This window comes from Mangrovimonas sp. YM274, assembly GCF_030908385.1.
Lineage (GTDB): Bacteria > Bacteroidota > Bacteroidia > Flavobacteriales > Flavobacteriaceae > Mangrovimonas_A.
Genome location: NZ_CP133091.1, coordinates 634386 through 692056 on the forward strand (window position 1 = coordinate 634386; position 57671 = coordinate 692056).

At 39.3% G+C, this 57671-nt stretch carries 55 protein-coding genes and 1 tRNA gene (2 of these 56 cut by a window edge); 29 read left to right on the top strand and 27 right to left on the bottom strand.

What is annotated here, in order from left to right; translation table 11 throughout:
* The 7 genes from RBH95_RS02810 to RBH95_RS02840 form a co-directional block, all read right to left on the bottom strand.
* Positions 1-128: the 5' portion of an energy transducer TonB gene (locus tag RBH95_RS02810; protein WP_307901221.1), read on the bottom strand. 613 nt of this gene lie to the left of the window's left edge; only the first 128 of its 741 coding nucleotides appear in the window; its start codon is at positions 126-128; the stop codon falls past the left edge of the window.
* A 55-nt stretch (positions 129-183) separates the two neighbouring features.
* Positions 184-723: a hypothetical protein gene (locus tag RBH95_RS02815; RefSeq protein ID WP_307901222.1), complete on the bottom strand. Its 540-nt coding sequence runs from the start codon at positions 721-723 to the stop codon at positions 184-186.
* 36 nt (positions 724-759) lie between these two features.
* Positions 760-1455 (bottom strand): tRNA pseudouridine(55) synthase TruB, encoded by a 696-nt coding sequence (gene truB, locus RBH95_RS02820; RefSeq protein ID WP_374047808.1) that lies wholly within the window; start codon positions 1453-1455, stop codon positions 760-762.
* A gap of 12 nt (positions 1456-1467) precedes the next feature.
* Complete coding sequence (locus RBH95_RS02825; protein WP_307901223.1) at positions 1468-2259, bottom strand: undecaprenyl-diphosphate phosphatase; 792 nt, start codon at positions 2257-2259, stop codon at positions 1468-1470.
* Positions 2260-2310: 51 nt separating this feature from the next.
* Positions 2311-2580 (bottom strand): DUF3098 domain-containing protein, encoded by a 270-nt coding sequence (locus RBH95_RS02830; RefSeq protein WP_307901224.1) that lies wholly within the window; start codon positions 2578-2580, stop codon positions 2311-2313.
* Between the two features lie 208 nt (positions 2581-2788).
* Positions 2789-3412, bottom strand: coding sequence for a class I SAM-dependent methyltransferase (locus tag RBH95_RS02835; protein WP_307901225.1), 624 nt, complete (start codon positions 3410-3412; stop codon positions 2789-2791).
* A gap of 27 nt (positions 3413-3439) precedes the next feature.
* Complete coding sequence (locus tag RBH95_RS02840) at positions 3440-4318, bottom strand: ABC transporter permease (protein ID WP_053976925.1); 879 nt, start codon at positions 4316-4318, stop codon at positions 3440-3442.
* Between the two features lie 153 nt (positions 4319-4471).
* Here RBH95_RS02840 and leuS point away from each other — a divergent pair, with 153 nt between their 5' ends.
* Together leuS and ald are read left to right on the top strand one after the other, a co-directional pair.
* Positions 4472-7291 (top strand): leucine--tRNA ligase, encoded by a 2820-nt coding sequence (gene leuS / locus RBH95_RS02845; RefSeq protein ID WP_307901226.1) that lies wholly within the window; start codon positions 4472-4474, stop codon positions 7289-7291.
* A 553-nt stretch (positions 7292-7844) separates the two neighbouring features.
* Complete coding sequence (gene ald / locus RBH95_RS02850; RefSeq protein ID WP_307901227.1) at positions 7845-8954, top strand: alanine dehydrogenase; 1110 nt, start codon at positions 7845-7847, stop codon at positions 8952-8954.
* Between the two features lie 89 nt (positions 8955-9043).
* Here ald and RBH95_RS02855 read toward each other — a convergent pair whose 3' ends face one another.
* Complete coding sequence (locus tag RBH95_RS02855) at positions 9044-10297, bottom strand: hypothetical protein (RefSeq protein WP_307901228.1); 1254 nt, start codon at positions 10295-10297, stop codon at positions 9044-9046.
* Positions 10298-10508: 211 nt separating this feature from the next.
* Here RBH95_RS02855 and RBH95_RS02860 point away from each other — a divergent pair, with 211 nt between their 5' ends.
* Positions 10509-11201 carry a zinc metallopeptidase gene (locus RBH95_RS02860; protein WP_307902220.1) on the top strand — a complete coding sequence of 231 codons (693 nt, stop codon included), beginning with the start codon at positions 10509-10511 and terminating at the stop codon, positions 11199-11201.
* A 95-nt stretch (positions 11202-11296) separates the two neighbouring features.
* Positions 11297-12001 carry a Bax inhibitor-1 family protein gene (locus tag RBH95_RS02865; RefSeq protein ID WP_307901229.1) on the top strand — a complete coding sequence of 235 codons (705 nt, stop codon included), beginning with the start codon at positions 11297-11299 and terminating at the stop codon, positions 11999-12001.
* 112 nt (positions 12002-12113) lie between these two features.
* Here the strand turns inward: RBH95_RS02865 and RBH95_RS02870 are convergent, their stop codons facing one another.
* Together RBH95_RS02870 and RBH95_RS02875 are read right to left on the bottom strand one after the other, a co-directional pair.
* A complete protein-coding gene (locus RBH95_RS02870) occupies positions 12114-12584 on the bottom strand; it encodes an Lrp/AsnC ligand binding domain-containing protein (protein WP_307901230.1) in 471 nt (156 codons plus the stop codon).
* A gap of 94 nt (positions 12585-12678) precedes the next feature.
* On the bottom strand, positions 12679-14043 hold the full coding sequence (locus RBH95_RS02875) for a saccharopine dehydrogenase family protein (RefSeq protein ID WP_307901231.1): 1365 nt from the start codon (positions 14041-14043) through the stop codon (positions 12679-12681).
* Positions 14044-14118: 75 nt separating this feature from the next.
* On the opposite strand from RBH95_RS02875, the gene RBH95_RS02880 reads away from it, so the two are divergent.
* Together RBH95_RS02880 and pckA are read left to right on the top strand one after the other, a co-directional pair.
* Positions 14119-14511: a DUF423 domain-containing protein gene (locus RBH95_RS02880; protein WP_307901232.1), complete on the top strand. Its 393-nt coding sequence runs from the start codon at positions 14119-14121 to the stop codon at positions 14509-14511.
* A gap of 64 nt (positions 14512-14575) precedes the next feature.
* Positions 14576-16192: a phosphoenolpyruvate carboxykinase (ATP) gene (gene pckA / locus RBH95_RS02885; protein ID WP_307901233.1), complete on the top strand. Its 1617-nt coding sequence runs from the start codon at positions 14576-14578 to the stop codon at positions 16190-16192.
* A gap of 72 nt (positions 16193-16264) precedes the next feature.
* Here pckA and RBH95_RS02890 read toward each other — a convergent pair whose 3' ends face one another.
* Together RBH95_RS02890 and RBH95_RS02895 are read right to left on the bottom strand one after the other, a co-directional pair.
* Complete coding sequence (locus tag RBH95_RS02890) at positions 16265-17014, bottom strand: uroporphyrinogen-III synthase (protein ID WP_307901234.1); 750 nt, start codon at positions 17012-17014, stop codon at positions 16265-16267.
* A 22-nt stretch (positions 17015-17036) separates the two neighbouring features.
* Positions 17037-17684, bottom strand: coding sequence for a DUF4271 domain-containing protein (locus RBH95_RS02895; RefSeq protein WP_307901235.1), 648 nt, complete (start codon positions 17682-17684; stop codon positions 17037-17039).
* Between the two features lie 103 nt (positions 17685-17787).
* Here RBH95_RS02895 and RBH95_RS02900 point away from each other — a divergent pair, with 103 nt between their 5' ends.
* Genes RBH95_RS02900 through RBH95_RS02910 form a run of 3 tightly spaced genes read left to right on the top strand, consistent with a single transcriptional unit; the run spans position 17788 to position 20349 of the window.
* Positions 17788-18510 (top strand): polyprenol monophosphomannose synthase, encoded by a 723-nt coding sequence (locus RBH95_RS02900; protein WP_307901236.1) that lies wholly within the window; start codon positions 17788-17790, stop codon positions 18508-18510.
* A 1-nt stretch (position 18511) separates the two neighbouring features.
* A complete protein-coding gene (locus tag RBH95_RS02905; protein ID WP_307901237.1) occupies positions 18512-19858 on the top strand; it encodes a dihydroorotase in 1347 nt (448 codons plus the stop codon).
* Complete coding sequence (locus tag RBH95_RS02910) at positions 19855-20349, top strand: DUF4296 domain-containing protein (protein ID WP_307901238.1); 495 nt, start codon at positions 19855-19857, stop codon at positions 20347-20349. The genes RBH95_RS02905 and RBH95_RS02910 overlap by 4 nt, the downstream gene beginning before the upstream one ends.
* Here the strand turns inward: RBH95_RS02910 and RBH95_RS02915 are convergent.
* Positions 20338-21369 (bottom strand): NAD-dependent epimerase/dehydratase family protein, encoded by a 1032-nt coding sequence (locus tag RBH95_RS02915; protein ID WP_307901239.1) that lies wholly within the window; start codon positions 21367-21369, stop codon positions 20338-20340. The genes RBH95_RS02910 and RBH95_RS02915 overlap by 12 nt on opposite strands.
* 90 nt (positions 21370-21459) lie before the next feature.
* Here RBH95_RS02915 and tyrS point away from each other — a divergent pair, with 90 nt between their 5' ends.
* Positions 21460-22773: a tyrosine--tRNA ligase gene (gene tyrS / locus RBH95_RS02920; RefSeq protein WP_307901240.1), complete on the top strand. Its 1314-nt coding sequence runs from the start codon at positions 21460-21462 to the stop codon at positions 22771-22773.
* A 104-nt stretch (positions 22774-22877) separates the two neighbouring features.
* Here the strand turns inward: tyrS and RBH95_RS02925 are convergent, their stop codons facing one another.
* Positions 22878-23858, bottom strand: a complete 981-nt coding sequence (locus RBH95_RS02925) for an acyl transferase (RefSeq protein ID WP_374047822.1) — start codon at positions 23856-23858, stop codon at positions 22878-22880.
* A 68-nt stretch (positions 23859-23926) separates the two neighbouring features.
* Positions 23927-25654: a T9SS type A sorting domain-containing protein gene (locus tag RBH95_RS02930; protein ID WP_307901242.1), complete on the bottom strand. Its 1728-nt coding sequence runs from the start codon at positions 25652-25654 to the stop codon at positions 23927-23929.
* 287 nt (positions 25655-25941) lie between these two features.
* Between RBH95_RS02930 and RBH95_RS02935 the strand changes: the two genes are divergently transcribed.
* A complete protein-coding gene (locus tag RBH95_RS02935; protein ID WP_307901243.1) occupies positions 25942-26625 on the top strand; it encodes a response regulator transcription factor in 684 nt (227 codons plus the stop codon).
* A complete protein-coding gene (locus RBH95_RS02940; protein ID WP_307901244.1) occupies positions 26625-27674 on the top strand; it encodes a cell wall metabolism sensor histidine kinase WalK in 1050 nt (349 codons plus the stop codon). The genes RBH95_RS02935 and RBH95_RS02940 overlap by 1 nt, the downstream gene beginning before the upstream one ends.
* Here the strand turns inward: RBH95_RS02940 and RBH95_RS02945 are convergent.
* Complete coding sequence (locus RBH95_RS02945; RefSeq protein WP_307901245.1) at positions 27648-28703, bottom strand: glycosyltransferase; 1056 nt, start codon at positions 28701-28703, stop codon at positions 27648-27650. The genes RBH95_RS02940 and RBH95_RS02945 overlap by 27 nt on opposite strands.
* A gap of 159 nt (positions 28704-28862) precedes the next feature.
* On the opposite strand from RBH95_RS02945, the gene trmB reads away from it, so the two are divergent.
* The 7 genes from trmB to RBH95_RS02980 all read left to right on the top strand — a co-directional run bounded on the left by trmB (position 28863) and on the right by RBH95_RS02980 (position 33611).
* Positions 28863-29543, top strand: coding sequence for a tRNA (guanosine(46)-N7)-methyltransferase TrmB (gene trmB, locus RBH95_RS02950; RefSeq protein WP_307901246.1), 681 nt, complete (start codon positions 28863-28865; stop codon positions 29541-29543).
* On the top strand, positions 29540-30172 hold the full coding sequence (locus RBH95_RS02955; RefSeq protein WP_307901247.1) for a LysE family transporter: 633 nt from the start codon (positions 29540-29542) through the stop codon (positions 30170-30172). Before trmB ends, RBH95_RS02955 begins: the two co-directional genes overlap by 4 nt.
* Complete coding sequence (locus RBH95_RS02960; protein ID WP_307901248.1) at positions 30169-30498, top strand: MGMT family protein; 330 nt, start codon at positions 30169-30171, stop codon at positions 30496-30498. Before RBH95_RS02955 ends, RBH95_RS02960 begins: the two co-directional genes overlap by 4 nt.
* A gap of 212 nt (positions 30499-30710) precedes the next feature.
* Positions 30711-31844 carry an Mrp/NBP35 family ATP-binding protein gene (locus RBH95_RS02965; RefSeq protein WP_307901249.1) on the top strand — a complete coding sequence of 378 codons (1134 nt, stop codon included), beginning with the start codon at positions 30711-30713 and terminating at the stop codon, positions 31842-31844.
* Between the two features lie 24 nt (positions 31845-31868).
* Complete coding sequence (locus RBH95_RS02970; protein ID WP_307901250.1) at positions 31869-32111, top strand: NifU family protein; 243 nt, start codon at positions 31869-31871, stop codon at positions 32109-32111.
* Between the two features lie 100 nt (positions 32112-32211).
* Complete coding sequence (locus RBH95_RS02975; protein ID WP_307901251.1) at positions 32212-33273, top strand: NAD(P)/FAD-dependent oxidoreductase; 1062 nt, start codon at positions 32212-32214, stop codon at positions 33271-33273.
* 5 nt (positions 33274-33278) lie between these two features.
* Positions 33279-33611, top strand: a complete 333-nt coding sequence (locus RBH95_RS02980; RefSeq protein ID WP_307901252.1) for a 2Fe-2S iron-sulfur cluster-binding protein — start codon at positions 33279-33281, stop codon at positions 33609-33611.
* Positions 33612-33627: 16 nt separating this feature from the next.
* Here RBH95_RS02980 and RBH95_RS02985 read toward each other — a convergent pair whose 3' ends face one another.
* The 5 genes from RBH95_RS02985 to RBH95_RS03005 form a co-directional block, all read right to left on the bottom strand.
* Positions 33628-34530, bottom strand: a complete 903-nt coding sequence (locus tag RBH95_RS02985) for a metallophosphoesterase (RefSeq protein WP_307901253.1) — start codon at positions 34528-34530, stop codon at positions 33628-33630.
* A gap of 62 nt (positions 34531-34592) precedes the next feature.
* Positions 34593-35771, bottom strand: a complete 1179-nt coding sequence (locus tag RBH95_RS02990; RefSeq protein WP_307901254.1) for an acyl-CoA dehydrogenase family protein — start codon at positions 35769-35771, stop codon at positions 34593-34595.
* 150 nt (positions 35772-35921) lie between these two features.
* Positions 35922-36635 (bottom strand): tRNA1(Val) (adenine(37)-N6)-methyltransferase, encoded by a 714-nt coding sequence (locus RBH95_RS02995; RefSeq protein ID WP_307901255.1) that lies wholly within the window; start codon positions 36633-36635, stop codon positions 35922-35924.
* Between the two features lie 13 nt (positions 36636-36648).
* Complete coding sequence (rimM, locus tag RBH95_RS03000) at positions 36649-37176, bottom strand: ribosome maturation factor RimM (protein ID WP_307901256.1); 528 nt, start codon at positions 37174-37176, stop codon at positions 36649-36651.
* Positions 37177-37291: 115 nt separating this feature from the next.
* Complete coding sequence (locus RBH95_RS03005; protein ID WP_307901257.1) at positions 37292-37822, bottom strand: 30S ribosomal protein S16; 531 nt, start codon at positions 37820-37822, stop codon at positions 37292-37294.
* A 168-nt stretch (positions 37823-37990) separates the two neighbouring features.
* Between RBH95_RS03005 and RBH95_RS03010 the strand changes: the two genes are divergently transcribed.
* From RBH95_RS03010 to RBH95_RS03040, 7 genes are all read left to right on the top strand, one after another.
* The gene (locus tag RBH95_RS03010) at positions 37991-38686 is read left to right on the top strand and encodes a DUF6252 family protein (protein ID WP_307901258.1); all 696 of its coding nucleotides are present in this window, start codon (positions 37991-37993) and stop codon (positions 38684-38686) included.
* Positions 38687-38875: 189 nt separating this feature from the next.
* Positions 38876-39325, top strand: coding sequence for a PA2169 family four-helix-bundle protein (locus tag RBH95_RS03015; protein ID WP_307901259.1), 450 nt, complete (start codon positions 38876-38878; stop codon positions 39323-39325).
* Between the two features lie 214 nt (positions 39326-39539).
* Positions 39540-43928 (top strand): DNA polymerase III subunit alpha, encoded by a 4389-nt coding sequence (gene dnaE / locus RBH95_RS03020; protein WP_307901260.1) that lies wholly within the window; start codon positions 39540-39542, stop codon positions 43926-43928.
* A 154-nt stretch (positions 43929-44082) separates the two neighbouring features.
* Complete coding sequence (gene trxA, locus RBH95_RS03025) at positions 44083-44400, top strand: thioredoxin (protein ID WP_053992786.1); 318 nt, start codon at positions 44083-44085, stop codon at positions 44398-44400.
* Positions 44401-44479: 79 nt separating this feature from the next.
* Positions 44480-45022, top strand: a complete 543-nt coding sequence (locus RBH95_RS03030; RefSeq protein WP_307901261.1) for a ClpP family protease — start codon at positions 44480-44482, stop codon at positions 45020-45022.
* Positions 45023-45040: 18 nt separating this feature from the next.
* The gene (locus RBH95_RS03035) at positions 45041-45970 is read left to right on the top strand and encodes a DUF58 domain-containing protein (protein ID WP_307901262.1); all 930 of its coding nucleotides are present in this window, start codon (positions 45041-45043) and stop codon (positions 45968-45970) included.
* Between the two features lie 81 nt (positions 45971-46051).
* A tRNA-Asp gene (locus tag RBH95_RS03040) sits at positions 46052-46125 on the top strand.
* A 245-nt stretch (positions 46126-46370) separates the two neighbouring features.
* On the opposite strand, the gene RBH95_RS03045 is transcribed toward RBH95_RS03040, so the two are convergent.
* Both RBH95_RS03045 and RBH95_RS03050 read right to left on the bottom strand, forming a co-directional pair.
* Positions 46371-46697, bottom strand: a complete 327-nt coding sequence (locus RBH95_RS03045; RefSeq protein WP_307901263.1) for a hypothetical protein — start codon at positions 46695-46697, stop codon at positions 46371-46373.
* Between the two features lie 154 nt (positions 46698-46851).
* Positions 46852-47454, bottom strand: a complete 603-nt coding sequence (locus tag RBH95_RS03050; protein ID WP_307901264.1) for a hypothetical protein — start codon at positions 47452-47454, stop codon at positions 46852-46854.
* 224 nt (positions 47455-47678) lie between these two features.
* On the opposite strand from RBH95_RS03050, the gene RBH95_RS03055 reads away from it, so the two are divergent.
* Positions 47679-49532, top strand: a complete 1854-nt coding sequence (locus RBH95_RS03055; protein ID WP_307901265.1) for a helix-turn-helix domain-containing protein — start codon at positions 47679-47681, stop codon at positions 49530-49532.
* Between the two features lie 203 nt (positions 49533-49735).
* On the opposite strand, the gene RBH95_RS03060 is transcribed toward RBH95_RS03055, so the two are convergent.
* From RBH95_RS03060 to RBH95_RS03075, 4 genes are all read right to left on the bottom strand, one after another.
* Positions 49736-50668 (bottom strand): hypothetical protein, encoded by a 933-nt coding sequence (locus RBH95_RS03060; protein WP_307901266.1) that lies wholly within the window; start codon positions 50666-50668, stop codon positions 49736-49738.
* Positions 50669-50880: 212 nt separating this feature from the next.
* Complete coding sequence (locus RBH95_RS03065; protein ID WP_307901267.1) at positions 50881-51312, bottom strand: hypothetical protein; 432 nt, start codon at positions 51310-51312, stop codon at positions 50881-50883.
* Between the two features lie 248 nt (positions 51313-51560).
* Positions 51561-51869: a hypothetical protein gene (locus RBH95_RS03070; RefSeq protein WP_307901268.1), complete on the bottom strand. Its 309-nt coding sequence runs from the start codon at positions 51867-51869 to the stop codon at positions 51561-51563.
* Positions 51870-52204: 335 nt separating this feature from the next.
* Positions 52205-52597, bottom strand: a complete 393-nt coding sequence (locus RBH95_RS03075) for a hypothetical protein (RefSeq protein ID WP_307901269.1) — start codon at positions 52595-52597, stop codon at positions 52205-52207.
* A 246-nt stretch (positions 52598-52843) separates the two neighbouring features.
* Between RBH95_RS03075 and RBH95_RS03080 the strand changes: the two genes are divergently transcribed.
* Together RBH95_RS03080 and RBH95_RS03085 are read left to right on the top strand one after the other, a co-directional pair.
* The gene (locus RBH95_RS03080; protein ID WP_307901270.1) at positions 52844-54169 is read left to right on the top strand and encodes a T9SS type A sorting domain-containing protein; all 1326 of its coding nucleotides are present in this window, start codon (positions 52844-52846) and stop codon (positions 54167-54169) included.
* 321 nt (positions 54170-54490) lie between these two features.
* A protein-coding gene (locus tag RBH95_RS03085) for a pectinesterase family protein (RefSeq protein ID WP_307901271.1) crosses the window boundary here: on the top strand, positions 54491-57671 show its 5' portion. Its footprint extends 857 nt past the window's final position; only the first 3181 of its 4038 coding nucleotides appear in the window; it begins with the start codon at positions 54491-54493; its stop codon lies off the right edge, out of view.

Below are 57671 nucleotides of genomic sequence, written 5' to 3' on the forward strand. Positions count from 1 at the left end.
GGTTCCATTTCATAATAGCTTTCGGCTATGGTGGCCTGTTGCTTGGTTATGTGGAAGCTAAAGAGCATCATGACCACAATTCCCGTGATGAGCGTGGTGATAATTAAGGCTTTATGTTTCTCTATCAATTCCAAAGTTGCGACTTGAGTGCATAAATATATACGTTAATTTAACTAAAATAGATTAAAACAACATAAATTCGATGAAAATGGCTACGCTGGAAAGCTTGTCCTCTTGTCTGTAGCCAAAGCGTTTTCGGCTAAAATCCAGTCCAAACAGCCAGGAATTTCTATAATTGGCATCAAAGGTCTGTATGCCTATACCGGCCTTGTACATAGTGCCGTTTTCAAAATGTGCGCCCATGTCGAAGAGTTTTCCATAACCTGCACGAAGGAACAATCGGTCGTCAAAATCCAGTACATTGTAACGGAAGGTGGCATACACCGGCATAAAGTTGAAACTCTGTTTAAAGTAATGGTCGTACTCTACGTTTAGGGCCACACTGGCACGCCTGTCAAACTGATAGCCCAAAGAGTTGTTAATGAATAGCCCGTTAAGTTGGATAAGGGTGTTGCCGTCGTCTCGGGTTACTACGTAGTCTGAATTGGTCCTAAGGGTCGCGGCCAGGGAAAATTTGTAGAAAAGGCCTTTGTTTTTAAGGCCGTCTTGAGCAAAAGTGGATACACTTACAAGCAGGCATAGGGCAAAAAGGGATGGCTTCATAGAGGTTGATTGTTCATGAAAACCCTTACACAAAAACTATTCCGAAACTAGGGTCTTTATAAAATTTTCCGGGGTGAGGGCATTGGCCACATCAAAATCGCCAATCTTGGTACGGCGCAATACCGAGAGGTGACCTCCAGAGTTCAAGGCTTTCCCAAAATCGTGCGCCAAGGAACGGATGTAAGTGCCCTTGCTGCATACCACCCTAAAATCGACTTCGTTCTCCCCAATACGGGTGATTTCAAATTCGGAGATATTAATGGTTCTTGGTTTTACTTCTACCTCTTCACCAGCTCTGGCAAATTCATACAAACGTTTTCCGTCTTTTTTTATGGCCGAAAATACAGGTGGGTATTGCTCGATATCTCCCAAAAAGCTTTTTGTGGTTTCGTGGATCAGTGCTTCGGTAATATGGTCGGTTGGATAGGTGGCATCAATGTCGGTTTCCAAATCGTAGGAAGGGGTGGTACTGCCCAACACAATGGTACCGGTATATTCCTTTATCTGCGCCTGAAAAGTATTGATTTGTTTGGTCATTTTTCCGGTACAGATCACCAAAAGCCCAGAGGCCAAAGGGTCTAAAGTTCCGGCGTGGCCTACCTTTATCTTTTTAATATTATGGGCATGCCTGATTTCCCAACGTAGTTTGTTCACCACTTGAAAGGAAGTCCAGGTAAGGGGTTTGTCTATTAATAATACTTGTCCGTCTTTAAAATCTTCAGCAGTCATCATCACAAAATCAAATTACATTAAGGCTACTACAATGGCAATTAGGCCCACAATGGCACAGTACACCGAGAAATAGGAAAGTTTACTTTTCTTCACCAAGGCAATCATCCAGGTACAGGCAAAAAGTCCCGCCACAAAGGCCGCTACAAAACCAATGCTAAGAGCGGTAAAGTTGGAGCTCTCGTAGCTCAATTCTCCGCCAAGGATATCTTTGGCAATCTTTCCAAAGATAAGGGGCACCACCATTAAAAATGAAAAACGGGCCGCTTTGGTTTTGTCGTTCCCCAACAGCACCGAGGTGGAAATAGTTGCTCCAGAACGCGAAATACCAGGCAACATGGCAACGGCCTGCGATATACCAATAACAAAGGCATTGCTGAAACTTACTGGTTTGTTGGTGTTTTTGGCACGGTCTGCCAAAAACAATAGGGCAGCAGTTACCAATAGCATACAGCCAACCAAGAGGATGTTACCGCCAAAAAGTTCTTCTAACTCCGATTCAAAAAACACCCCGATGATGACAGCTGGAATCATGGACAGGGCAATCTTGGAAGCAAACTGAAGGTCTTCGTTCCATTGGAACTTAAATATGCCCTCCAATAGGCTTAAAATATCTTTTCTAAACACGACGATGGTGCTTAGGGCGGTGGCAAAATGCAATACCACGGTAAACATTAAACTTTCTTGAGGAATGGAGCTGTCTCCCAAAATGGCTTTCCCTAACTCGAGGTGGCCACTAGAAGATACGGGTAAAAATTCGGTAAGCCCTTGTACAATTCCAAGGATGATGGCGTCGATAATGTCCATGCGGTATAAATATCAATAATGGGATGTCAAACAGAACGGCGAAGGCCTTAACTAGTTGTTGGATTTTGGCGCTTTATGCGGGTTGAGCAAGATGGCATAGATCTCAATTGCAAAGCCAATAAGCACTAGGGTAGGAGCCACACGGATGCGTCTGAAATTGAAAATATCAGGGTTGAATACATTAGGGTCGTCACTACCGCCTCCAGCCATTAGTATAAATCCAAGGCCAATACAGGCCAAGCCAATAAGCATGAACTGGTAGTTTTTCTTCCCGAAAAGAAAGTCTTGTTTGCTGGTTTCTTTTTGCTTTTGTGCTCCCATATGCTGTGAAATTCTTTGAAACAAATTGCATTGCCAACAACCTGGACAATGGCCTTAGTACTACAAGGCACTTTAGGCAAGTGCAAAGTAACGGTTTTATTTAAAACTTTCGCGTTAAGGAGCTGTAAATTTGGAGGGGATGGTTGGCTTGGATAAGAAATGGTTTTGTTAGACTGAACTTATATATCTTAGATAGGATTTTAATACTTCAGGATAGTTTCCGAAACACCGTCATTCGTTCCCCTAAACTCTCAATAACCAAGTTGAATGTATCTGCAATATACCTCATGGTTTGTTCGGTATAGATAAATACGTGGGTGGCATCCTTGCGGTAATACCAGGTGTTGAAATCTGGATGGCCTTGGTACAGATGCGTCATGATATACAAACGACCTTCGGGTTGTAAAAGGCCTACCAATTGGGCAATCTCCTGTTTGGGATGGTAGAAGTGTTCAAAGACTTCACAGCTAAAAATATAATCGTAACGGTGATTTTTGTAAGACTGGTCTGGATAGAAATAGGGATCGAACAAGTTTACTTGGTACTGTTGTTCCTGAAGCATTTTGGTGATTACGGGACCACTGCCACAGCCATAGTCCAAGCCTAAATGCTCAGGAGTCTGTGCTTTTAAAATGGCATTAGTAATTGGGGATGTAAAGGTCTGGTAGCCAGGGTCGTTGACATCGTTGTTGTGGGACTCGTAATGGGCTTTTTCCTGTTCGGTTGTAAAGTATTGGAGCTTGTCCATTACAAAGGCACCACAGGTATGACAGATAAAATAATAGGCATCGGCCTTTTGGTTGAGCTGGCTGTCACAAAGGGTGCAATGCATAAGATTTGGTGTTCTGCCCTAAGTTGTTTAATAATACAACTGGTCTGTTTTCAGGTTCAAGAAACGTTGGGTGGCAATAAAGGTACTGATCCAAGTAATTAAAATTCCCATTAAGAATACCGCGGCAAACAAGGCGGCAATCAATACCGGCTGCCCTAAAAGGCCTAGTTCAGGGAAAGTCTTGTTAAGGTAATGCAGCACTACAGCCATTCCTGCCAGAGCAACGATAGAGCCAATAATGCCCAACTGAACATTTTTCAACACAAAAGGTCTTCTGATAAAGCGTTTGGTAGCCCCAACCATTTGCATGGTCTTGATGATAAAACGCTTGGAGTATACGGCCAACCTAATAGAACTGTTGATCAATAATACCGCAATGAGGGTAAACAGTCCGCTAATGACCAATACCCAAAAAGTGATTTTCTTAACGTTATCGTTCATGAGCTCTACCAAGTCGTTGTCGTAACGGATTTCTTCAATAAAAGCCTTGGTAGAGAGTTCTTCGGTAATTTCATCTAAGGTCGCGTTGGTAACATAATCGGCTTTTAGGTATACATCGATGGAGTTCTGCAAAGGGTTGTAGCCCACAAAGTCCATAAAGTCCTCACCGGTCTCTGCTTTCATGAGTTCGGCAGCTTCTTCTTTGGAAACATAGGTGATGGATTTGGTATAATCGGCCATGGAAAGGCTCTTTTCAAGTTGGTTCACCTCCACTTCCTTGGCAGAATCGTTCAAATAAATGGTCAATACGACCTGCTCTTTAAAGTGGTCTGCCACCTTTTTGGCATTCAACACTAAAAGGCCCAAACAACCTAATAAAAACAGTACCAGTGCAATACTGATGACCACAGAAAAATAGGATGAAATTAACTTGCGCTTTTGGTATCTGTCAAAAGAAGAGCTCATATGTAATCTTGTTAGCGACGTAAAAATATAAAAGAATTCTATACCCCTTAGGTTTACAACGTTTAAACTTTCAACATTGTTTTATTGTCCGTAAATTTGCTGCTTTAAAATTGAAGTACAATTAATCAAGTTCTTGCACTAGCAGACATTGTTATGACATATAATTTCAACGAGATAGAGGCCAAATGGCAACAATATTGGGCCGACAACCATACCTTTAAAGCCGAAAACAACAGCGATAAACCCAAATACTACGTATTGGACATGTTTCCTTACCCAAGTGGTGCGGGACTGCATGTTGGGCACCCACTGGGATATATTGCCTCCGATATTTATGCGCGTTACAAGCGCCATAAAGGCTTTAATGTATTGCACCCACAAGGGTACGATAGCTTTGGTTTGCCGGCAGAACAGTATGCTATCCAAACAGGACAGCATCCTGCCATCACTACCGAAACCAATATTGCGACCTACAGAAGGCAGTTGGATAAAATTGGTTTTTCATTCGATTGGTCTCGTGAAGTACGTACCAGCAATCCAGAATATTACAAATGGACACAATGGATCTTTATCCAATTGTTTGAGTCTTGGTATAATTATGACAATAACAAAGCAGAGCCTATAGAGACCCTTGTGGCAAAATTTGCTGCGGAAGGAAACGCTAATATCAATGCGGCATGCGATGATACTATAGAAGCGTTTTCAGCAGAGGAATGGAATCAATTTTCTTCTGAAAAACAACAGGGAATCCTTTTGCAATACCGTTTGACCTATTTGGCAGAAACCGAAGTGAACTGGTGTCCTGCTTTGGGAACGGTTTTGGCAAATGACGAAATTGTAAATGGTGTGTCCGAACGTGGGGGGCATCCTGTAGTACGTAAAAAAATGACACAATGGAGCATGCGTATTTCTGCCTTTGCAGAGCGTTTGCTACAAGGTTTGGAAACTATCGATTGGACGGATTCGCTAAAAGAAAGTCAACGCAACTGGATTGGGAAGTCGGTTGGAGCTAGTGTGACCTTTAATGTGAATGGTCATGATGAGGTGATCGAGGTGTTCACTACACGTCCTGATACTATTTTCGGGGTGAGCTTTATGACCTTGGCACCAGAGCACGACTTGGTATCCAAAATCGTAACCGATGATCAAAAAGAAGCGGTGAACAACTATATTGAAGCGACTGCAAAGCGTAGTGAACGTGAGCGTATGGCGGATGTAAAGACCATTTCTGGAGTGTTTACAGGGGCTTATGCAGAGCACCCGTTCAGTAAAGAGCCTATTCCAATCTGGATTGGGGATTATGTATTGGCCAGCTACGGAACAGGAGCGGTAATGGCCGTGCCTTGTGGAGATCAGCGCGATTATGATTTTGCGAAGCATTTCAATATCGAGATTCCTAATATTTTTGAAGACGTGGATATTTCCGAAGAAGCTTTTGCCGATAAGGAAGCCACCATCATTGCCAACAGCGATTTCCTAAACGGATTGAATTATAAAGACGCTACCAAAAAGGTCATCGAGCAATTGGAAGCTCTTGGTCAAGGTAATGGAAAAACCAATTACCGTTTGCGCGATGCGGTATTTAGCCGTCAGCGTTATTGGGGTGAGCCGTTCCCAGTATATTATGTGAATGGCATGCCGCAAATGATTGATCAGGTACATTTGCCAATCACCTTGCCAGAAGTTGAAAAGTACTTGCCAACAGAAACAGGGGAGCCGCCATTGGGCCGCGCCGATGTTTGGGCCTGGTGTACCGAAACCAACACGGTGGTAAGCAACGAGAACATAAACAACACAACGGTATTCCCTTTGGAATTGAACACCATGCCAGGATGGGCAGGGAGTTCTTGGTATTTCTTCCGTTATATGGAAGAAGCCGCCAAACGCGGTGAAGCCTTTGCAAGCGAAGAGGCTTTAAAATACTGGGAAAACGTCGACCTATATATTGGTGGAAGCGAGCACGCCACAGGGCACTTGCTATATGCCCGTTTCTGGACCAAGTTCCTTAAGGATCGTGGATATGTAGGGGTTGAAGAACCATTTAAAAAGTTGATCAACCAAGGAATGATTTTGGGGACTTCGGCTTTTGTGTATCGAGTTGAAGGTGAAAATAAATTCTTGTCAAAAGGATTAATTGAAGGGCAAAAAGTACAGCCAATCCATACGGATGTATCTTTTGTAAATGCTTCAGATGAATTGGATGTAGAAGCATTCAAAAATTGGAGAGAGGAATTTAAGGATGCTGAGTTTGTATTGGAAGATGGGGTATATAAAGTAGGTCGCGAGGTTGAAAAAATGTCCAAGTCCAAATACAATGTGGTAAATCCAGACAACATTTGTGAGGAGTACGGAGCAGACAGTTTACGTTTGTATGAAATGTTCCTTGGGCCATTGGAGCAGGCCAAACCTTGGAATACGGCAGGAATTACGGGAGTTCACGGTTTCCTAAAGAAACTTTGGAAATTGTTCTTTGAGAACGATGCCCTAATAGTAACCGATAGCGAAGCCACCAAGGACAACTTAAAGACCCTTCATAAAACCATTAAAAAGGTAGAAGAGGATATTGAGAATTTCTCGTTCAACACATCCGTGTCTACTTTTATGATTGCCGTGAATGAGTTGACTGCTCAAAAATGTACCAGCAAAGCAGTGTTGGAACCGTTATTGGTGTTGATTTCTCCTTATGCACCGCATATTGCTGAAGAACTTTGGAGCCAATTAGGAAATGAAGGAAGTATTTCTACTGCCGCTTTCCCTGTGTTTGATGAAAGGCACTTGGTGGAAAGCAGTAAAAACTACCCTATTTCCTTCAATGGTAAAATGCGTTTTACGCTTGAGTTGCCGTTGGATATGAGTAAAGAGGACATCGAGAAAACGGTGATGGCTCATGAGAAAACCCAAGAGCAGTTGCAGGGACGTACCCCTAAAAAGGTCATCATTGTACCTGGAAAGATTGTGAATATTGTAGGCTAATTGGCCTAATGTGATATAGTTGAGAGGCTTCGATTTCGTATCGGAGCCTCTTTTTTTTAATAGTATCTCCAACCGTCAGTTCGCGTGGATTTCTGCAAGAAATCTGTATAGAGAACTCATCTGTAGTTCAACTGCATACCTTCAAACCTATAAGTAGGTATCATCTTTATGTCATTCCGACATCGGAGGAATCTCTGCCAAACTAGAGATGCTTCACGTGCGTTCAGAATGACAACCATTATTCGTCAGATAAAGTGTTTAACAATTTCTATGGCGTCAGTTCGAGTGAAATTCTTGAAAAGAATTTTGTATCGAGAACATTTACTAGTTTCAGTTCTTTTTCTCGATACAATAGGTTTCCATTAACATTCCAACCAATCACTCGAAATGACGAACTGATAAAAATGGTATTCCTTTTCAATTAAAAAATCCTTTAAATAGAATCCACTTTTTGAGGATTCTATAAAAATCCCAAAAACCTGATTTTCATTTATATGCTTTCGTAGATTCCTTGTATCTTTAAGTCCATCATAACCTTAAAACCTTCGATACCATGAAAATTGGCGTTCCAAAAGAAATTAAAAACAATGAAAGTAGGGTGGGCATGACCCCCGCCGGTGTGTTCGAATTAATCAATAGAAACCATACAGTTTATGTGCAATCCACTGCCGGCGAAGGAAGTGGATTTTTTGATGAAGATTATTTGGAAGTGGGTGCCATTATCTTGGATACCATTGAAGAAGTGTATGCGTCAAGCGATATGATTGTAAAGGTAAAGGAGCCCATTGCTTCGGAATATCCTTTAGTGAAACCTAATCAAATTGTGTTTACTTATTTCCATTTTGCTTCCAGTGAACCACTCACTTTGGCGATGCTCAAAAGTGAAGCAGTGTGTATCGCCTATGAAACCGTGGAAGATGAAGATGGCAGTTTGCCATTATTGACTCCAATGTCTGAAGTTGCCGGGAGAATGGCCATTCAGCAGGGGGCAAAGTATTTGGAAAAACCAATTAAAGGAAGAGGGGTGTTGCTAGGTGGTGTGCCTGGTGTGCCTCCAGGAAAAGTGTTGGTATTGGGGGCCGGTGTTGTTGGGATTCAGGCCGCTAAAATGGCGGCAGGCTTGGGGGCGCATGTTACCATTATGGATATTAATATGAAACGTTTACGTTATGTAAATGACATTATGCCCAATCACGTGGTGACTGAATTTTCTAGTGTGTACAATATTAAAAAGCATATCAAAACCCATGATTTAATTATTGGAGGGGTCTTGATAAAAGGAGGGAAGGCACCTAAATTGATTACACGAGACATGTTAAAGGAGATGCGGCCAGGGACGGTGTTAATTGATGTGGCGGTGGATCAAGGAGGTTGTATTGAAACCAGTAAACCAACCACTCATGAAAACCCCACTTTTATTATAGATGATATTGTGCATTACTGTGTAGCCAATATGCCGGGAGCGGTCCCTTATACTTCTACTATGGCATTGACCAATGTCACCTTGCCTTATGTTTTGAAATTGGCAGATATGGGCTGGGAAGACGCTTGTAAACAAGATACTTCATTGTCTAAAGGATTAAATATTGTTAAGGGCGAAATTGTGTATGATGGAATCGCGGAATCCTTTGGGTGGACTTCAAAGATGATGGAACCGAAGTAAAGAGAATTTTTATAGTTGTTGTATATATTAATAAAAGAAGGCTTCAAATGGTTGAAGCCTTCTTTTTATATTGGATGTTTGTTTGCTGATTAATCCAGTCTTATCAAGGAAACAGCTTCATTGTTCATCTCTTCCTCAATAATGGTGACATCTCCTGTAATGCTCATTTCTCCTATCACTTTTTTCCCATCACTGTATCTAAGCCCACTAAATAATAAATTGTCATTTTGATCAAGGCTCATGGTGTAGATTTCATAGGCGTTGGATGAAATCATCTCATATGAATTATCACTTAAGTTCATTTTGTAAACATTGGTACCATTGTACATGTATAAGGTTTCTGCTGTTTGGATAATGGCTTCTGGATTGTAAGGTAAATCTATTTCTGAGATGGTATTGGTAGTTTCAGAAAACTCATAGTGCCTACCGTTGCTGTTATAACTGACACTTATGAATAGGCTGGAATTGCCTTTGTTTACTTGAAAATATTGTCCATTATAATAAGTGGTAGCATATTCTGTAAATAAAAGTGTAGGAGAATAGTTCCCTGTGCTACCATCTGCCATATAAAATTGGCCATTGTCTCCTTCACAGTAATAAAATTTACCATTATTGCCAACCCAATAGAAATGTGGGTCATTTTCACTGATTACTTCAACACCTCCTGTAGCTTTAAGAACTTTTAAGTAGCCCTCTCCGTCATTAAAATAAATATTGCCTTGGGAGTCGGTATCGAAGTAAGAAATATGCTGACCGCTAAGCCCAATATTGGTATAAGAAGGAGTAGGTAAGCTATTAAGTTGCAGTTTGTAGAATTCATCAGAATATCCAGTAAAATAGATATTCTCATTGCTGTCTACATCAAAAGGCTTGCTATTAATAAATTGACGCGAATCAGGATTGGCGTTAGATAAGGCATTTCCTAATTCAAAATCGAAAATTGCTCCGTCATTTTTTCTTACTAAAAGAGAGTAATGTTCTTGGGTGTTTCCAATCGTATCATAGACTTTAAAATAGCCGCCCAAGACAACAAAATCGCTATTCAAATTGATGATGTTGTTGACTTCTATTTGGGTATCGGTAGCCCCTTCATCCAATGATGTGCCATCCGCATTAATAAAGGAAACCGCTTCAAAATTGCCATTAGTGGTAAGTTTGTAAAGGGAGGCAGAACCATCGTTGCCATTTCTTCCAAAACTTGAGTTAGGATTTATGACTGCCAAGTTTTGGGCATCTGTAATATCCAAAGCAATTTTTTGGTAGATTTTTGGGCTTCCTTCCTCATCTTTAGAACAAGAAAAAAGCATTGCTGCCACAAAAAGGGCACAAATAATGTGTTTCATAATAACAGGTGGATTTTGGTTTGGTTATTGAATTAGTTTTGTAAAAATATTTTGACAAATATAGGAATTATATTAAGGTTCAAAAATTTAGAGCAATTTGTCTGGCCGTCAGATTATGTGAGTAACTGACAAAATTTCCTTACCATAAAATGGCCTGCTTTTTGTTATCTTTATAGGACAAATTTTAAACTCAAAAGCTATGGGAGGATATATGGGGTATTACTTACTTATTGGGGCGATTGCATTGGTAAGTTGGATAGTAAGTAATCAATTAAAACAGAAATTTAAGCAGTACTCTAAGGTCCATTTAAGAAATGGCATGAGTGGAAAAGAAATTGCCGAAAAAATGTTGGCTGATAATGGCATTACGGATGTACAGGTAATTTCTACGAGAGGACAGTTGACAGATCATTACAATCCAAAGAACAAAACTGTTAATTTAAGTGAAGCGGTGTATAACCAGCGCAATGCTGCGGCAGCTGCGGTGGCTGCTCACGAGTGCGGACATGCCGTACAACATGCCCAAGCATATAAAGCTTTGCAAATGCGTTCGGCATTGGTGCCGGTGGTAAGTGTTACTTCGGGGATGTCGCAATGGTTGGTGATAGGAGGTTTGATTCTTGGTGCAGCAGCAGGTGTTGGTATGGGATTTTGGATTGCCGTATTGGGCTTGGTGTTTATGGGAGCCGCTACGCTTTTTAGCTTTATTACTTTACCGGTAGAATATGATGCCAGTAACAGAGCTTTGGCATGGTTGAAAAACAAACACATGCTCACGCCAGAGGAGTATGCAGGTTCTGAAGATGCTTTAAAATGGGCGGCACGTACTTATTTGGTGGCGGCTATTGGTGCTTTGGCTTCCTTGTTGTACTGGGCCATGCAAGTTTTTGGAGGGCGAGATTAGTAAGTGTAATCTTATAAAAATTAAAAGTCAGATGAGCACATCTGACTTTTTTTTGCTACTTTCAAAATCTAAACCAATAAACTAACTTTTATTTTATGGAACAAAATGTCCAACCCAAAATCATGTTAAGCGAATTAGCGGAAACAGACCGGATATCGTTTTACAAAAAAACCTATGCCCATGTTGCAGGGGGCGTACTGGTCTTTATTCTTTTTGAATATTTACTACTGCAAAGCGAGACGGTGGTTAATTTTATGTTGTCCATGATGGACGGCTATAAGTGGCTCTTAATGCTTGGAGGCTTTATGTTTATTACCAATTATGCTGAGAGTACCGCGATGCGTTCGGAAGATAAGAGCAAGCAGTATTTGGCTTACGGTATATACATTTTGGCTGAAGCTTTCATATTTGTACCAATTATTTTTATTGCAGCTTACTATATGGATTCTGGTCCAGAAATGCTTAATCAAGCCGCAATAGTAACCTTAGCTCTGTTTACTGGGCTTTCGGCAGTGGTTTTTGTTACCAAAAAGGATTTTTCATTCATTAAAACAGGGTTGACCATTGGATTTTTTATAGCCATTGGGTTGATTATTGCCGGAACCATTTTTGGATTCAATCTAGGTTTATGGTTCTCTGTTGGAATGTGTTTGTTGGCCGGTGGTTCCATTTTGTACCAAACCTCGAATTTGGTGCATAAATATTCTACTGAAGATTACATACCGGCATCGTTAGGTTTGTTTGCATCCTTAATGTTGTTGTTCTGGTATGTGTTGCAAATTTTTATGTCCAGAGACTAATGGTAATAGCTTAAATAAATGATGTAAAAAGAAAGAGTCCTTAATAAAGGACTCTTTCTTTTTATCTTATGTGCTTTTTCCAGAGAAGTATAATGAACAGTTGGCTATAAAATTATACGTTAATCTGTCTATCGATTTGCTGTGCCAAGGAAATAAAGGTTTCGGTTCTGGAAACCCCAGAAATAGATTGAATGTCTTTGTTCAATAGGTGCATAAGGTGCTCGTTGTCCTTACAAAGTACTTTAATGAAAATACTCCAGTTTCCAGTTGTATAGTGACATTCGATGACCTCTGGTATTTTCTTAAGTTGTTTTACCGCCTCGGGATTGCTTACCGCCTTGTCTAAATAAATCCCAATAAAAGCCATGGTAGTATAGCCCAAAATTTTGGGATTGATCACAAACTTGGAGCCGGCAATTAATCCTGATTTTTCCAATTTTCGCAAGCGTTGGTGAATGGCGGCACCAGAAATGCCCACTTGCCTTGCAATTTCCAAAATAGGGGTGCGGGCATCTTCCATTAATGCCCTGAGGATTTTTTTGTCGATCCCGTCTATTTGGATATTTTGATTAACGACTTTCATGGCAAATCATAGATTTTCGAAAATTCTATACCTATTGAATAGGTTTTGAAAGTATAAAGTTAACAAACAGTATTCAATTTATTAGCTTTTTTGGCTAAAGTATTAACGGATTGTAGCCTAAGTAGGGCACATCGTACTCTTTAAACACAATATCGTAGCTTTCCAATTCATTTAAAATGGGTTCATAAATATCCTTATGAATTGGTATTTGTACTCCTGGCCTGGTAATTTTTTCGTTTAAAACGGCTAGAGTGGCAATGGCTACGGGAAGGCCTACAGTTTTAGCCATGGCGGTATAGGTTTTGTCTTCTCCCAAACAAACCATTGTAGCGTCAATTTGATGCTTTTTCCCATGGAGTTCGTATCCGAACTTATGGTACATGACAATCATGTCTTTTTCGTCCTCGCCCAAAGTCCAACTGTCTTCCAATATTTTCTGTAAAATCTTTGCAGGAGTAGCCTTTTTAAGGCCAACCTTTTTAGTATTGCTGAACAGGTCCAATTCTATAAGTTTGTCCCAAACGATATCGTCCTGGTCAATTTTAAGCGCATGACGCAGTTTTAGTTCTACCGAATCTGTAGGGCTGTATGGTAAAAAGGCATTTACAAAATCGCGGTAGGTCATTTGTTCACTATCGTCCATGGTATATTCGTCATCGGTCATGCCCAACTGGACGAAAATATTCCAAGCCCTACTGAAGCCCACTTTTCGCATGGTACCACGATACAATGTCTTGGCATCGTCAAGGCCATAAATGCTTTGGTATTTTAGGGAATCTCTATTGGCATAGGCTTCAAACCTGCCATACTCTTCAATGTCCAAAAATTCCGTACGTCTAAAAAGACGGTTGTAGGGAATGTATTTAAAGGTGCCTTCCTGTAAAAATTTGGCTGCACCACCTTGACCCGCCAATACTACATTTCGCGGGTTCCAAGTAAATTTATAGTTCCAAAGATTGTTATCGCTTTCAGGAGCCACCAAACCTCCTGTAAAGGATTCAAATAGAAGAATTTTTCCTCCTTGTTCTCTAATTCGGTCTATAACCTTCATGGCGCTCATGTGGTCAATTCCAGGGTCTACTCCCACTTCGTTCATAAATACGAGGTCTTTCTCTTTTGCAGCTTTGTCCAATTTTTGCATTTCTTCACTTACATACGAAGCGGTTACCATGTTTTTATTGAAGGAAATACAATCCTTAGCAATTTCTACATGCATTCTGGCGGGTAGCATGGATACAACAATATCGGCATTTTGAATGGCGGCCTGTCTTGACTTTCTATCCTTTACATCCAATACAATGGCCTGTGCATTATGGTGGTGATTGATTAATTTTTTGGCATTAGAGAAATTGACGTCGCCTACAATAACAAATAGTTGTTCCTCGTCAGATTTGTCCAATAAATACTTTATAAGGTAAGATGCAGATTTACCAGAACCAATCACTAAAATTTTTCGCATAATGAGAATAGTTAGTTAATTTTGTTACGAATGTAATAAAATGTCAAGGCATTAAAAACCAAATTTTTAAAATATATGAATAAATCCATTTTGGTGGCGGCCGCTCTTTTAGGTGCCATTAGTATTGTTTTAGGAGCCTTCGGGGCTCATGGTTTAAAGGAATTAATTGCCGTGGAGGCCCAGCAAACATTCGAGACAGGGGTACGCTATCAAATGTACCATGCCTTATTACTTTTATTTGTTGGGAGTACACAATTTATTTCCCAAAAAACAAAAAAAATAATGTTCTACTTGGTGCTGTTGGGAGTGCTTTTCTTTTCGGGATCTATATATGGATTGGCTACAAATAATCTTACAGGGTTTAATTTTAAAAGCATAGGTTTTATTACTCCAATTGGCGGACTCCTTCTTATAGCCGCTTGGGTGCTGATGTTTTTGGACTTTTTAAAAATGAAAACCGATAAATAAGGTTTTAGGTGGAACTTTAAAATATTGTTGTTAATTTTGCAGGACAAACAACACAAACAAAATTATGGTAGAAAATACCCAAACTACGAAAACGATTTCGCTAGATAGCTACGGAATCAAGAATGCAAAGGTACAATATCAATTATCCCCAGAAGAATTACATGACATTACAATTGACAAAGAACAAGGAGTGGAAGCTTCTTCTGGTGCTTTGGCAATCAATACAGGAGAGTTTACAGGTAGATCTCCAAAAGATCGTTTTATTGTTAAAGACGAAATCACTAAGGACAAAGTTTGGTGGGGAGACATCAACATTCCATTTGACTCTGACAAGTTTGAAAAACTATATGATAAAGTAACAGAATACCTTTCTGGAAAGGAAATTTTTGTTCGTGATAGTTATGCTTGTGCCGATGACAATTATAGATTGAACATTCGCGTAATCAATGAGTATCCATGGAGTAACATGTTTGCCTATAACATGTTTTTGCGTCCTACGGAAAAGGAATGGGAAGGGTTTCAACCAGAATGGACCATTGTAAATGCGCCTGGTTTTATGGCTAACCCAGAAGAGGATGGTACGCGCCAACATAATTTTGCCATTTTGGACTTTACCAGAAAAATTGCCTTAATTGGCGGTACAGGGTATACTGGAGAAATTAAAAAAGGTATTTTCTCTGCTCTTAACTTTATTTTGCCGGTCTTTAAAAATACCTTACCAATGCACTGTAGTGCCAATGTTGGAGAAGAAGGTGATACGGCTATTTTCTTTGGGTTGTCCGGTACGGGAAAAACAACGCTTTCAGCCGATCCTAACAGAAAATTGATAGGAGATGATGAGCACGGTTGGACCAACGAAAATACCGTGTTTAATTTTGAAGGCGGATGCTATGCTAAGGTGATTAACCTTTCTGAAGAAAACGAACCAGATATTTTCAATGCCATTAAAAAGGGCGCTATTCTTGAAAATGTAATTTTGGATGACAATGGCGCTGTTGATTTTGCAAATACGTCCATCACTCAAAATACACGTGTAAGCTACCCGATACATCATATCAATAATATTCAGCAACCATCCATAGGTAAAAATCCAAAAAACATCTTCTTTTTGACAGCGGATGCGTTTGGGGTATTGCCTCCTATCTCCAAGCTTACACCAGCCCAAGCTGCGTATCATTTTATTTCTGGTTATACGGCTAAAGTAGCAGGAACGGAAGCAGGTGTATTGGAGCCACAGCCATCTTTCTCCGCTTGTTTTGGGGCGCCTTTTATGCCTTTGCATCCAACTAAATATGCAGAGATGTTAAGTAAGAAAATGAAGGAGACCGGAGTAAACGTATGGTTGGTTAATACTGGGTGGACTGGTGGTCCTTATGGCGTAGGAACCCGAATGAAACTTAAATATACCAGAGCAATGATCAATGCGGTGTTGAATGGTGATTTAGGATTGTATAATTATGATGATTATCACATTCACTCTGTATTTGGAGTAGCACAGCCAAGAACCTGTCCTGGCGTACCAACGGAGGTTTTGAGTCCAAGAACAACTTGGAACGACGATGAGGCATATTACACCATGGCCTTTAAATTGACCAATGCCTTTAGAGAGAACTTCAAGAAGTTTGAAAGCTACGCAAACGAAGAAATTAGAAGAGGAGGACCGCAGCGTTACGCCTTCTAAAAATTAATGAAAAAGGAAAATAAAAAAGCGATTCAATTTTGAATCGCTTTTTTTATGAGGTTGCGTAAAGGTTTATTTTCCCTTATTCACTTTTTCAATATACTTTTCTAGTGCCATCGTCATGGATGGTGTTTCTGGCGTTGGTGCTGCAATATCTACACGCAAGCCTTTGGCTTCAACTGCTTTAATGGTAGTGTTTCCAAATACGGCAATACGTGTGTTGTTTTGTTTAAATTCAGGGAAATTGTGGAATAAGGATTCAATTCCTGAAGGACTAAAAAATACCAAGATATCGTAAGTAACGTTTTCAAGATCTGAAAGGTCGCTGATGACAGTTTTGTAAAATACAGCTTCTTTCCATTTTACGTTAAGGGCATTCATGGTTTCCGGTACCTCTGGTTTCAATTTGTCTGTGGTAGGCAGCAGGAAATTTTCGTCCTTATATTTTTTGATCAAAGGAGAAAGCTCCGCGAAGGTGCGTTTTCCAACATAAATTTTACGCTTACGGTACACTACGTATTTTTGCAAGTAATAAGCCACAGCTTCAGACTGGCAAAAGTATTTCATGGTATCCGGCACTTTAAAGCGCATTTCATCGGCTACTCTAAAAAAATGATCTACAGAATTTCTACTGGTAAGGATAATGGCAGTATATTGGCTCAAATCTACTTTTTGTTGTCTGATTTCCTTTGCAGGAACTCCCTCAACATGGATAAAAGGGCGGAAGTCTATCTTTACTTTTTGTTTTTCCTGAAGATCAAAATAAGGCGAATTTTCTATTTTAGGTTCTGGTTGCGACACTAAAATTGTTTTCACTTTCATAGGCTTTGGTATAGGTTTAAGCTTAGTAATTGATTAATATGTGATATAAAATTAGATAAGGACCAATTTCAAGTGCGCAAAGATACAAAATAAAATAGAATAAGTTATTCATTATCATATTTTGATGGTTCTTGAAAGTGGTTGCAAATCCAATGCTATTGATAAGCACCATCAGGGCTAGCGTGCAAAAAATTATAAGCTTAGATGGGGCTATGGTGTATATTAATAAGATGTTGATAGGCAATAAAAAAAGGCCGCTTAAGTTCTTGAAACTGGTCTTTTGAAATAGGTATTGGTCCATGAGTTGGTCAATTTCAAAAAGACTGCCCAATAGGCGCTCCAAAAGTACTTTTATGAGGAGTACGGCCCCAATGCCAATAAGCAATTTTGAAAATGCCATGAGGTTGAAATTGGCCGGGTCAATAAAGGTGCTGTAACTGATGTAAGTAAAAATGGATACCGAAATGATCAGGTTTAAAAACAATAGAGTGTCAAAACCATCGACAAACTTTTGATCTCTGCTGTAGATTTTTAAGTATTTGGAATTCCCAATCAAGACCAAAAAATCATAAAATCGGTGTTCAAACATAAATTTGGCCATTGCTATAAAGCCTAAACTCATAACAATTAAAATAGTAAACCATTCGTTAGAAACAACCTCTCTTAACATAGCGCTAAATTACTAAGAATTTTTTAGCTGTTTAACTTTTAATTAAGGACTTTTCAATAAAAATAATACATTAAAAAACTTACTTTTGCTAAAATTTGATTGCATGAGGGATGCCATTGTCATCATACCAACCTATAACGAAATTGAAAATATTGAGGCCATAATCAGGGCCGTATTTACTCAGGACAAGGCCTTCGATATATTGGTGGTTGATGATAACTCCCCGGATTTAACAGGACTTAAAGTTGTTGAACTTCAAAAGGAGTTTCCAGATTCCTTATTTTTGTTAAAGCGCGAGAGCAAAACTGGTTTGGGAAGAGCTTATATAGATGGGTTCAAATGGTGTTTGGAGCGAAGTTATGGATACATTTTTGAAATGGACGCCGATTTCTCTCATGACCCTAAAGACCTGGTAAGGCTGTATCGTGCCTGCGCCCAAGAAGGTGCCGATGTGTCTATTGGCTCACGTTACATCAAGGGGGTTAATGTGGTTAATTGGCCCATGAGCCGTGTATTGATGTCGTATTTTGCATCAAAATATGTAAGGTTGATTACTCGTATGAAGCTTCAGGATACCACGGCTGGTTTTGTATGCTATAAGCGCCATGTGTTGGAAGCCATTAATTTGGACGACATCAAATTTGTGGGCTACGCCTTTCAAATTGAAATGAAATTTAAAGCGTATCTTAAAAAATTTAAAATTATAGAAGTGCCCGTGATCTTCACGGACCGTTCCAAAGGGAAGTCAAAAATGAGCAGTGGAATTATCTCTGAAGCCATTTTTGGAGTGTTGAATATGAAATTAAAAAGCTTAGTTGGGAAATAGTATGAAAACAAATACGGTACTTATTAAAAATGCCAAAATTGTTAATGAAGGCAAAATTGTTGAAGGTGATATTTTAATTGAGGGAGAGTATATCAAAGAGATTGCGGATTCCATAAGTGCAAAATCATCGAGTGTAAAGGTGATTGATGCCGAAGGGAATTATGTGTTTCCCGGTGCTATTGATGACCAAGTACATTTTAGAGAGCCTGGTTTAACCCATAAAGCAAATATTGAAACCGAATCCAAAGCTGCCATTGCAGGTGGGATTACTACTTTTATAGAAATGCCTAACACGGTGCCTCAAACCACTACCATTGAAAAGTTGGAGGAAAAGTTTGCCATTGCGGCCGAAACGTCGCATGCCAATTATTCCTTTATGTTTGGTGGGACCAACGACAACTTGGAGGAAATTTTAAAAGTAGACGAAAAGAATGTAGCGGCCTTAAAATTGTTTTTGGGTTCTTCTACGGGAAACATGTTGGTGGACGATCCAAAAACTTTGGAAAAAATCTTCAGCAGTACCAATTTATTGATAGCTGTACACTGTGAGGACGAAGAAACTATAAAAACCAACCTGGCTAAGTATACTGAAAAGTATGGTGATGATATTCCAATTAAGTTCCATCCAGAAATTAGAAGCGAAGAGGCTTGCTATTTGTCGTCTTCAAAAGCTATTGAGTTAGCTAAGAAAACAGGAGCAAGATTACATATATTCCATTTGTCTACAGCAAAAGAGACTGAACTGTTCACTAATAAGATACCGTTAAAGGAGAAAAAAATTACAGCCGAAGTTTGTATACACCACCTTTGGTTTAGTGATGAAGATTACGATGCCAAAGGAACGCTTATTAAATGGAATCCAGCGGTAAAATCAGCCAAGGATAGAGAAGGACTTTGGAAAGCTTTGTTGGATGGTCGTATAGATGTGATTGCTACAGATCATGCACCACATACTTTGGAAGAAAAGAAAAATGTGTATACCAAAGCCCCTTCAGGAGGACCCTTGGTTCAGCATGCTTTGGTGGCCATGATTGAGGCCTACCACAAAGAAAAGATATCATTAGAGAAAATCGTTGAGAAAATGTGCCACAACCCGGCCATTTTGTTCCAGATAGAAAAAAGAGGGTATATCCGTGAAGGCTATTTTGCCGATTTAGTGATTGTAGATGTCAACAGTCCATGGTCTGTGAAAAAGGAGAATATTCTTTACAAATGCGGTTGGTCACCATTTGAAGGGACAACCTTTAAATCTCGTATTACCCACACATTTGTAAACGGTTACTTGGTCTATAATAACTTTAAGTTTACCAACGGTAAAGCAGCCAAAAGATTAACTTTTGACAGATGAAACAACTACTGAGTTTTTCTGTACTAATAGCTGTTTTTTTTGGGTGTCAGGATGTGAAAAAGCCTAAAAAGCCAGACAACCTGATTGCCAAAGATAAAATGTCGGATATCCTTTATGATGTTTTTGTGATGAATGCTGCTAAGTCTATGAAAAAACAAACCTTAGAAGACAACGGAATTCATCCTGAACAATATGTCTTTAACAAGCATGGCATTGATAGTATGCAGTTCGCAAAAAGCAATGATTATTATGCTTACGATGTTGAAGCTTATGACGCCATTGTTAAGGAGGTAGAGAAGCGCATCGATGCTCAGAAAAAACATTTTGACTCTATTCGTGAGGTTGAGGAGGCAGAGAAAACACGTAAGCAAGATTCTATAAAAAAGGTAAAAGATTCCATTAGAGCACCAAGAATACCTAAAAAAGTAATTGCGGGAGATTCATTGAGAATTGATGCTTTAAAAAAACTAAAAAAGCCTTTAGGGCAATAATGTATCCTTAAGGTCTTCCAAAAAAAAGTGACAGACACCTTCTATACTTTTATCAATATCCTTGAAAGTGTAGTTTAAGGTGTTTTTTACTTTTGAACTGTCATATTGGGAGTTGTTTCTAACGGTCTTTGCCATTTGCTTTGATAGTTGTCTGGAAGATCCCGTGAGTTTGTGTTTAAGCCAATCTAAGCGCCATCCTATTTCCAAAAATAGCTGTGGTAATTCCTTTTTTGCTGGGCTAACTCCTAAAGTTGTTGCTATTTTATATTGAAAGTCTCGGAAAGGAATATTGGCCGAAACCAAAATAAAATTTTCGTTGGTAATATTACTATGCATCAATTGGTGCATGATGGTCACTACGTCATCCACATCTACATAGCCACCAGTACCGGAGGTGTAATAAGGAATGCCTTTATAAATTCGTCTTATTAGGCCACTACTGCCATTCCCGTTCCAAAATCCGGGGCCTATAATTACGCCTGGATTTACCATTACAATATTTAACCCTTCTTGAGATCCCCGCCAAACTTCCATCTCAGCGCCGTATTTGGTAATACTATACACACTGTTGTCATCTTCTGGGTTCCAAGGCGTAGTTTCGTCTATAAGCATCTCTGGTTTTGGAGGTTTGCCAACCGTAGCAATAGAACTAACATAGCATAGTTTCGCTATGCCGTTGGCCAAACATAAATTGACCACATTCGCAGTGCCTTCAATATTTATTTTTCGAAGTTTGTAATAATCGTTGGGAGCAAAGGACACTAAGGCAGCACAATGGTAGACCTGTGTGATTCCTTGAAAAACGATTTCTAATGATGGAATGTCAGTAATGTCGGCTTTAACCCATTCAATGGCGTCAAACAGTTTTTCGGAATCTTGCGAGTAATATGAAAACACCTTTTTAACGGTAGAAAGACTTTCGGGATTCCTGTAAATAGCCCTAACTTTTTCATTGTTACTGATGAGTTTGTAGAGTAAATGTGACCCTACCAAACCTGTGCCTCCTGTGACTAAAACCATGGAACTAAAGTAAAGAATTATTCATAAAGCATGAGGATTTCTACATTGATTTTTATCTTTGCCAAAAATAAGTGATCAATAGAAAATATTATGGCAAATAAGCTTGTTGAAGAATTGAGATGGAGAGGAATGGTGCATGATATAATGCCCGGGACCGAAGAACAGTTGAATAAGGAAATGACTACTGCATATATTGGGTTTGATCCTACATCAGATTCTTTGCATATAGGAAGTTTGGTGCCGATTATTTTATTGGTGCATTTGGAAAAAGCAGGCCACAAACCAATTGCTTTGGTAGGTGGTGCCACGGGAATGATTGGAGATCCTTCAGGGAAAAGCGATGAGAGAAACCTTTTGGATGAAGCAACCTTGAATCACAATGTGGAGGGGATAAAAGGGGTGCTGTCTCGATTTTTGGATTTTAATTCCACTAAAGCCAATGCGCCTGTTTTGGTGAACAATTACGATTGGATGAAAACCTTTTCATTCATCGATTTTGCCCGTGATGTAGGAAAGCGTATTACGGTAAACTATATGATGGCCAAGGACTCGGTTAAAAAGCGTTTTTCTGGAGAGGAAGGAAGTGTTGGGATGTCTTTTACTGAGTTTACGTATCAGTTAATCCAAGGATACGATTTTTACCATTTGTATAAAAACTACAACTGTTTGTTGCAGATGGGTGGAAGTGACCAATGGGGAAATATTACGACAGGAACGGAGTTGGTACGTCGTATGAATGTTGGGGAAGAAGCCAAGGCCTACGCTATGACCTGTCCATTGATTACAAAGGCCGATGGTTCTAAATTCGGGAAGTCTGAAGGCGGAAATGTATGGTTGGATGCCGATAAAACTTCGGTGTATAAATTCTACCAATTCTGGTTAAACACTACCGATGAGGATGCTGAAAAGTATATTAAAATCTTCACCTTTTTAGATAAGGAAACTATTGAAGCGCTAATTGCAGAACACAAGGAAATGCCACATGCAAGAATCCTTCAAAAACGATTGGCGGAAGAAGTGACCACATTTGTGCACTCGAAAGAAGAATTGGAAAATGCCATAAAAGCTTCGAATATCTTGTTCAGCAAAACCTTTAAGGCAGACATTCAAACTTTAAATGAAAGTACCTTTTTGGATGTATTTGAAGGGGTTCCTCAAGCGGAGATTTCTAAAGCAGAATTTGCGGAAGGAGGCCTGGATATGATTGCAGCGCTTTCAGCCAAAACAGGATTCTTAGGGTCTAACAGCGAAGCTAGAAGAGCACTTAAGGAAAATGCGGTGGCGGTGAACAAAGAAAAAGTGAAGGAAGATTACATCTTGAGTGAAGAAGATTTAATCCACGGACAGTATATCATCATCAACAAAGGAAAGAAAAACACTTACATCATTAAGTTAGTAGCATAAAAAAACGCCCGGAAGCAAAACCGGGCGTTCAATTAACCAACCAACTAAAAAAATAAATTTGCTTTTTTCTTAGCAAACCCTTGGTCGGTAAAAATTTATGAACCTTACAAGGCCATTAAATTACAGCCTCTAATATCTGAATGATCGAAACGACCAATGACTTCAAATGTGTTGTTTGGATAAGCACGGCCAAGATCTTGTGTGGCAATAAAAGCACAAGAATTTAGGTTGGCAAGATCAATGACATTAATGCCTCCAGTTTTATTGTTGTCTACCAATGTGAGCGCATCTTCAGGATCGCGAGTAAGGATTTGCATCCAAGGAGGACATTCAAAAATACCTTGCCCTTTGGAATAACCTTGACTTAATAATTCTGTCATACCATATTCACTGTGGATATGTTCTACCCCAAACCCTTTTTTCAAAATTTGATGGAGTTCTTCTCTAATCAATTCCTTTCTTCGGCCTTTCATGCCGCCAGTTTCCATAACAATAGTGTGTTTCAAATCAAATTGAAACGATTCCACCAAATCCAAAAGTGCAAAGGAAACCCCAATGAGTAAAGTCTTCTTCTGTTGGGATTCCAACTCCAAAAGTTTCTCTTTTAAATCGCTCAGGTTATGAAGGTAAAAGCCGCTTTCTGGGTGTTTGGATTGGTTAATCATGTCGTTCACCATATAGATAAGCGATGAACCATCGCGTTCCAAATAGGACGGTAGCAAGGCCAAAACCACATAGTCTTCAACAGGGCCGTAAAAATGTTCGAAACCTTTTCTAAAACTTTGCTCATAAAGCGCAAGGTCTGTAACATAGTGTTTACTGGTCACGGAGCCTGTAGTTCCTGAACTGCTAAATGTTTTTTGAATGGTTTCTTTACTGCTCAATACTTCATGCGACTTGAAAAACTGGATGGGCAGAAAAGGAATGTCTCGATAGTTTGAAATATCGCTGGGATGGATGTACAACAAATCGCAGAAGGATCGGTAGACTGTATTGTATTTAAATTGAAACTTAAAAACGTCCAGGGCTACTTTTTGAAACTCTTCTTGAGTTTGTATCCCGAAAATGTCTTGGGCTGATATCATGTAACAAAAGTAGGCAAAAATAAAAAGCGTTGCCATGGCAACGCTTTTTTAAGATAAGGAAGATTTTCTTATTTAATGATCAGCTTTTTGATGGCTGAAGCACTGTTTTGTTCTAGTTTTAAAAGGTATATTCCAGGTGCCAAAGTGCTAACATTTAGTTGTCCGTTCATGATATTGGTATTAAGTACGTTTTTACCCAACACATCATAAATGTTTACTGTTACATTTCCTTGGTTTGCCGTGGCAACAGTTACAAGGCCAGAGGTTGTAGGGTTCGGGTAAAGTGAAAACTGGAGACTTTCAAATTGATTTACAGACAGTGTCATATCCATCAAACTTCTGGAGGTAATTTGTGGAGAACCATTAAATTCGTTTACCAAAGCAATTACAGGGACGGGACCTGAAGGAATGGTGCTGCCAATGTAATCAGCTTCACTAAAATTGGTTCTAAAATTAATTATGGCACCATCATTAAGGTTATAATTGCTGGCAGTCTCAAAAGTGGCACCGGCGTCTTCAAATGTTGCATCTGCAATTTCAATCAATTCCGATTCGTAATCTTCCCAATCCGTTAAAAGGGTAGCAATAGTTACAATTTCAGGAGTAACTGCCGTTGCTGTTGCTACCGAAGCATCCGCGGTGGGAACAAATTGTAATACGCCATTAAATTCAGAAGCCTGTCCCATAAGGCCTTCAATACCATCCCCTTCGGCAAAGGTGGTTGTAATGATGCCTTCATTATCATCAATCAATATTCCGGCGCTTGTATCTTGGATGTACTTTTGGTTTCTAAACGTTCTGGTATAAGTGACGGTTGGAGTGCTCAATAGTTCGTAAAAATGACCTTCACCATTAGTTTCAAAATCTGCTCTTAATGCAGCTAGATTTTCCACCTGAATGATTTCTTCTACATCAAATTCAACTGAAGCGCTCACTGCTGGAGTTATGGGATTGTGATCATTGTCGACCAAGTGCATTTCAATGGTGTATTCTCCACCGTTGACTACAGGAATAGAAACATCTTCAGTATCGTATTTCATGGGTTGTACAACAGGATCATCCCCGCTGTCGATACTCCAATGGATATGACCGTCGATACCTTCTCCGGGATTTCCAACCGCAAAATTTTGGACGCTTATGGAAAGTGTAACGGAAGTGGTTCCAGGAATAAATTCTTGTCCGCTAGAAGGGCTAAGAATTACTAAACTAGGATCTGTGGAAGCTTCTGTACTATAGGTGCCAATAGGGAATTGCGACGTGCAGGAAGCATTAGTGGTACAGTCATCAACCATGTCTGGTCCGCTGTAAGTCCAATTACTAACTATGAAACTAGTTCCGTCAGGGCCGGTTCCATCTACACGGTAAGCCCATCCGTCTCTGTACTCCCAAGATTCTCCACTGCCATCAACATTAATGTCTCCAAATGTATCGGTAACAGCGCTGTTGAAGAACAGTTCCAAGGCATCATCACCATTTACATTGGCAGCATCGGAAATGAAATCTGGGGTAATTCCAAAATATTCCACAACAGACGTGTCGTCCGATGCAATATAAAGATAGGTGCCGGCTGTGGCTGATCCAGAAAGGGTTACTTCAATATCGTCAGAACCATCTCCGTTATTGGCCGAACCAAAACCATAAAGTGATAGATCGGCAATGTCATTGATAACGTAAAGTTCAACAACCTTGGGAAGGCCTCCGGAAAGAGGGCCGTCAAACACACCAGATATTACCATATCCTGGCCAAAAGATAACATTGTAGTAAGCGTAAATACCAAAAAGTAAATTTTTTTCATAAATTTCAGTGTTTAAATTAGTAATGCGGTTCTTACAAATATAAACAGAAATCAATGCGATTTTAACGATATTGAAGTATAAGTATTTATTTTACAATAAATTAATGTCGAGGTTAACAAAAGGAAACAAAGCCGCCATTTGATTAAAGGCTTGGAAAAATTAGATTATTTGTAGGAGATTACATAAGGGTAAGCGAAAAGTTATCTTAATGTTATCATTATGTAAGGAAGTATAAATTTTTGTTATTAGTTTTATCTTTGACGCTGAAAAGATTACAATAAAACCGATGAAAAAAAAGGACATAAAAATTCTTCTGGTTGATGATGAACCGGACATTCTGGAAATCGTAGGATATAACCTTTCTTCTGAGGGCTATCAGGTGGTTACTGCTGAAAACGGTCATGAGGCCGTTAAAAAGGCTAAGGCTGAAAAACCACAATTGATAATTCTTGATGTGATGATGCCGGAGATGGATGGTATTGAAGCCTGTGAGCAAATCAGGAAGATTCCAGAATTGGGAGAAACCATCATTACATTTTTTACCGCCAGAGGAGAAGATTATTCGCAAGTTGCGGGCTTTGAAGCAGGCGCTGACGATTATATAACCAAGCCTATCAAGCCAAAAGTATTGATTAGTAAGGTGAAGGCATTGTTGAGACGTCTTAAAGAAGATGATGCTGCGGATAACGTAATGAAAGTTGGTAACTTGACCATCAATAGAGAGGAGTATAAAATTTCTGTAAAAGGAGAAGAAATAGTGCTTCCCAGAAAAGAGTTTGAACTACTATCTTTATTGGCCACCAAACCGGGAAAAGTATTTAAAAGAGAGGAAATACTGGATAAGGTTTGGGGTAATGAAGTTGTTGTAGGCGGACGTACCATTGATGTTCATATCAGAAAACTGAGAGAAAAAATAGGAGATGATAGCTTTAAAACCGTAAAAGGAGTTGGCTATAAGTTTGTAGATTAATGCAGAAGAAAAAAATCAAGAAATCGTATAAGTTCGCTATAAGAACTTCTACGTACATCACACTTTTTTTAACGCTCTTTATGAGTGTTTTTTTATATACCTCCAATGTTGAATATTGGTGGGTATTGGTGTTAGGGTTTGCGGTAGTGTGTTACCTGTTTTCTTTTGCCGTAATCCAATACCGGGTAGAGCGCTTTATATACCGAAGGGTTAAAAAGATATATGATGATCTTACCTTGTTGGAGTCTACGTCTTTAAGGAAGCAGCCCATTACAACCGATATGGCTACCCTTACCCACGAAATCGATAAATACGCTAAGGACAAAAAGCTTGAAATTGAAACCCTAAAAGTAAGGGAAGAATACCGAAAGGAGTTTCTGGGTAATGTTGCCCACGAGCTTAAAACCCCTTTGTTTACGGTGCAGGGATATTTGGAAACATTGATTGATGGTGCTCAAAACGATAAAAAAATCCGAGAAAAATATCTTGAAAGAGCCAATAAGGGGGTCGAGCGGTTAATTTACATTGTGAGCGATTTGGATATGATTACCAAATTAGAAGCGGGCGATTTAAGTTTGAATGTAGAAGTGTTTGATATTGTGCAGTTGGTAGAAAATGTATTTGACATGTTAGAAATGAAGGCTTCCAAGAAAAAGATTTCATTGGTTTTTGACATGGATTATACAGCCCCAGTAATGGTAAGAGCTGATAAAGAGCGTATACAGCAAGTGCTTACAAACCTTATTGTAAATTCCATTAAATACGGGCATGATAAGGGAACTACCGAAGTGAGTATAGAAAACCTGATCAAGAATAAGGTGATTGTGAGAGTGACAGACAATGGGGAAGGAATTGGAAAAGAAAATATCCCACGTTTATTTGAGCGTTTCTTCCGTGTAGATAAGAGTGGTTCTCGTAAAGAAGGAGGTTCTGGCTTGGGGCTTGCCATCGTTAAGCACATCATAGAGGCTCATGACGAAAAGATTTATGTAGAGAGTGAAATTGGCGTTGGAAGTGAATTTTCATTTACCCTTGAAAAGGCTGAATAGCTTTTTGTAATTCACATCGTATTCCAGGTCTGAAAGTCCTTGGTAGGCGTTCACGCGCTGCAATTGCTCCAGGCTAAAATCATCTTGCTTACAATACGGCACCAAGTTTTGGCTGTCCAATCTTTTGGCAAGGTATTCCTGTTCAAATTGACCTGGAGTTGGAATAAAAAAGGCTTTTTTCCCAAGTTTGGCCAAATCCATCACTGTAGTGTATCCAGATCTGGATACAATAAGCGAACTTTGGTGGATGGTGGCTTCCAATTGGTCACTGCTCATATAATTGTAAATGGTCATATTGCCCATTTGTTCACAGCTTTGCTCGGCATCCATCACCCCTTTTATAAAAACAGTTTTTGTAGGCTGATCTTTAAAAAGCGCCAAAACTTTTTCTTCCAATAAGGAGCGTTGTGGTTCTGGTCCCGACAATAATACCATGATGTCATAGACATCTTTGGAGTCCTGTTTTTCAAAACGGCTGATAGGCCCCAGATATCTTAAGGGGATTTCAAAATTATCAACATGGCCTAGTTGTCCGCTTAAATTTGGTGATTTCAAACTGTCCGGAACCCAACATTCATTATACTTCTTAATGTAGGATTGATGCATGCGTGTACTGAACCAGGTGGTATTGCCACTTAATACTCGTAGTTGGTGGGAAATAATTACCGAAGGAACTTTCTTGGAGTAGGCCCCAAGTCTGTTGTCTGAAATAATGCCGTCAATATTGTGGGTTGCAATGATCTGGTCGACCATCTTGTTTTCGTTTTTTATAGCCTTTAAAATGTTTGGGGCATTGGCAATCAATTTCAGTTTGAACCACTGTCCCTTTTTGGCGTAATGAATTTTATAAGAAGGCAGTTCCAAGGATTCCAAATGAGGAAATTCCTTTTTTAACAGAGCCAACGCATCCCCATCGGAAGCAATGATGGGTTCAAAATGGTGTGCTATTAAAGCACGGATAATTGGAATGCAGCGGGTCGCGTGACCCAATCCCCAGTTAAGGGGCATGACTAAAATGCGTTTTTTCATAGCGACGCTAAAGGGCTTTCGGTTGCTTATAGTTTTCAAAGGGAAACTTGAACAGGCCAAACCTCCCCAGAAGCACTAATTATCAAAGATAAGTATAATACTGCTTCCATATATTTCCTTAATTTTACCGAATCTTATTATAAACATTAAATTGAAGTAGTGGGAAGTAAAAATAAGCTCAAGCGTTTTAAGGAAAATGAGACGTTTTCAAATGTATTTCAGCCTACAAGGGATGAATTGGTGAATGCGGAATTTGCGTTGAAGGGTAACTGGAACAAAACCGTTTTTAAAAACGATCATCCGTTGGTGTTGGAATTGGGATGTGGAAAAGGAGAGTATTCCGTAGCCTTGGCGCAAAAATATCCAGAAAAGAATTTTATAGGAATTGACATTAAGGGAGCTCGCTTTTGGAGAGGTGCCAAAACAGCAGTGGAAGATGGGATTGATAACGTGGCCTTTTTGAGAACGCAGATTGAATTGATCGAGTATGCCTTTGCTGAAAATGAAGTAGACGAAATTTGGATTACATTCCCGGATCCACAAATAAAATATAAGCGTACCAAGCACCGCTTGACCAATTCTGAATTTTTAAAACGTTACAAACACATTCTTAAGCCAGACGGTATCGTTAATCTAAAAACCGATAGCGAGTTTATGCATGGTTACACGCTTGGTTTGTTGCATGGTGAAGGACATGAAGTGTTGTACTCCAACCATGATGTGTACAGACAGGAAGGTAGTCCGGAAGAGGTGACCAGCATACAAACGTTTTATGAGAGTCAATATTTAGAACAAAACAAACCAATTACGTATATTAGGTTTAAAATCAAAGATTCTTGAATATTACCATAGCCTTTGTTTTAGGATTTATGGCTGCTTTTTTAGCTGTCATGCCTCCTGGGTTGTTGAATATGACTGCTGCCAAAATCAGCTTAAAGGAAGGTCATATAAGAGGCATTGTATTTTCAATAGGCGCCTGTATTATTGTATTTGTCCAAACCCTTATCGCAACCGTTTTTGCAAGATACTTAAATAGACATCCTGATGTTGTGGAAATTTTACAGCGCGTAGCTTTTGTGATTTTTGTGTTGGTAACCGTATATTTTCTTTTGGTTGCCAAGGGAGGCGGAAAGGCCGAAAAAGAACTAGAACCAAAAAGCAAGCGTAGCAGGTTTTTTCAGGGAATGTTTATGTCTAGCATCAATGTGTTTCCTATTCCGTTTCAGGCTTATATGGCCATTACGTTGGCATCGTTGGGTTGGCTGCAATTTGATACTACAAGTATTTCAGCCTATGTGTCTGGAGCCGCCATGGGTTCGTTTGCCATGCTGTACATTTATATGTTCTTTTTTGAAAGAATCAAACATTTACAGTTTACCTCTCAGAAAAACATGAACTATATCATTGGTGGAATAACAGGAATCATTTCTTTAATCACCTTGGTCAATATCATTAAGGACTTGAAATGAAACCCGAAACCTTAAGTTTTTTTGAAAAAGTATACGAGGTAGCCAAACAGATTCCAAGTGGGCGCGTAACCAGTTATGGCGCTATTGCCAAATACCTTGGTGCCGCCAGAAGTGCCCGAATGGTGGGATATGCCATGAATGGATCTGCGGGGAAGGATGTGCCAGCGCATCGCGTTGTTAATCGTTTAGGGCTGCTCACGGGCAAATTTCATTTTGAAGGTTCCAACCATATGCAGCAATTGCTGGAAAGCGAAGGTGTAAAGGTTGCGAACAACCAAGTTCAAGACTTTGAAAAGGTATTTTGGGATCCTTCCAAAGAACTATAATTAATCTAAATTTGGGCATAAATCATTTCAATTAAACTGTTTCTCATTCTAAACAATTCACAGTATATTTGCATTTTAGAATAAGTCTAAATTAGTGAGCCTTAGCTTTTTGTAAAGAGGTCTGGATTTGAGAAGTCATATCTGAAAATTCTACCTTGAAAAATTGCAGGCCCAAATTTTTAAAAGCGAAAATTCTACGTAGTTAGCATATTATGAAGTTAAAAAAACAAGATATATCAAAAGCACTAGAAAGTATTTCTGCTCCTGGAGAAGGACAAAATATGATTGAAAGTGGCGCCGTAACCAATATAGTGACTTTTGGAGATGAGGTAGTAGTAGATATTACTATTTCAAACCCAAGTTTACAAGCCAAAAAGAAAACTGAAGTGGAGATCATGAAAGTCATCCACGACAAGGTGTATGAAAAGGCTAAAGTGAAGGTAAATGTAAAAGTTGAGGCAGCAGAAAAGCCGAAGAATGAAATTAAAGGGAAGAAAATTCCTGGAATCCAAAATATCATAGCCGTTGCTTCTGGAAAAGGAGGGGTTGGAAAATCTACCGTTACTTCCAATTTAGCTGTATCCTTGGCCAAAATGGGATTCAATGTAGGAATATTGGATGCCGATATTTATGGGCCTTCCGTACCTATCATGTTTGATGTGGAGAATGAAAAGCCCGTAGCTGTTAATGTGGAAGGAAAGTCGAAAATGAAGCCCATCGAAAGCTATGGAGTGAAGGTATTGTCAATTGGATTTTTCACCAAACCAGACCAAGCCGTAGTATGGCGAGGGCCAATGGCGGCAAAAGCCTTAAATCAAATGATTTTTGATGCGGCTTGGGGAGACTTGGATTTCTTATTAATCGATTTACCTCCGGGAACCGGTGATATCCATTTAAGCATTATGCAATCCTTGCCAATTACTGGTGCGGTTGTGGTAAGTACACCGCAAAATGTGGCCCTGGCCGATGCCAAAAAAGGAGTGGCTATGTTCCAACAGGACAGTATAAATGTGCCGGTTTTAGGTATTATCGAAAATATGGCCTATTTTACACCTGCTGAATTGCCTGAGAATAAATATTATATCTTTGGTAAGGAAGGCGCCAAGAATTTGGCAGAAGATTTAGAAGTGCCGTTTTTGGGGGAAATTCCTTTGGTACAGAGTATTCGTGAAGCTGGGGATGTAGGTCGTCCAGCAGCCTTACAAACCGCTACTGCCTTGGAGCAATCTTTTGAAGCGATTACCCGAAATGTGGTTGAGCAAGTGGTAAGACGAAACGAGGATTTGCCACCAACCGAGGCGATAAAAATTACAACCATGGCAGGGTGTTCTGCCGTTAAGAAATAGTAAGTCACATTATTCATATAAATAATGACAACAGAAGAATTAAAATTAAATGTAGAAAAGGCGCTAGCTGAAATCCGTCCCTTTTTGGAAAGTGACGGAGGAAACATTTCCCTGGTTTCAATTGAAGGCGATAAATTGGTTAAAGTGCAGTTGGAAGGAGCCTGTGTTGGATGCAGTGTTAATCAAATGACATTAAAATCCGGTGTGGAAATGACCATTAAAAAATATGCGCCTCAAATTGAACAAGTCATCAATGTAGAGGCATAACGAGTCGACTCTTTAAGACTCATCAATGAATTCCCAAATGACAAATATCATATAAATCAATATTTCATGTGTATATTTTTGTCGCAGAAAGAACTAATTCATGATTAAAACAGATATTCTTATTATTGGCGCTGGGCCAACAGGACTTTTTACGGTATTCGAAGCAGGATTATTAAAATTAAAATGTCACTTGATAGATGCCTTACCACAACCTGGAGGACAGTGTTCCGAAATATATCCTAAAAAACCTATTTACGATATTCCTGCCTATCCAGAGATTCTGGCTGGTGATTTAACCGAAAAACTTTTGGAGCAAGGCAAACAGTTTGAACCAGGCTTTACCTTGGGAGAGCGTGCTGAAACCATTGAAAAATTGGAGGACGGTAGTTTTATTGTGACCACCAACAAAGGAACAAAGCACCATGCGCCAGTGGTTGCCATTGCAGGAGGTTTGGGAAGTTTTGAACCAAGAAAGCCTTTAATACACAACATTGCAAACTTCGAGGATAAAGGCGTAGAATATATGATTAAGGATCCTGAAGTGTATCGCAACAAGAGAGTGGTCATTGCAGGTGGAGGAGATTCGGCGTTGGACTGGAGTATCTTTTTAAGCGATGTCGCTTCAGAAGTCACTCTAATCCATAGACGAAATGAGTTTAGGGGGGCCTTAGATTCTGTTGAGAAAGTTCAGGAACTGAAGAATAAAGGGAAGATCAATTTAATTACTCCAGCAGAAGTTGTTGGTATTTTGGGAGATGATCATGTAGCAGGTGTTGTAGTCACCAAAGCAGATCATATCCCTACAGAATTTGAGATAGAATGTGACCATTTCATTCCTCTTTTTGGTTTGTCACCTAAATTAGGGCCGATTGCCGATTGGGGATTGGAAATTGAAAAAAATGCCATTAAAGTGGATAATTCTCTGGATTACCAAACCAATATTCCCGGTATTTTTGCTATTGGAGATGTCAATACGTACCCAGGAAAGTTGAAATTGATTTTGTGTGGTTTTCATGAGGCGACTTTAATGTGTCAGGCAGCATATCAAATTATCAATCCAGGGAAACGCTATGTGTTGAAGTATACAACCGTAAGCGGTATTGATGGGTTTGATGGCACTAGAAAAGAAGCGCCAAAGGCAGTTGTTAAATCAATCGACTAATAGGGATGAGTCAAGATATCAATATTACAATTATAGATCGAGAAGGGGTGTCTCACGAAGTTGAGGCACCTACTGATATGGCCATGAACCTTATGGAGGTGGTGAGAAGTTATGAATTGGCTCCAGAGGGCACGATAGGTGTTTGTGGAGGAATGGCTATGTGTGCTTCTTGCCAATGCTATGTGCTTTCCGAGCATGAATTGCCAGAAATGCAAGATGAGGAAGAGGCTATGTTAGCCGAAGCTTTCTACGTAAAGGATAGTAGTAGATTGGGGTGCCAAATTCAGATGACCCAAGAGTTGGAAGGTCTGAAGGTGGAATTGGCGCCTGAATCCTAAATTATCCTTAGAGGGCTCATTTAAACTGTTGGTGGTAACTAGAGAGTTTTTGAGGACCTTCGAGCATGTCTCTTACAATTTTTAGGGTGCCATCATCTGTGGTGGAAGTTTCCCATTTAATAAGCGAGATTTCTCCATTTTCAATTTCAATACCAGTGATGCATCTGGGATGGACGCAGCTCCCATCATTAAAAAAGGGAATTTCTTCAGGAGAAGGGAACCTTGGACGATGGGTATGTCCTATAATGGTTATTAAATTGTTGTTCTCCTGAATCCAATTCTTGATCCGGCGTTCAACTTTGATAAGTTCCTTGTAATTTATGGCTGGACTTGTAGGGTCGGCAATGCCCATTACATTGAGAGGTTTCCAGAGAATCCTAACCAAAAACCGACTCCATTTCCAACATACATAATTCCACCAATCCGCTTGATGGCCGTGTGTTAAAAACAACTCTTGGCCAGTAATGGAATGTTTTAGAACAATGGCTTCGTGTATGGCAATGCCTGGGAAGAGTGGTTTGTGAGTGCCCGTACGCTTGTCGAAATAACTATAAAGCTGCTTTTTGACAAATTCAGGGTTTTTATACACCATATCATGGTTGCCCCATAACATCGTTAGTCGGTCCTGATTGAAATAGCGTTGTATTTGGCGATATACATTTTTGTGGGCCTGAAGAATATTGCCGTAATTCAGGTTTTCCCATAAATCATCCCCATCACCCAATTCACAATAGTGGAACCCTTTGTTAAAATACTGCTGTAACGCATGAAGGTAGATGTTTCTATTGTTGGCAAAATCATCTGCAAAACTATTGTCTCCCCGATGACAATCACTTAAAATTATGAATTTACTCTTGTCGTCAAACGGAATGACCTTTGCATTTTTATAGGCTCTATCTAATCTAGATTTCGAAGACATAATATAAAGATGCACAAAAAAAGCGAGTATAAACTCGCTTTTTATAACATATTTTATATCAATTATTTGAAGGCATTGAGACCCGTAATGTCTAAACCGGTAATGAGTAAGTGGATATCGTGGGTGCCTTCGTAGGTAATTACACTTTCCAAATTCATGGAATGACGCATAATACTGTATTCTCCCGTAATTCCCATACCTCCTAACATTTGGCGTGCTTCACGGGCAATATTAATAGCCATGTCCACATTATTTCTCTTAGCCATTGAGATTTGAGCAGAAGTTGCTTTGCCTTCATTTCTCAATACGCCAAGACGCCAGGTCAATAATTGGGCTTTGGTAATTTCGGTAATCATTTCCGCTAATTTCTTTTGTTGTAATTGAAATTGCCCAATAGGTTTTCCAAATTGGATACGCTCCTTACTATATCTCAAAGCAGTATCATAGCAGTCCATAGCCGCACCAATAGCACCCCAGGCAATACCAAATCTAGCAGAATCCAAACATCCTAGAGGTGCTCCCAAACCAGATTTTCCAGGTAGAAGATTTTCTTTTGGAACCTTTACGTTATCAAATATGAGCTCTCCCGTGGCCGATGCTCTTAAAGACCATTTGTTGTGGGTTTCAGGTGTAGAAAAACCTTCCATGCCGCGTTCTACAATTAGCCCGTGGATGCGTCCTTCTTCATTTTTGGCCCATACAACCGCAACCTGTGCGAAAGGAGCATTTGAAATCCACATTTTGGCACCATTCAATAGATAGTGGTCTCCCATATCCTTAAAGTTGGTCACCATGCCACCTGGGTTACTTCCGTGATCGGGCTCAGTCAATCCGAAGCAGCCCATCCATTCCCCACTGGCCAATTTTGGCAAGTACTTTTGGCGTTGCTCCTCAGAACCGTATTTCCAAATGGGATACATTACCAAGGATGATTGTACAGATGCTGTACTGCGCACGCCAGAATCTCCTCTTTCAATTTCTTGCATGATCAAACCATAAGAAATTTGATCCAGTCCAGCACCACCATATTCTTCAGGGATGTATGGGCCAAAGGCGCCTATTTCTGCCAATCCGTTGATGATTTGTGTTGGGAATTCTGCGCGTTGTGCATAGTCCTCGATAATTGGAGATACATCACGTTTTACCCATTCACGGGCGGCATCTCGAACCAATTTGTGCTCTTCGGTTAGCAATTCATCGAGTTGAAAATAGTCTGGTGCTTCAAATAAATCTGGTTTCATGCTATATTTTTAATGTGATGATTGCACTTTTAGGCAACCATTTCAATTGTTTTTAGTTATGATCGCATTTTTTAAGTCCTTTACGTTCAGGGACTTTTTTTGAGCGGTTCACAAAAGTAGCGAAAACGTTTTCAGTGCACAATTTTTGAATTACATTTTCAGATAAAAATCTTGGGTAAGGGCTATGTAATCTTTGGTGTATTGGTGACGGGCTGTTTCAATGATAAGTTCTTTGGTGTCTACTTCTGTTTCATTGAATGAGAATTGAATAAGGCTGCGCTTGATGTCAGTATCTGGGGTGCCTTTTACCTGTAGAATTTTATTGGGATACAATTGCAATGCTTTTGCTAATCCAATGAAGTTATCCGTTTCAGAATAAGGAATGATGACGCAAAATATGCCATTTTGAGCCAACAAATGTGATGCACTTTGCAATAGATGACCAAAAGGCATGGCGTCTTCAAAACGAGCCAAGTCACGTTGTGTATTGTCTGTTTTGTAAGCATCAGCATAAAAAGGCGGGTTGGAAATGATCAAATCGTATTTGTCTTCTATTTCCTCTACAAATTCTTGCAGTGAGGCATGGTAACAGAACAAACGGTCACCCCAAGGAGAGTTTTCAAAATTGTAGACGCACTGTTCGTAGGCATCATCATCAATTTCTAAAGCATCGATGAGTTCGGCATTACAACGCTGCGCCAACATAAGGGCCAAAACACCAGTTCCAGCACCAATATCCAAAACAGAAAAAGGGTTGGCTTCTACTGAGGCCCATGCGCCCAAAAGCACGCTGTCTGTACCAATTTTCATGGCACATTGGTCCTGTTCAACAGTAAATTGCTTAAATGCAAAGGGTTTGTTCATGCTGTTCTACAATTTATTCCAGGTACAAATCGATGAGGCCTTCTGGTGTTTCCACCACAATGGTTTTGGTGTTTCTATTAACTTCCTTTATGAATTCATCATTCATAGGAATCAAGATTTCAATACCATCTCGGTCTATTTCAAAAAGTGCTTGCGCTGTACTGTCATTAATCGCTTTAATGGTTCCTATAGGCCCAAACCTGGTGTCCTCGATACTAAACCCAATAACTTCGTGGAAGTAGAATTTGTTGCCTTCTAATTTAGGTAAAAATTCCAGGGGCAGGTATAGATCACATTTCATAATGCTGTCGGCATCCTGTTCGGTGTCCACTTCTTCAAATTTAAGGCGAAGCAAATCTGATTTGTGCAACTGAGAGGATTCTATAAAAAATGGAACCAAGTTGTTGCGCAGTTCTACAAAAACCGATTCTAGATGGTCGTATAGTTCCGGTTCGTCGGTATCTAATTTCGCCAATACTTCGCCTTTGAAACTATATTTTTTAACAATCTTACCTAGATAGAAGCAATCTTTTTTTTGCATTGTAAGTGGGTTTTACCTTGGAATAAATAAGTTAGGTGTGCTTGGTTGAAGGAATGGGGTACAAAAAACTCCGATAGCAGCTATCGGAGTTTTAAAAGTATAAAAAATAAATTTTTTATTCCTCTTCGTTAGCAGCAGTTTCTTCTTCTGCTGTTTCAGCGTTTGCAGCTTCTTCAGCAGCTTTAGCTTCTGCCTCAGCTTCAGCAGCCGCAGCCGCTCTAGCGTCGTTTACAGCTTTTTCCGCTTCCAATGCTTTTGCCTTAGCATCTGCATCAGCTTTTGCTAAAGTATCCTTCTTAGCATCTACTTTTCCGCTTTTCTCTTCCAACCAAGCATTGAATTTAGCTTCAGCTTGCTCTTCTGTTAAAGCTCCCTTTCTTACTCCACCAGCTAAATGGTTTTTAAGTAAAGCTCCTTTGTAAGACAAAATAGCTCTAGCCGTATCAGTAGGTTGCGCACCATTCTGAAGCCATTTTACAGCACCATCAACATCCAAATCAATAGTAGCTGGGTTAGAAGTTGGATTGTAAGTTCCTAATTTTTCTAAGAATTTACCATCTCTTTTTGCTCTTGCATCTGCTGCAACGATCCAGTAAAAAGGTTTTCCTTTTTTACCGTGTCTTTGTAATCTGATTTTAACTGACATATCAATTAATTAGTGAGGTTCTCGACCTCGGTTATTAATAAGTGTGCAAAGATACTACATTTTTAATTAATTGCATAAATTTTTTAGAATTAGACTTTAATTGAAATTTTATTATACTTTTGGGTTTTTCAAAACGTTATTTTAATTTGTGTCCGAAATAAAAGCCCTATGGATAAGATAAAATATATAGCATTATTTACGTTAGCCCTATTTACGGTCTTTGGCTGTGGGGATGACTTAGAGTTTAATACCCCTGCCATGTTGGGTAAAAAGGATGGCGAACTATGGAGAGCTAAATTTTATGCAGCAGATATTGATGCAGGAGGTTTAGTGGTTGAAGGCGGTAATAGTTACGAAACGCTTTCTTTGGTGACTACTTTGGATAATGTGGGAACCTATTATTTAGGTGGGGAGCACCAAAGCGAAGCTAGATTTAAGGATGCTTATGGAGTGACCTATTCAACGTTGAATGCTCCAGACCCAAGTTTGCAAGTGTATCCTGCGGATGGAGAGATTGAAATTGTGGATTTCGACAATTCTACAAATACCGTTACAGGAACTTTTAAATTCAATGCCTTTTCTGAAGACGGTATGAAAAGTGTGAACTTTATTCAAGGTGAATTTTACCGAGTGCCTTTAACAGGAGGTTTGTTAGTGATTGGAGGCGGGACAAGTTGTCAACAAGCACAGCAGGCTACGGCAGAGGCAGCTGCAGCTTTTGCGGCCTCAAGTAGTGAAATGCCAGAGTATGCTGATTTGTGTAATGCCTATAAGGATGCTTTGGTAGTGCAGATTAACTCCTGTGGAGATACTTCAGGTGTATTGCAAGCGGCCATAGATGCTTTGGGTGATTGTAATCCTTAAAAAGATTGAACCAATATAGAGAAAGCGCCCTTGAAAAAGGGCGCTTTTTTTTGTTTGTAAGTTTCTTAAAGGATGTTAAAGAAGGCGCAGAGTTTGACATGAGTTCATATTTTCTTTATACTGTTATAGCAGATGTGAAACAATACACATCTATAAAGAACATATTGAAATTTTAAAATGATAAAGATTATGAAGTATTCTGAAAAAATTTCAAATAAGTTAAATGAATTATTGGTAAAGAATTATGATGCTGAAAAAGGCTATCTCAATGCCATGGAGCAGGTAGAGGGGCCGCGATTAAAAATGTTCTTCAAGCGAAGAGCTTCAGAGCGCAGTCAATTTGCCAAGGAGCTGAGAAGTGAGATATTGAGATATGGTGAATTGCCTGAAGATTCGGGAAGTTTCAAAGGGTCTGTTCATCGAAATTGGATGGCCTTAAAGTCGGCGCTTTCAAGTAATAGTGAAGAGGCTATTTTGGAAGAAGCCATTAAGGGAGAGAAGGCCAATTTGGAAGAATATAATGAAATCCTCCAAGAGCGAACCCTGCCTCCAAGTGTTGATGATTTATTGATCAGGCACAAAAGTGCTATTCAATCAGCAATCAATACCGAAAAAATGCATGAAGCAATGGTATCTTAATATTACCTAAAACAATAAGTTTAAAGGCACGTTTTTGGAACGTGCCTTTTGTTTACAACTCTTTATAACTTTGGCTTTGAAACGTTTTATTTATGCGTATTTTTAGATGCTTTTCAATAGTTGTTAACTTGTTTTGTAAGGTGTTGATTTATATATAAATGCCTTTTCTTAAAACTGCAACTATTGCCAATACGGGAATTACAACAGGAGATTTATGTACTTAATTTTTGATACCGAAACAACCGGTTTACCCAAGCGTTGGGACGCCCCTATTTCAGATACCGATAACTGGCCACGAGCAATTCAGATTGCTTGGCAGTTGCATGACGAATTGGGACGCTGTGTAGAACATCAGGATTTTTTGATACAACCGGAGGGGTTTAATATTCCTTATGATGCGGAGAAGGTCCATGGTATTTCTACAGAGTTGGCACAAGAGCAAGGGATTCCTTTAGGTGAGGTATTGGAAAAGTTCAATGCAGCTTTGTCCAAAACCAAATTTGTTGTTGGACAGAATGTTGGCTTCGATGTCAATATTATGGGGGCTGAGTTCTATCGTGAAAGTGTTGCCAATGCATTGCAGGAATTACCGGTATTGGATACCTGTACGGAACATACTGCAGAATTGTGTCAAATTCCAGGAGGACGTGGTGGCAAATTTAAGTTGCCTACCTTAACAGAGTTACACCAGTACCTGTTCAACCAGCCGTTTGCGGAAGCGCACAACGCCACTGCCGATGTGGAGGCTACGACGCGCTGTTTCTTCGAATTGGTGCGCCGTCAAGAATTTACAATTGAAGCCCTTGATGTTGAGCCTGGATATTTCAATAGGTTCAGTGAAGCCAATCCAGGCGAAATTCAATTAATAGGCTTAAAGCACATCAACCTAAAAAAGGCGAGTGATGCTATAAGAAAGCGCTTAGAAAAGCAACAGGCTCCAGATATTACCGAAGCTGAAATTCAGCAAAACATATCGGAACTTGAGGATGCTAGTTTTGCCCATTTGCATAACCATTCCCAGTTCTCGGTCTTGCAGTCTACTATTAGCATTCCAGATTTGGTGGCTGCTGCGGCAAAAAACAATATGCCTGGTGTGGCCTTGACGGACCATGCTAATATGATGGGAGCTTTTCACTTTGTGCGTGCGGTATTGAATCACAATAAAGGTGTTAAGGCTAAAAATGAAGAAGCGATTGCGGCAGGAGGTGAAGCCAAATTAAAGGAAATCAAACCTATTGTGGGTTGTGAATTCTTTGTGTGTGAGGATCGATTGGATAAAAGTCGAAAGGACAACGGGTATCAAATAGTCATGTTGGCCAAGAATAAAAGGGGATATCACAATTTGGCCAAATTGTCCTCTATTGCCTTTACAGAAGGGTTCTATTATGTCCCGCGTATAGATAAGGAAATCATCAAGCAATACAAGGAAGATGTAATTGTCTTGACCGGAAACCTTTATGGGGAAGTACCTAGTAAGGTGTTGAACGTTGGTGAAAATCAGGCAGAGGAAGCGCTGTTGTGGTGGAAGGACATGTTTCAGGATGATTTGTATGTAGAAATCATGCGCCACAATCAGGAAGATGAAAACCGCGTGAATCCGGTGTTGATGGATTTGGCAAAAAAGCATGATGTTAAGGTAATTGCCACAAACAATACTTATTATGTAGATCAAAAAGATGCCAATGCACACGATATTTTGTTGTGTGTTAAGGATGGGGAAAAGCAAAGCACACCAATTGGTAGAGGCCGTGGCTATCGCTACGGACTGCCAAATCAAGAATATTATTTCAAGTCGGCCGATGAAATGAAATCCTTGTTCAAGGACATTCCAGAAGCCATTTCCAATATTCAGGAAATTTTAGATAAGGTAGAGCCTTATGACCTAGCGAGGGATGTCCTCTTGCCGAAGTTTGATATTCCTGAGCGATTTCAGCATGAAGAGGATTTAGAGGACGGGGGAAAACGCGGAGAGAATGCCTACTTAAGGCATTTGACTTATGAAGGAGCCAAGGGGCGCTACGAAGAAATTACCCCTTCCATCGCTGAACGTTTGGACTTTGAGCTGGACGTTATTGAAAAAACGGGATACCCGGGTTACTTCTTGATTGTAGAAGACTTTATCCGGGAAGCTCGGAATATGGATGTATCGGTAGGGCCAGGTCGAGGTTCGGCAGCGGGATCTGCCGTTGCCTACTGTTTGGGAATTACCAATATCGATCCTATTAAGTACGATTTGCTTTTTGAGAGATTCTTGAATCCGGATCGTGTAAGTATGCCCGATATTGATATCGATTTTGATGACGAGGGGCGTAGCCGTGTTATGGATTATGTAATTGGTAAATATGGTAGCAGTCAGGTAGCTCAGATTATTACCTATGGTACGATGGCAGCTAAGTCATCCATTAGGGATACGGCAAGGGTGTTGGACTTACCTTTATTTGAAGCCGATAGGATTGCCAAGTTAATCCCGAACATGACCAAACTGAACAAGATTTTTGGTTTGGATGAAAAGGGATTGAAGGCGAAGTTCAAATCCGAAGAGATAGAATTAATACAAGAACTTTTCAATATTTCGGAAGGGGCAGGTTTAGAGTCGGATACTGTAAACATGGCCAAGATTTTGGAAGGTTCTGTTCGAAATACAGGAATCCATGCCTGTGGGGTCATCATTACCCCGGATGATATTACCAAGTTCGTGCCGGTGTCCTTAGCCAAGGATTCCGATTTGTATGTAACGCAGTTTGATAACTCGGTAGTAGAATCTGCAGGTCTGTTAAAAATGGATTTCTTGGGGTTGAAAACATTGACCCTGATTAAGGATACCGTAAAGATTGTAAAGGCGAAGCATGGCATTGAGCTGGATCCTGAGAATTTCCCTCTGGATGACCAAATGACCTATGAGCTGTTCCAACGCGGTGAAACAGTTGGGGTGTTCCAATACGAATCGCCTGGGATGCAAAAACACATGCAGTCCTTAAAGCCAACTGTGTTTGATGACCTTATTGCCATGAACGCATTGTACCGTCCGGGACCAATGGAATACATTCCAGACTTTATTGCGCGTAAGCATGGAGATCAGGAAATTGTTTACGATTTACCGGCCATGGAGGAGTACCTTCAGGAAACCTACGGAATTACGGTTTATCAAGAGCAGGTAATGTTGCTGTCGCAAAAATTGGCCAACTTCTCCAAGGGTGATGCTGATATGCTTCGTAAGGCGATGGGTAAAAAGATTTTTGCTTTGCTTGAAAAATTGAAGCCTCAGTTTTTGGACGGAGGGGAAGCCAATGGGCACCCGCGTAAGGTGTTGGAAAAGATTTGGAAGGACTGGGAAGCGTTTGCGAGTTACGCCTTCAATAAATCCCACTCTACCTGTTATGCTTGGATTGCCTATCAAACAGCATATTTAAAGGCACACTATCCTGCGGAATATATGGCAGCAGTACTGTCAAATAACATGAATGACATCAAGCAGGTAACCTTCTTCATGGAAGAGTGTAAGCGGATGAAGCTAAATGTTCTTGGGCCAGATGTTAATGAATCCTTTTATAAATTCTCTGTAAACGATCAAAATGCGGTACGTTTTGGTATGGGAGCTATTAAAGGAGTGGGACATGGTGCCGTGAAAACCATTGTTGATAATAGAAAGAAAGACGGTTTTTATAAGTCTATCTTCGATTTGGCCAAACGTATCGATTTAAGGGCGGCCAACAAAAAGGCTTTTGAGAACTTGGCCTTGGCTGGTGGGTTCGATTGTTTTTCGGGAACCCATCGTGCGCAATATTTCCATGACGAAGGTGATGGCATCACTTTCTTGGAAAAGGCCATAAAATATGGGAATAAACATCAGGAAAATGAGAATTCTGCACAGGTAAGTCTCTTTGGGGAGGCCAGTGATGTGCAGATTGATGAGCCTGTTGTGCCACCTTGTGAGGAATGGGGGACTATGGAAAAATTGGCAAGAGAGAAGGAAGTGGTGGGAATTTATATTTCTGGACATCCGTTGGATGACTTCAAAATAGAAATGAAAACCTTCTGTAATGCCACCTTGGCGGCGTTAACCCAAATAGACCAGTTTGTGAATCGGGAATTGACCGTTGGAGGTGTCGTGACCGATGTACAGCACCGAGTAAGTAAGCAGGGAAAAGGTTGGGCTATGTTCACCATGGACGATTATAACAATAGTGTTGAATTTAGGATATTTGGGGAGGAATACTTGAAATTCCGTCACTTTTTGGTACAGAACTCTTTTGTGTATGTAAAAGTATTTATTCGCGAAGGATGGATCATCAATAAGGACACGGGGCAGCGCGGGGAACCCAGAATGCAGTTTAACTATTTCCAGTTGTTGCACGATGTTATGGAAACCTATGCAAGAAAGTTGTCCATTCAGCTTAATATTGCCGATCTTGGTGATGACAAAATAGAGGTATTAAGAAATTTAATTGGGATGCACTCAGGAGAAAAGGCTTTAAATTTTACGGTTTATGATAATGAGGAGCAGATTAAACTGGAAATGATAAGCCGAAGACAGAAGGTGAGGATCTCGCAAGAACTGTTAAAGGCTCTGGAGCATCAAAACATTCTTTATAAGCTGAACTAGATAATTTTATGCATATGTCAAATTAGCATAATAAGCTGAAACAATGTGGATATAACCAAAACATATTGTCAGTATGTAAGCTTTGGCAAATTTTTTGACTAAGTTTGCATATCAAATGTAATAGAAGTAAAAACACAATTTTAAATTATAGATTATGGCATTAGAGATAACAGATGCAACGTTTGAAGAAACCGTTTTGAACAGTGACAAACCGGTTATGGTCGATTTTTGGGCGGCATGGTGTGGTCCTTGTAGAATGGTGGCACCAATTATTGACGAGATTAGCAAAGAATATGAAGGTAAAGCTATTATTGGTAAAGTAGATGTTGATGCCAACCAAGAATTTGCTGCAAAATATGGCGTGCGTAACATTCCTACGGTATTGGTTTTCCAAAACGGTGAAGTTGTAGGTCGTCAAGTTGGTGTAGCTCAAAAGAGCGCTTATACAGAAGCTATCGATTCTCTATTATAAAAATACTTTCCAAAAGAAATGTGAAAGGTTTGCTGTGTTCAGCAAACCTTTTTTTATTTTTAGGAAAAAATGATATACCATGAGTAAACAACCAAAAGTACAAGACCTTATAGATAGTAAATTGTTGGACCAACGCAAAGTGTTTCTTTGGGGGCAGGTAGATGATAAGTCGGCCAAACATGTTATTGACCGCCTGTTGTATTTAGATGCTTTAGAGGTCGAGGATATTCAATTATACATTAATAGTCCTGGAGGGTACGTAACCTCGGGTTTTGCAATATATGACTGCATTAAATCGCTTAAGAGCGATGTCTCAACCATATGTACAGGATTGGCGGCTTCCATGGGCTCTATTTTGCTTTCCGTGGGGAAAAAGGGCAAGCGCTTTATTCAACCTCATGCAAGAGTGATGATCCATCAACCTAGTGGGGGAGCGAGAGGACCTGCAAGCGATATTGAGATTACAGCTTTGGAAATTATTAAAACCAAAGAATTGAGTGCTCAAATTTTGGCCGATAACTGTGGTCAGGATTTTGATAAGGTCATGAAGGACTTTAACCGTGACCATTGGATGGGAGCAGAGGAATCGGTGGAATATGGCATTGTGGATGCTGTTATATAAACAAGTGTTTTTATTTGAATGGATTTACAACAGGAGCTAAATAAAACAGGAGGATTCAAAAATCTTGAATTGCTGGCAAAACAAGTGGTGGAGGGCTTTATTGCAGGAATGCATAAAAGCCCTTTTCACGGGTTTTCGGCTGAGTTTGCCGAACATAAAATCTATAATCGGGGTGAGAGTACCAAGCATATCGATTGGAAGCTCTTTGCCAAAACCGATAAACTCTTTACCAAGCGTTATGATGAAGAAACCAATTTGCGCTGCCATTTGATTATAGATAACAGTAGCTCGATGCATTACCCTGAGATGCGCCAGTTTTCAATAGACCATTTAAACAAGATTGCCTTTTCGGCTTTAGCGTCGGCTTCTTTGATGCATATTTTAAAGAAACAGCGTGATGCGGTAGGTTTGAGCATTTACAGTGATGCGTATGATTATTACGCCCCTGAAAAGGGCAGTGAACGCCATCATCAGATGTTATTGCACAGGTTAAGTGATATGGTCATGGTTAAACCCGAACAAAGGCAAACGGAAACTTATACCTATCTACACCAAATAGCCGAAAAGATTCATAGACGTTCCTTGATTTTCTTTTTCACCGATATGTTTCAGACTTCTACCAATGAGGCAAATTTGTTTGAAGCTTTAAGACATTTAAAGTACAATAAGCACGAAGTGGTGCTGTTTCATGTGTTCGATAAGAAGAAAGAACTTCAATTTGATTTCGATAATACCCCAAAAAGGTTCATTGATGTAGAGACTGGAGAGTACATTAACCTATATCCGGACACCATTAAGGATAATTATGAGGAGGCCGTTGGGACTTATTTTAATGAGCTCCGATTAAAATGTGGGCAATACGGAATAAAATATGTAGAAGCTGACATAAAAAAAGATTTCGATAAAGTATTGACAACGTATATGATAGAGCGAAATAAATTTTTGTAGTGAAATTTTTTTCATTTTTTCTTCAAAAAATGTTTGCGCAATTGAAAAAGGGTTGTATATTTGCAACCGCAATGAAGCAACGGTTTGGTAGTTCAGTTGGTTAGAATACCTGCCTGTCACGCAGGGGGTCGCGGGTTCGAGTCCCGTCCAGACCGCAAAATTGCCTTAAAAGCTCCGAGAAATTGGAGCTTTTTTTTGGCCTAAAGTTTAGTTGTGTTGTTCCCAGGGCAATCTGGGAGTTGTGAGCCTCCCCAACAGGAGACTTGCCAATGAGAAGCTTTCCTTTTTTCTTAATTGAAGATTGGGATGCTTTTTTGTTTTAGGGGTGTTTGTAGTGGTTCAATAACGCCAACTTATCAGGTTTTTTCTTCTAAAAGGTGTGCAGGTAGGTGTGCATAAATTACTTCGGGTGTGCATTAAAATACATGAAACTTCTATCTATTGTTCTAGGAGTATTTCTAAACTCTTTAAGGGCTTTAGTTGTTTTAGAGCTTCTTTGAGAAAAGTCTACCAAGAAGAAGTTGAATAGATAGCCGTCATTTTCATTCTTGGGGTTTTTATGGTAGTATTTTAGGTTGACATACTTAATTATTAGCTCTGTCATGAACTTAACGGAATAAGATTTTTTACTCAGAAATTCATTATCAAAATCAGCCAATTTTTTCTTTGGGACATAAGCCCTAAATCCTTCATAAAGGAAAATACATTCTTTCGCTACTTTACCCATAATCCAATTTAAAATAAATAATCAACCTTAAATTTAGATATAAATATGAAGACTAGTTTGAATTAGTTTCAATTCAATAAGTAAAAAAGCTCCAATTTCTTGAAGCTTTCATGCTTTTTTCTGGATTCGCACTAAGTATTTTTTTAGAGAATAATCATTTCACCAATATTAAAGTACCTTCTTGGTGGTGGTCTGTACCGGACCCATCATTTCTTACCATTCCATAATTAATAATTTCACCCGTTGCATTTTCAAATTTACCTGTTCCTCCAGTAACCGTTAAATGGTTTTCAAACTCAAAAACGTAGTTTTCGTCTTGAATTGGGATGAGTTGACTTCCGCTAGATGTAGTAAATAGAAGGTCGCCACTATTGGCTTCTAGAATGTTATCCGCCCCAGAAAATTCCCCAAATCCAGCATCAAAATCTGGTTGTCCTTCACTATCAAGTACGACATGAAAGCAAAACTCTAAATCAACCGTGAAATTTCCCAAATGCGTGGCATTACCATATCCTAATTGATGGTCCTGTCCCCAGAAGTCTGTAGGTGAATTAGATGAGCATAACTGAGAAAAAGCATCGTCTGCTTGACTTGTATGGTAGTTAGCTTTGTACGGGACCTCTACAGTCTTGGAAGAATTCTTTTGATAGTTTGTTTCTGTTAATTGGTTTTCCATCAATTGGTCTTGATCATTTTCGCATGTGGTTAACATGCAGGCTGTACAGCCCAAAACACATAATAATTTAAATAGTCTCATTTTTAGGTGGATTATTAGTTAAACATTCATTGAGTATTCAATTTAGTTTACAGTCCATAAAATTGTAGGGTAATTTGTGTCTAAGCCTGAAAGACATGTGTCAATTTGTACAAATCATGTGTCAAAACCCACGACCCTTAAAATGAGGTTGATGAACTCTAATTTTTTGATTGAATTGTTTTTAGTTGTAAATTGTTGTTTATCAATCACTTAAAGTATAAACCATGGATTCGGAGGTGTCTATGAATAAAGCTTTTCTTATAAAGCTTAATGAAATTTTGGAAGAGAATTATCATGACGAGCATTTTGGAGTCAGGGAATTATCTGCTTCTGCAGGTGTTAGTCGTTCAAAATTACATAGGAAGTTGAATGAGATCAAAGGGCAGTCGGCTAGTGAGTTTATCAAACAATTTAGGTTGAATAAGGCAAACCTACTCTTACTAAATAATGTTTCTTCTATCTCTGAAATAGCCTATGCAGTTGGATTTAACAGCCCTTCCTATTTTTCAAAGTGCTTTAAGGATCACTATAAATGTCTGCCAGGGGAAGTGAAAAATAAAAGGGAGAAATTTAAAGGAAAGAGATCTCTAAATGGCCTCAATCTACGAATCAAAACATTTGGAGGCAAAAAATCCAATATAATTTTGTTGGGCATTTTAATAGGTTTAGTTGTAGTTTTTCTTGCTTCAGTAGTTAATAAAAATGATTTTAAATCAAAAAAAGAAGTGGTCATAGGAGTACTTCCTTTTAAAAGCTTGAGTGGGGATCCGGAAAACCAATATTTTGCTGATGGTGTTATGGATATAATTCTTAGTAACCTCTCAGGAATAGATGGGTTTAGTTTGATTTCAAGGACTACTATGGAACAATACCGGGGAGCAAACAAAAGTATTCCTGAAATTTCTAAAGAATTGAATATTTCTTATGTGTTGGAAGCGAGTGTACAAAAATATGAAGGTAGGGTAAGGATTGTAGCCCAATTGATAGATGCAAAAAATGATGTTCATATTTGGTCTGACGACTATGAAAAGCCCTTTGAAGACATATTTGAACTACAAAGTGAAATAGCTAAAGAGGTGGCTAAGCAGCTTGAATTAACAATTTCACCCACCGAATTACAAAGGATTGATCATAAAACCACCGAAAATTTTGAGGCTTTTAATATGTACCTAAAGGGGAGATTTTTTTGGCACAGAAGAACAGAAGAAGATTTAAAAAAGAGTATTTATTATTTTGAAGAAGCCATTAAAATAGATCCAAATTATGCCTTGGCTTATGCAGGCTTGGCCGACTCATACAATATCATGGCTTCATGGGGATGGTTCAATAAGGCTGAAGGATATAGAAAAGGAAGAGAATTTGCTCTGAAAGCACTGTCAATAGATGATAAATTGGCCTCAGCCTATGCTATATTGGGTTATATATCCACATGGTATGATTGGAATTGGAGGCAAGCTGAAAAGGAATTAAAAACAGCTATAGAACTAGATCCCGATTATCCCATAGCATATTTATCTTACGCCATATTACTTGATATTTTAGGTAAGAAAAAGGAGGCTAGGGAGCAGATTGATTTAGCACTGAAATTTAATCCGAATTCTACTATCATTTACTATATGAGTAGTATGATATACTATAATAACAAGGAATTTGATAAATCACTTGAGCATCTCAAAAAGTCTGAGGAAATAAGAGGAGAGCCATGGCCACCTTATTATTTAAGGAATTATATGAGATTAGGAAAAGACAATTTGGCTTTTGAGCAAATAAAATTTATGCTAAATGGTAAGAATGTTAAAGAATTTGGATTAGATAGTATATTTCATGAAATTGGAATAAAGGGGGTTCTTGATTTCACCATGGATAGTTTGTTTTATGATGTGCGTGGGAATTATTACAATTTAGCCGCATTTTCTTGTTTATCTGATAACCCCCAAAGGGCTCTGGATTATTTAGAAATGAGTTATGAAACAAGAGAAATGCATATACCGAGAATGAAACATAGCATCGATTTTGAAACCATAAGAGAGTATCCTCGGTTTGTAAATTTGTTGGAAAAAATGAATTTGAAGGACTAAATGGCCTAAAGTTTAGTTGTGTTGTTCCCAGGGCAATCTGGGAGTTGTGAGCCTCCCCAACAGGAGACTTGCCAATGAGAAGCTTTCCTTTTTTCTTAATTGAAGATTGGGATGCTTTTTTGTTTTAGGGGTGTTTGTAGTTCTTCAATAAAGCCAACTTATCAAGTCTTTGTTTGAATAGAGTTTCATTTGTATATAGGGAATCAGTTTGGGATGACCTTTAAAATTTTGGAGATAGAATGACCTTCTATTTTTACAAACTGTAATTGATTTTTGGCAAGCTTTAGAGGAATTGTTTCTGAACCATATATGTTATGCTGGCTAGCATGAGTGTTTCTACCTGTTACATCATATACTTTGATGGAAACACTTTCATAAAAGCCATCTAAACTTAGCTGTCTATCGTGGTAATGGACAGAAAATCTGTTATTGTTTTTGTCTTCTGTTTCAAGGGTTAGATTGCATGAGCCGATGTGTCTAAAACTTGTGAATGTAACATCGTCAGAACCGCTAGTGCCTTCTATAATGCCATCGCCGAAGCCTTCATCAGAGGTGGCGCCCAAATGGCTTACATATAGACCAACATATTTGAATGAGTCTCCAGTATTTAATCCTAAATCCTCCCAATCAAAATATAAATCTAAAGAGGTGTCAATTGTAGCGTTCAAATCAGTAATATAATTTAGGTCTCCAGTTCCAATCGTACCTGAATTGGGGATTGACCATAAGCCGCCGGATTCACTATCTACAGCTATTGCATGGGTGGCTTCAAAGCCATTGGGGAATGTAATGGTGCTTCCCAAATTATTAATATTACTATTGGTAATTGCAATAGTATAACCATTAGTATCGTCATCTATAGTATTGTCGATTATTGATCGCCCAGGTGTGCCTGTATCAATATAAATTACCAACACATCATTAAAGTTGTCGCTCTCTCCATTTAATCCAAAGCTCCAAGAAATTAGATTGTTGTATGTTCCGTCAAGAAAATAAACACCTAAGCCAATTGCTCCGCCAAATCCTGAATTGCCATTACCCGGGCAAGGCGGTAGGGGAGGGATAGTGGTTTGGGCTATGCTGTACGCAAATGTTAAAGCAAGGAAACAAAACGATAATAAAGATCTGCTAATCATAATTGAAGAGTTGGTTGGTATGACTCTAATTTAAGGGATTTTAGAAATTAATAAAAATCGAAATGGTTTTAATTTTGGGAGTTTTTCAATTGCGTGATAGATGAAATTAGTGTTCCATTGTATGGGTAGGAAACAAAATAGCAGGAAGCCATTGGCTCCCTGCTATTTTGATATATACTTTCATTTTGTTTGCGTTTCGTAAACGGTTTTGTTTACAACTTGACGGTGAGGCCAATGCCGGGAGATAAGCCCGAAACATTACCTCCTGCTATTTCAGCATAGATACCCCATTTGTCGTTCCAGAACCAACGGCCTCCAATTTGCAGCCCAAAATCAATGTCGCTGTCGTCATGGCCACTTCCCATATAAACGGAATACCCTAGGTTAGCTCCTCCGTAAACGTCCCATGCCGGGGCGGTTAAACCAAATAGATTGTCGAAATAGTAATTTCCCTTTACCCCTAGGTTCAACCAGTCAAAATCTAAACTGGTTCCAGCTCCTGGAGCAATGGTGATATCCCGGTGAATAGGGATTTCATAATTGGCACCAACAAAACCAAAATTCAATTCGCTTCTAGCTTGTCCGAAAACACTCGCTACACTAAAAAAAAGAGCAGAGACTAATAATAAAGTTAATTTATTCATAATTTAAAGTTCTAAGTTAAACTCATTAATTACATGTTTAAATAAGGTTCGAGTTTATGTACCGTGAATGGTGTGATATAGGGCTTCTTAAATTGTAAACGGTTTGTAATCACTAAATTAAGTAAAATTTTATCGCTATCCTAAAGGATTTTCAACAATCATTAGGGAGATTCTTGCAAGCTTGGTTTGGTAAGGGGTATAGGGTAGTATAAAAGGTTGCGAGTGTTGATGCTGAAGTGGTTTGTGGGTTAATTTGATAGCAACCAATCCGTATCAAAACATTCATCGGGAATTTTTTTGATGTACCCGGACAAGTTTTGTCTTGTTGTAGTACGTATGCTCTCAACATATACACATTGGTTTCCGTTCGCAACATAAATATCCCTTAGTCGTTCCAATTCATTTCTGTAAATGAATGCAATTTGTAAGCAGGATTGCTCCTCATAGGTGCATTGGCAGTCCTCAAAATAGGAAATTTCATAAGTGCAACTCTCATCATCCTCATTTGAACAGCTAAAAATCAGAAGTATCCCTAATAAAAAGTAACGTAACTTCATGTTGAAACATGTATAAAATGTTGATATACATAAAGTTACTAAATTTTAAATAATTTATTTCTATGTGATTAGTATAGGTGTAAGACCAAAAATAGAATTTTGATACCCATGGAGGTAGGAAAGGAAGGTGTTTGAATGTATTTTACAAAAAGGGTTAAGAAGACGAAGCTGATAGGGAGGTTAAAGGATGCCGATTTTAGGAATCCGCCATAATTATATAATGTTACTAAATTTTAAAGCTAATTGCCAATATGGCGCAGCAATGCTTTAGGGTAATCCTTTTTATTTATAATATAATTAAAAATCCCTTGCTTGAAGGGGCAAGGGATGTAATGTTAAAGAACCCATTTGGCCAATTTGTATTTCCGTTTAAAAGGTTTGATTTCCTTATTGATTTTCTTTTTATACGATTTTAATAAATCGTCGTTTCCAAAAGCATTTTGAAGGACGCCATCACGTTCATTTTTTCTGTTCGTCAGCTTTTTAATTTTGGTGTCGTCATCGTCATCACCACTGGCAATTTGAATTATATCCTCCACATAACTTCTGTTTTCAGACTCTATTTTGTCTTTTAAATCAGAGGAAATTCCTAAATCATTTCCAGGATGCAGCGTCGAGAGTAAATCTGAAGAAAATGAAGTAGGAGGTTTCATGATGCCTTGGGCCTGCAAGCCGAAAGAAACTAGGGTGAATAAGATCACGCCAAGATAGGTTGCTTTAGTATTCATAATAATTGATTTTAATAGTTAATGTAAATGTAATCAATTAATAATCAGAAGTCAACAGTTGATTTTTGTTTTGTCTACCTAATAATAAAACATACTGGAAATTTTAATTTTAACACAGTTGGCAGGATAACACTATTGGAGAAGTCATTTTTATACGCTAATTTGGTAATCGATTACATTGCGACTAACAGTCTATTCTGGAAGTTCTAAAAATGTAGTAGTTTCCTAATTTAATCTGATATTCTTATGAAAAGACTTTTACTATGTGTAGCCCTGTTGACACTAATGTGGCAGGTAAAGGGGCAGGACTATTATATGGCTGCTCCCGAGGGGTTTGGAGCTGCTGCTACAGGTGGGGGTGATGCGACCTCTGTAACCGTTACCAATTATACCGACTTAAAAGCAAACATTAAGTTGGCAGGTCCTAAAGTAATTTTAGTCTCAGGGACGATTACTATTCCTGAAGGGCAGCGGATAAGTGAGGTGGTAACAGATAAAACGATTCTTGGTTTGCCAGGAGCAAAATTGGTAAATAACACGCAGACTCAATCGGGTTCAGGGATTTTGAATTTAAAGAATGGCTCCAACAATGTTATAATTAGAAACCTCATTTTTGAAGGTCCAGGTGCTTATGATGTGGATGGGCGTGATAATTTAACAGCCGACGGCTGTACCAATTTATGGGTGGACCATTGTGAGTTTCAGGATGGGGTAGATGGCAATTTCGATATCAAAGGAAATTCAGATGATATTACTGTATCCTGGTGTAAGTTTACGTATTTAAAACCTGCTGTTCCGGGAGGGCCAGGAGGCTCTAATGATCATAGATTTTCTAATTTGGTGGGGTCTAGTAGTACCAATGCTCCTGTTGACGGACATTATAGTGTGACATTTCAGAACTGTTATTGGGCAGATGGTGTAAAAGCTAGGATGCCACGAGCTAGAAATGCCGAGTTACATATTCTAAACTGTTATGTCAATACAGATGTGTCTAGTTCTACGGCTTTGGGATTGGGAGGAGGTATCAATGACCTTACCTGTTATGTGGAGAATACAGATTTTGCCAATGTGGGTAATGTGTACCAAAATGCTAGCTCCGATGGGGGAACAGTGTCTTTGGTATTCGATAATTGCTTAAATGGCGAATCGAATGTAGGAACAGTTACGGCACCTTCTTATAGCTATACAGTGATTGCGGTAGAGGATGTTGCTGAGGTGCTTGGGAATGAAAGCTGTGGGGCAGGTGCAACGCTTGAGATTACGGATACTGGAGACATTTCGTCCTCTTGTGATGGTCTGGGACTTGAAGACTTAAACGCAATTGGAGTAAACGTGTATCCTACCATTGTAGACGATATGTGCTATATCGAATTACCTTCACAACTTAATGGAAGTGTCTCTATCGATATGTTTACACTAATGGGACAAAAGGTATATTCTTATCAAAATAATCCTCAGTTGGAGGCGACAAATAGATACGCTTTAGATTTAAGCCGACTCGCTAAAGGAATGTATGTTTGCACGCTACAAATTAATGGGCAAACAGAAAGCTTCCGATTGATGAAGCGTTAGAAAATAGTTTGAAAATCTTTGAAAACCCTAGGAGATATTCCTGGGGTTTTTTATTTGAGATTAATAAAATGATTTTTTTGCAATAGCATAAATGTGAAATTCACACTTTTTTAAGTAATATTTTTTGATAATAACAATTTTGTAATATATTTACGTAATCGATTACATTAATTTTAGATGGTAATTCCCATTCTTAAAAGCGTAATCGATTCCCCGTATTGATTTATCTAAACCTACCATTGATGGTGAAGAATGTCCTGAGTTAATGTGCAGCATTGACTTAGCGTTTTTTGATAATTAACTAGAACAAATTGTTACTACATGAAAAAACATTACCTTTTTTTGCAACTGTTCCTTTTATGTGTCGTTGCTGCCGTTCAGGGGCAAACCACGACAAGCTACAATTTAGGGGACCAATCCACTTTTACCAATTCGGGTAATCAGTGGGATCCTGTGACTTCTACTACAAGTCCAGATGGAAACATAAGAACCCAGGCTGCTACAAGTTTGTGGCATAGTGCTGGATATGGCATTGCCTTTCAAAACGGGAATTCATTGGAAATAGACGTAACGGGTACTTGTACCATCCGTTTTTACGGATCGGTTTATAGTGCAGGAACCTTAGATGGCGGTACTTCCTTAGGAGGGAATGATTTAGGGACTTTGGATGTGGATATGGATGCCTATCCAGAAATGGCAGATCAAACGGGCTATTATGAATATAGTTATACGGGAGGGGCGGGAACCTTATATTTTACATTTAGTGGTTCCAATGCTTACACTCCGGCTATAGAGGTTACTTACCCTTATTTCATTTATAATTTGGGAGACCAATCCACTTTTACCAATACTGGAGTACAATGGGATCCCGTAACGTCTACCACAAGTCCTGATGGAAAGGTAAGAACCCAAGCGGCAACATCTCAGTGGCATAGCACCGGTTATGGGGTGGCCTTTAAGGAGGGAAACTCTTTGGAAATTGATGTAGAGGGAACCAATACTACGGTTCGCTTTTACGGATCGGTGTATAGCTCGGGTACCATGAGTGGAGGAACCACCTTGGGAGGTAACGATTTGGGGGTTATGGACGTTGATATGGATGCCTACCCTGAAATGGAGGACCAAACAGGCTACTACGAGTTTACATATGTTGGAGGGGCAACTACCTTATATTTTACATTTAATGGCTCCAATGCTTATACGCCTGCCATTCAGGTGACCAATCTTCCTGCGTCTATCATTATGACAGATGTTTGGGATTTTGGCGCAGAGCAATTTGATGAGGTTTTGTATAATAATCATTTGAATGAGGAGGTAATCAATGCTTGGTATGATGGTGTAACTCCAGGAACAAGCGGGGTAAACCTACCGTCATTTTCAGCTGGCGATTTGGGCTATGTTACCAATGGTACCAGCGATCGCTTGAGAACTACCAATACCAATATTACCCGTTGGGATGAAAATATTGCCAGTTCCACTAATTTTACCGGAAGAGTATACGTTAATTCTGGAGCTAATACGAATCGTTACTTGACGCTTAATTTACAGGAAGATGATGAAGTAACCATTCATGCCAGAACAGATTCGGGCGGAAATATCAATTTTGAATACGCCTCCGATCCGGCTGCCCAAAAAGATGAAGTGGAAATGCCTGCCGCGGAGGTAGAATTGCAATTCGTAGCCAAATATGCGGGAGAATACCATGTGTATGACAATATTGGAAAGCCAAGTTATTTTAGGGTTTTAAGAAAAGCCGCCAATTACATCACCATTACAGGAACGGTAGATGCTACTGAAGCACCTGGAATTCCTGAAGGATATACTGTACAGTATACTAACGAAGCTGGTAAAATGTATGAAGCTTTGGTGACCGATGGAACTTACAGCATCGAGGTGCCTGCACCTTATACTTATGCCTTAAGTCTAGGGGGCGCCAATGGGTATGTTATTACCAACGGAGACACTGTTGAGGTAACAGAGGAAAGCACTACGCATGACATTACGGTGTTACAAGTAGATTTATACAATTTAAGTGGTACTATCACTGGATTATCAGATCTTTCTAACCTTGAATTGCATTTCACTCCAGATCCTTTGGTGGAAACTATTTACCAACCAATAGTTACGGTAGATGCTGAAGCAATGACCTATACGGTAAATCTTGAAGCCGATTTAGAATATACCATTTCTGCAGAAGGGGTTAACGACTATGAGATTTTGGATAACACCATAACTATAGAAACTGCAGCTGCTACTTCCGATGTCAATTTCACTTTAAAGCCAGTATATAACGTAACCATTACTGCTCCAGATTTGGATGCTGAGCAAATGAGTGCTTTGAGTTTAACCTTTACCAATAATAATGAAGAAGGCTATACCTATACTTTTGCCGATGTTACTACTGTAGCTTTACGTGATGGGGTTTATAGTATTACGTACGATGGATTGGACGCCTATCCAATTGAATTAGCCTTAACTTCCAATGTAACTATTGATGGAGCCGATACTACTAAGGAACTTTCTTTTGACCCTGTAAGCGAATGGCTATTCGATGATAAAGTCATTTCCAATGCTGTAGCATATAAAGGACTGATGTTTTCAGGAAGTGTGAACGTTAGAGGTGATCACAGTCCACCAGACTTGGTAGCCTCTACTGGAGCGACTATTGCAGTGCCAATTGCGGTTGGTCAAAAAATGATTGTAACCGATTACTACCAATCTAATTATACCATTGAAGATGGCGATGTAGTAGCCAATACCTCTGGAAGTACAAGCTCCAGTGTGGTTTCAGAATATGTATATGAGGGCATGGTCGATGGTACGGTGACTATTTCGGTAGGTGGAACTTCTTATTTCCGCTCTATTAAAGTGGTGGATATTGTAGCTTATACTGCTGTAATTACGGTGGGTATTGACAAGGATTACCAAACCATTAACGGAGCTTTGGATGCTGTTGAAAATATGGAACGTCCAAACAACGAATTGGTAACTATTGTAATCGACCCAGGAAATTATGAAGAGATGTTGGTGGTTTCAAGTCCTAATGTTACTTTAAAGAATGCCTCATCTACTCCAAGTATTGCAATTTTGAACGAAGGTGTGGATATAGATACCGATGCGGTTCGTATTACGTCTTATTATGGACAGAAGTACAACTTCTTTAGTCAGGGAACAGACAATAAATGGAGTGCAGAAGCTTTGGCGGTAAATACTGAAAATGGTTATACCAATTATGTCAATCAAGAAGGCACTGGAGGTGGAAGTTCCTATTGGAATGCTACTGTAGTGATTACTGCGGAGGATGTGACTTTTGAAAACATCATTCTGGAAAACTCTTTTAACCAATATATTTCTCAAAAGGAATCGGAAGATACGGTATTGGCCAAAGCGCCAAGTGAACCAACTCGTCCAACCGATTATGGAAACACAAGTGTTCAGGATCGTTCGGCTGGTTTTGTAACCCAGGCTGCTGCTATCGGTATTGCCAATAGTGCCGATAGAA

Excerpts from the sequence above, each read along its gene's own strand:
- RBH95_RS02815 (WP_307901222.1), bottom strand. The coding sequence starts at position 723 with ATGAAGCCATCCCTTTTTGCCCTATGCCTGCTTGTAAGTGTATCCACT.
- truB (WP_374047808.1), bottom strand. The coding sequence starts at position 1,455 with ATGATGACTGCTGAAGATTTTAAAGACGGACAAGTATTATTAATAGAC.
- RBH95_RS02825 (WP_307901223.1), bottom strand. The coding sequence starts at position 2,259 with ATGGACATTATCGACGCCATCATCCTTGGAATTGTACAAGGGCTTACC.
- RBH95_RS02830 (WP_307901224.1), bottom strand. The coding sequence starts at position 2,580 with ATGGGAGCACAAAAGCAAAAAGAAACCAGCAAACAAGACTTTCTTTTC.
- RBH95_RS02835 (WP_307901225.1), bottom strand. The coding sequence starts at position 3,412 with ATGCATTGCACCCTTTGTGACAGCCAGCTCAACCAAAAGGCCGATGCC.
- RBH95_RS02840 (WP_053976925.1), bottom strand. The coding sequence starts at position 4,318 with ATGAGCTCTTCTTTTGACAGATACCAAAAGCGCAAGTTAATTTCATCC.
- leuS (WP_307901226.1), top strand. The coding sequence starts at position 4,472 with ATGACATATAATTTCAACGAGATAGAGGCCAAATGGCAACAATATTGG.
- ald (WP_307901227.1), top strand. The coding sequence starts at position 7,845 with ATGAAAATTGGCGTTCCAAAAGAAATTAAAAACAATGAAAGTAGGGTG.
- RBH95_RS02855 (WP_307901228.1), bottom strand. The coding sequence starts at position 10,297 with ATGAAACACATTATTTGTGCCCTTTTTGTGGCAGCAATGCTTTTTTCT.
- RBH95_RS02860 (WP_307902220.1), top strand. The coding sequence starts at position 10,509 with ATGGGGTATTACTTACTTATTGGGGCGATTGCATTGGTAAGTTGGATA.
- RBH95_RS02865 (WP_307901229.1), top strand. The coding sequence starts at position 11,297 with ATGGAACAAAATGTCCAACCCAAAATCATGTTAAGCGAATTAGCGGAA.
- RBH95_RS02870 (WP_307901230.1), bottom strand. The coding sequence starts at position 12,584 with ATGAAAGTCGTTAATCAAAATATCCAAATAGACGGGATCGACAAAAAA.
- RBH95_RS02875 (WP_307901231.1), bottom strand. The coding sequence starts at position 14,043 with ATGCGAAAAATTTTAGTGATTGGTTCTGGTAAATCTGCATCTTACCTT.
- RBH95_RS02880 (WP_307901232.1), top strand. The coding sequence starts at position 14,119 with ATGAATAAATCCATTTTGGTGGCGGCCGCTCTTTTAGGTGCCATTAGT.
- pckA (WP_307901233.1), top strand. The coding sequence starts at position 14,576 with ATGGTAGAAAATACCCAAACTACGAAAACGATTTCGCTAGATAGCTAC.
- RBH95_RS02890 (WP_307901234.1), bottom strand. The coding sequence starts at position 17,014 with ATGAAAGTGAAAACAATTTTAGTGTCGCAACCAGAACCTAAAATAGAA.
- RBH95_RS02895 (WP_307901235.1), bottom strand. The coding sequence starts at position 17,684 with ATGTTAAGAGAGGTTGTTTCTAACGAATGGTTTACTATTTTAATTGTT.
- RBH95_RS02900 (WP_307901236.1), top strand. The coding sequence starts at position 17,788 with ATGAGGGATGCCATTGTCATCATACCAACCTATAACGAAATTGAAAAT.
- RBH95_RS02905 (WP_307901237.1), top strand. The coding sequence starts at position 18,512 with ATGAAAACAAATACGGTACTTATTAAAAATGCCAAAATTGTTAATGAA.
- RBH95_RS02910 (WP_307901238.1), top strand. The coding sequence starts at position 19,855 with ATGAAACAACTACTGAGTTTTTCTGTACTAATAGCTGTTTTTTTTGGG.
- RBH95_RS02915 (WP_307901239.1), bottom strand. The coding sequence starts at position 21,369 with ATGGTTTTAGTCACAGGAGGCACAGGTTTGGTAGGGTCACATTTACTC.
- tyrS (WP_307901240.1), top strand. The coding sequence starts at position 21,460 with ATGGCAAATAAGCTTGTTGAAGAATTGAGATGGAGAGGAATGGTGCAT.
- RBH95_RS02925 (WP_374047822.1), bottom strand. The coding sequence starts at position 23,858 with ATGATATCAGCCCAAGACATTTTCGGGATACAAACTCAAGAAGAGTTT.
- RBH95_RS02930 (WP_307901242.1), bottom strand. The coding sequence starts at position 25,654 with ATGAAAAAAATTTACTTTTTGGTATTTACGCTTACTACAATGTTATCT.
- RBH95_RS02935 (WP_307901243.1), top strand. The coding sequence starts at position 25,942 with ATGAAAAAAAAGGACATAAAAATTCTTCTGGTTGATGATGAACCGGAC.
- RBH95_RS02940 (WP_307901244.1), top strand. The coding sequence starts at position 26,625 with ATGCAGAAGAAAAAAATCAAGAAATCGTATAAGTTCGCTATAAGAACT.
- RBH95_RS02945 (WP_307901245.1), bottom strand. The coding sequence starts at position 28,703 with ATGAAAAAACGCATTTTAGTCATGCCCCTTAACTGGGGATTGGGTCAC.
- RBH95_RS02960 (WP_307901248.1), top strand. The coding sequence starts at position 30,169 with ATGAAACCCGAAACCTTAAGTTTTTTTGAAAAAGTATACGAGGTAGCC.
- RBH95_RS02965 (WP_307901249.1), top strand. The coding sequence starts at position 30,711 with ATGAAGTTAAAAAAACAAGATATATCAAAAGCACTAGAAAGTATTTCT.
- RBH95_RS02970 (WP_307901250.1), top strand. The coding sequence starts at position 31,869 with ATGACAACAGAAGAATTAAAATTAAATGTAGAAAAGGCGCTAGCTGAA.
- RBH95_RS02975 (WP_307901251.1), top strand. The coding sequence starts at position 32,212 with ATGATTAAAACAGATATTCTTATTATTGGCGCTGGGCCAACAGGACTT.
- RBH95_RS02980 (WP_307901252.1), top strand. The coding sequence starts at position 33,279 with ATGAGTCAAGATATCAATATTACAATTATAGATCGAGAAGGGGTGTCT.
- RBH95_RS02985 (WP_307901253.1), bottom strand. The coding sequence starts at position 34,530 with ATGTCTTCGAAATCTAGATTAGATAGAGCCTATAAAAATGCAAAGGTC.
- RBH95_RS02990 (WP_307901254.1), bottom strand. The coding sequence starts at position 35,771 with ATGAAACCAGATTTATTTGAAGCACCAGACTATTTTCAACTCGATGAA.
- RBH95_RS02995 (WP_307901255.1), bottom strand. The coding sequence starts at position 36,635 with ATGAACAAACCCTTTGCATTTAAGCAATTTACTGTTGAACAGGACCAA.
- rimM (WP_307901256.1), bottom strand. The coding sequence starts at position 37,176 with ATGCAAAAAAAAGATTGCTTCTATCTAGGTAAGATTGTTAAAAAATAT.
- RBH95_RS03005 (WP_307901257.1), bottom strand. The coding sequence starts at position 37,822 with ATGTCAGTTAAAATCAGATTACAAAGACACGGTAAAAAAGGAAAACCT.
- RBH95_RS03010 (WP_307901258.1), top strand. The coding sequence starts at position 37,991 with ATGGATAAGATAAAATATATAGCATTATTTACGTTAGCCCTATTTACG.
- RBH95_RS03015 (WP_307901259.1), top strand. The coding sequence starts at position 38,876 with ATGAAGTATTCTGAAAAAATTTCAAATAAGTTAAATGAATTATTGGTA.
- dnaE (WP_307901260.1), top strand. The coding sequence starts at position 39,540 with ATGTACTTAATTTTTGATACCGAAACAACCGGTTTACCCAAGCGTTGG.
- trxA (WP_053992786.1), top strand. The coding sequence starts at position 44,083 with ATGGCATTAGAGATAACAGATGCAACGTTTGAAGAAACCGTTTTGAAC.
- RBH95_RS03030 (WP_307901261.1), top strand. The coding sequence starts at position 44,480 with ATGAGTAAACAACCAAAAGTACAAGACCTTATAGATAGTAAATTGTTG.
- RBH95_RS03035 (WP_307901262.1), top strand. The coding sequence starts at position 45,041 with ATGGATTTACAACAGGAGCTAAATAAAACAGGAGGATTCAAAAATCTT.
- RBH95_RS03045 (WP_307901263.1), bottom strand. The coding sequence starts at position 46,697 with ATGGGTAAAGTAGCGAAAGAATGTATTTTCCTTTATGAAGGATTTAGG.
- RBH95_RS03050 (WP_307901264.1), bottom strand. The coding sequence starts at position 47,454 with ATGAGACTATTTAAATTATTATGTGTTTTGGGCTGTACAGCCTGCATG.
- RBH95_RS03055 (WP_307901265.1), top strand. The coding sequence starts at position 47,679 with ATGGATTCGGAGGTGTCTATGAATAAAGCTTTTCTTATAAAGCTTAAT.
- RBH95_RS03060 (WP_307901266.1), bottom strand. The coding sequence starts at position 50,668 with ATGATTAGCAGATCTTTATTATCGTTTTGTTTCCTTGCTTTAACATTT.
- RBH95_RS03065 (WP_307901267.1), bottom strand. The coding sequence starts at position 51,312 with ATGAATAAATTAACTTTATTATTAGTCTCTGCTCTTTTTTTTAGTGTA.
- RBH95_RS03070 (WP_307901268.1), bottom strand. The coding sequence starts at position 51,869 with ATGAAGTTACGTTACTTTTTATTAGGGATACTTCTGATTTTTAGCTGT.
- RBH95_RS03075 (WP_307901269.1), bottom strand. The coding sequence starts at position 52,597 with ATGAATACTAAAGCAACCTATCTTGGCGTGATCTTATTCACCCTAGTT.
- RBH95_RS03080 (WP_307901270.1), top strand. The coding sequence starts at position 52,844 with ATGAAAAGACTTTTACTATGTGTAGCCCTGTTGACACTAATGTGGCAG.